The following is a 57671-nucleotide window of genomic DNA, read 5'->3' as shown; positions in this document are numbered from 1 at the left end:
CGATTTAGAATCGGTGATTACGGCTAATCGTTTGGTGATGGCGCAGCAGGCGCATCGTCATCAAGCCTTGATTCAAAAGTTAATTAGCCCGCCAAGCGCGTGATTAAAACTTGAGTCTATAAGCAAAGCACCTTATACTGCACAGTCTGTTTAAATTTATTATTCGAACGAGAATTCTTATGGCACGCGTTACCGTTGAAGATTGTTTAGACCATGTAGACAACCGCTTTGAGCTTGTACTAGTGGCAAGCAAGCGCGCGCGTCAATTGGCACGTCAAGGCATAGAACCTACCGTTGAGTGGGACAACGACAAACCTACCGTTGTTGCTTTACGTGAAATTGCAGAAGGTCACGTTTCTAAAGACATTTTGAAACAACGTGATCAAGACTATCAAACTTCGAGTCTTGACCTTGCACTTTCTGCAAATAATTTGAATTTAGATGGTTTTTCTTTCCAATAAGAGCAACTTTCTAAAAAAGCCTAGTTTTTTACTAGGCTTTTTTGTTGTCTGAACTTTAATCTTGCGCTAAAAACCGTTATAACATAAGGATTAAGACCACAGGGTCTGTTGACATTTCATAAATGGTTTGCGCTGTAGGCTAAAACTGAGCAGATCAGGCATGAAACGAAGGGAATAGCGAGACTATTGCCAAGTTTCATAACGCAATCTGAGAAAGTTTTAGCCACAGTCCTTCGGAACGAGCATATTTTTTGCTGCTATTGCGTTATGAGTCAGTCATTTAGAATGACTAAATTTCCTGTCTCATGCCTTATATCAGCTAAAAAATATGCATCGTCGCAAACATAGACGAAGTGTCAACAGACCCTAATTTAGTGCCAAATTTATCACTATTTTGGCATGAAAAAAATTGACAAGTCATGCAATATGCTTTTCATTATAAGGTCTAACTGTAGATTCGTTATCACTTGTATTTTAAAGGGTGTTATATGCCAGGCACGATGGTCAGCCAAGCCAAACAACAGCTTCAAGCCATGATCGAACCTTACCTTAGCGTAAGTGAAGTCGAACAGGTGCTTACGGCTTGCGATTATGCCGAGCATGCGCATGATGGCGTTACCCGTAAAAGTGGTGAACCGTATGTGTTACACCCGATTGCGGTCAGTTGTATTTTGGCGCACATGCGTTTGGATGCCGACACGCTCATTGCTGCCCTATTGCATGACGTCATTGAAGATACTGACTACAGCAAAGATGACATCACAGAAAAATTTGGACGCACCGTTGCCGAACTAGTCGATGGTGTGACCAAACTTAGCCATTCCAGCGACAAGGAATACAACAAAGCCGCATCGTTCCGTAAAATTCTGCAAGCGACCTTACAGGATCCACGTGTCATTATTGTGAAACTGGCAGACCGCTATCACAACATGACCACTTTAGATGCGCTGCGACCAGATAAACGTGCCCGTATTGCCCAAGAAACCTTTGATGTATTTGTACCCATGGCACGTATCGTGGGTATGAATGAAATGGCAGATAACCTCGAACATCTGTGTTATCAAAATCTTGATTTAGATATGTATAACGATGTGCAAGCTGCCCTTTTGCACACCAAACCAAAACGCTGCGAATACCAATCTAAATGGGAACAAAATCTTGCCGACCTACTCCAAGACAATCAAATTACCGGTCGGATTAAAAAGAAAAATAACAATATAGAATTACTGCGCCACTTTGTTAAAAACGATATTGATCTACAAGAACTGACCCACAGCCACGCCTTCGAAATTATTTTACAAAGTATTGCTGACTGTGACCGTTTGGCTGTTATTTTACGTGACAGCTTTCAGGTCTTACATTATGAAGATCATATCCGTCGCCCACTGCCAGGTGGCAACCAATCGCTAATGATGCGTCTAAAAGGTGAGCAAACTACCTTATCACTCACCATTCAAACCGAATTGATGCGTAAAGCCGCACGTTTTGGCGTGGTCTTGGGTGAAAACGCACCACAAGCTTGTCGTTCTGCCATTCAAGCCTCTATGAAAAGCTTGAATGTGTTGATTGATGGTGAATGTGCCAAAACTACATTTAGCGATTTACTGGATTATCTGCACCAAGAGAAAATTCATGTTTATACCCCGCACGGACATTTACATGAATTGCCGCAAGGCGCCACCGCGGTTGATTTTGCCTATGCAGCCAGTTTATTCTTAGGTAACCACGCCGTCGGTACAAAAATTAATGGTGAAAGCAAACCGCTGTCAACACCACTCATCAGCGGGCAAGTGGTCGAAATCATCACCGATGTGTTAGCCACACCAAACCCAGACTGGCTAAGTTTTATTAATACCCAAAAGGCCCGTCGTGCCTTACAAAACATTCTGCGTGATCAGGATATTGAAGAACAGCGTTTAGTGGGACAGCAAGCCCTGAACCGTGCGCTGAAATTGTTTAATCACTCGATTCAAGACCTGACTGAGGCAGATTGGTTAAATGTGTTGCAATGGCGTCATATCGACTCCAAAGACCGTTTATTTGAGCAAATTGCAGTGGGTGATTTATTGCCGCAGTTGGTGGCAAATCACATTTACGCACTTGATCAGGACAGCAACGAACATTCTGACCGTCTGATTCAAGGCACAGAAGGCATTGACGTGAAATATGCACACTGTTGCAATCCTGTGCTGGGCGACCCGATTCAGGGCAACTTGTCACGTCGCGGTTTGATTGTGCATCGTGCGCGTTGCAATAACTTACTGCATGAGCAACATCAACATCCTGAAAATATCATGCCGCTACAATGGACTTCGGAAGATTTGGATGACGTGAGTTTTACGGCTTACCTCAGCATTGATATGGATATGAATGACGAACAAATTTCCGATTTGATCTATCAATGTCGTAAGGCCAAAACGGGTGTGGAAATGGTACGCAGCCACGATGGCAAGACTCATGTGAATATTGTGGTCAATAACCGTAAGCAAATTGCCAAAATTATTCGTGATTTGCGTATGCACTACGGTTTCCCACGGATTAGCCGTTTAGCGCGTCCAATTAGCATTGCCGAAGAAGCCAAAGCCTGTTAAGGGCTTGGCAAGGCAATTTGCCTACACAATACAGACACTACTTTTCGCATTATTTGCCAATAAGACTACTGTGATGCAGTCTGATGGTCTATGATGTTTATAAATTATTTTAGGAGAAATCAATGTCTCGCCAAGTCATCCATACTGAAAATGCACCTGCAGCAATTGGTACTTACTCACAAGCCATTTTGGTGGGAAATACTGTTTATTTATCAGGTCAAATTGGTTTAGACCCATACAGCATGGAATTGGTAGAAGGCATTGAAGCGCAAATTCGCCGCGTATTTGATAACTTAAAGGCCGTTTGCGAAGCGGCGGGTGGCTCTTTGGCCGATATTGCCAAGCTCAATATTTTCCTGACCGATTTATCACACTTCCAATTGGTCAATCAGATTATGGGTGAATATTTTGCACAACCTTACCCTGCGCGTGCAGCCTTAGGTGTGGCCAGCTTACCTAAAGGTGCTTTAGTTGAAATGGATGGCGTTGTGATTATCAATTCATAAGTCATTATCATTCAAATACTTAAAAACAAATAAACGATGCCACCTATTAAGTGGCATTTTTTAATTCAAAAACCCAATTACAATAAATGACTTTTCAAATGATTTTTATTGACAAACGATAATAATTATCAATAATAACTCTTATCTTATTTCAATTATTGTGGTTGCATTCATGTACGTTTGCTTATGCCGTGGTATTACAGATCAAGACATTAAAGAAGCCGTTGCCAATGGTGCAGAGAGCTATCGTGAAATTCGCGATATGTTTGACTTAGGTACGTGCTGCGGTCGCTGCGCACCTGAAACTCGTGCCATCATCAGTGATGAAATTGCTCAAATTGCCTCTCGTCTTGCCATTGCTGCATAAAGTTCGTATTTTCCAATACATTCCCCACATTTAGTTATTTTAATTTTTTACCGTGTTTTTCCTCCCCCGCTTCCGACTACAGCGGGTTTTTCTTGGCTTACATTTTTCCACATTGCCTAGCCAATTGTTTTTGATTGCGATTTTCATTTGCCGTTCTATAAATCACTCGCCATTTTGCCCAGTCTTGTTTAAGATAGAAGCATAGATTGCCTTAAGCGGTTTAAGGCAGAAATTGTTGATGGAGTGCTGCAATGAAAGGCAATCGCGATGTGATTAATCAGTTAAACCAAGTTTTGTATCATCACCTGACTGCAATTAACCAATATTTTTTACATTCACGTATGTTTAATGATTGGGGCATTGAACAACTCGGTTCGGCTGAATACAAAGAATCGATTCGTCAAATGAAGCATGCCGATAAAATTATTGAGCGTATTCTGTTTTTAGAAGGTCTGCCAAATTTACAACATTTGGGTAAATTATATATTGGTCAGCACACTGCTGAAGTGCTGAATTGCGATGTACGAAAAGTCAAAGAGAATATTGAAGCGATTCAAAAAGCGGTGGTTTTGGCAGAGCAACAACTCGACTATGTGACTCGTGATTTGGTCCAGGAAATTCTAGAAAAAGAAGAAGAGTACTTAGACTGGGCAACTACACAACTTGATTTGGTTGAAACTGTGGGTATTGAAAACTATATTCAAAGCCAACTCTAAGATTCATCTGGTTTAGATAACTCAAAAGACTGGTTTTCCAGTCTTTTGTTTTTTGGGGCACTTTACCTAAAATTCAGTATCTTGCCTCTCTAATGAAGAAGCTCTCAATATCAATATATTTTACTTATGCGCATTTTAAATTCTTGGATTTATAAAAAAGTATTTATAACGCAAAAAAATGTTTCATGGGTTGCATCTGTTGATGCAATATCCGAATAATAAAAATTCCATAATCCTGTTTTTTATAAAAAATAGCATGTTGATGATGATCGTGACGGCGTATTCCCTCGCCAATATCTACACATGCATAACCAATCAGCGGTGAACTCACTAACAAATGAAAGGTATTTTCCAAATGTTGCGTGTATTGGTCAGCTTGAGCTACACCAAAATTAAGTAAGGTGTATTCATAAATAGCAGTGAAGTTGTCGACAGCTAAATTTGATAGCTTATACACGATGCTTCTGCTTCACTTGAGCCGCAATATCTTTTAGGCTAAGTGTACTTTCTCCACTGTTCTCACCTGCTTCAATCGCTTGCTTTAAAGCTGCAGTTTGATTTTCTTGCTGCTCCAATAATCTTAGTGCAGATCGCATCACTTCACTGGTTGAACCATAACGTCCAGATTCAATCAGTTTGCTCACAAAGTTATCGAGTTGTGGGCCAATTGTTACACTTGTAGTTCTCGCCATCAGCATGCCTTATTGTGTGAATAGATCATACAATTCTAACACAACTCCCTTTATCTGAACAAAAGTTCAGCATCTCTTTAAATTTTCGCACATGAAATCAATTTTATAATGAATACCCCCTCTCTTTTTAAAGAGAAGTTGGGAGAGATTTTCAACATTGAAAATTTTCACCATATTTGGCTCACTATTTTCAAATCCCCCTCCTTGCGCTACACAAATCAGCGCGGCTTTGCCTCATCCAATAAAGTCGCATAATCTACATTGACCTGCCACAAAGTGCTTAACAACCATAATTGCTTTTTGGCTTCTGCTTCATAACCGTTAAATGCTAATACGCGTGCATATTTCAATAAATCGTAGCGGGTTGGATAATTCAACACAATTTCATGGATATCCTGCAATTGATCAGGCGTTTGTAGGCTATAAGGATTTAAACGAATCCACGCAATGCGGCGGTTAAATTCTTCGAGTACCAAAATACGCTCTTGATGGGTGATTTTTTCAGGTGTATGTTCGTAGCGTACCGACTGATTCAATTTAGGCACCATCACTTCATAATCACGATAAATCAGCATCAACAACAATGCGCCAAGTACAAAAGTACTGCGTAAATAAATTGCAGATAAAGAGAAGCTTTTTACCACACGTTGTGATTGAACCATGCCGATAATAAAACCAACAGGCAGCAAGAAGTAGGCATAGTTTTGTGGAAATTCCAGCATGGCATGTACGCTAAATGCACCGAGCATTAAAATCCCCACAACCGATTCCACCGACTGGGTATATTTATGCAGCTGGTAAGCCCAATAACCCAAATACGCCAAAAATGGTACGCCTAGTATCACACCATTCCAAAGTAAAAAATCCAAAATAAAATTGTGTGCGCTGCGAATCCACACAGGGCCTTGTACAAATTCACTAATGCTCACATAAGCCACACTGGTTTGATGCCAACCATAGCCCCACCACGGTTGATGTTCAATTGCAGCGAGCATTTGCTGCCAAATGGCCAAGCGTGACATATCACCTGTGGCGCGCTGTACCACATCACGAGATTGCACCGAAAGGTCTGCACTTTGTGAGAGCAATTGACTAAAAGCAGGTGCGATAAAAATCAGCCCGATAAATGCGGCAAACCACAGCAAGCTATAGCGGCATTTAATCCGCATCACGCCACGGTATTGTTGATAGCTCAAATAGGTCAAGAGACACAGCGATGCCAACCATGAAGTACGCGACTGACTCAGTACCACACCCACCAAAATCATGGCAGCAGCAATCACAATCCACAAGGTTTTAAGTTTTTGTTTTTCGTATAAATATAGGCATGCCATGAGTGACATTACCAAAAAGGTCGCCATATTATTCGGTTGGGCGAAATTGGCATAAGGACGTTGTCCGATTTTAATATCTACCATAATAGGCAGGTATTGATCGAGTGTGAGCCACTGGCAAATTGCCATGAATGCAGTAATACTTCCCACGCCAAGCAGCACATAACTAAAGCCTGTAAAGATGCGTTCACGTTCGCTGTTGATTTGCGTGAGGTTATAGCCAAAAATGATCGCGAGCCAAAAACTAAAGATATACACGCTGCTAAGCAAGGCTTTATCAAAGAAATAGACCAAGCCAAAGCCCCATTGAATGAAGGGAATACTGCATAATGCCAATAATGGCAGGCTGATTTTAGGTATCTGTATTTTTTCTTTGAATAGGCAGGCGGCAAGCGCAAACAGGGCAAAAAATGCGTAAAGTTCACCTGTATAAGTGACCCACGGGCGGTAGTGAATGGGCAATAGCCATGCAAGGGAGATGTGGATGGCAGACAAAAGTAGCAATGCAGATTTCATAAGAAAACTAGACTAAAAAACTGGCTCTATCTTATATTTTTTTAGGCAAGATGATAGTGCCTTGTGTAGCAAGTTTGATTGGAATTCTACCAGTTTCGAAATGGAATAATTGTGTGGGGGAATACTTAAACTCCCCATTTTTAACTTAAGAAATTATTTCCACGGTCTTAAATCTACTATTTTGATGATGCTTGCAGATTCTTTGTTGACTAAAACCACCATATCGACTGCATTGGCTTTTAAGGGTAGCCACGCATCGGCTTTTGGATATTTTTCTATAGTCTTTTAACTTAATTTTCTAATACGAGCTTATAACAACCCTATATAAAATTCGAGTTATTATATAGAGAAACTCTTAATTTTTCTAATTAAGTAAATTATTATAGGGCCGATCAACCTTATAGAGCTGTTTAATTAATTTAAGCTGATCTTTAGCCTCCTTAGAGTATCCATTATAGGCAAGAACTTTCGCATACTTATATAAATCAAAATGTGTCAAATAAAGAGAAACCATCTTTCCTATAGCCTCTATCTCTTCCTCACTTAGCTTTTGTTTCGGATTTAGAGAAATCCAATATAATCTAAAATTTAACTCATCTAAGATATATAACTCTCGCTTCTGTTTAAATTTCACATTAGAGTTATATAAACTATGATCAATCGCTCTATGATTCTCCTCAATATAAAGCAAATAGTCTTTCCAAACAAAAAACAAACCTAGTATTAGATAAAAACTATATATAGCAATATATCTAAAGGAAAAAGTATAAAATTTTAAGCTTGGATTAGCTGATAATATTATTGCTATAAAAATTCCAAAAGGTATCAAAAAGTATGCATAATGCAAAGGATACTCAAGCATTGAGTGAACCAATAAAGTTACAATCATACAAAAAGCAAATAATTCCTCTATTTTTTTTATTTTTAATATTGAACTAAAAATTATATATATAAAGTATAAAATAAATGATACACCTATAGGTATTCCACACCATACTATTATATCAACCAATAAATTATGACTACTTGTTATCCAAACACCAATTGGATATTTTTCCATATTTTGATATTGTGCCAGCGCTGTTTGATTCCAACCATAACCAAACCAAGGTCGTTCTAGAATTGCGTAGTACATTTGAATCCAAAAATCTATACGACCACTACTACTTACACCTCTTTCGACACTAGAACTAATATTAACAATATTCAATCCAAATATTTTTGCTATAAAGTTTGATACATTTACCAAGTAAATACTTGATAAAAAATAAAAAATAAATGAAAAAAAATAATAAACTAATACTTTTGTATGTGCAATTTTTCTAAAAACGATAAAAACAAATAACAAGGATACAAGTGTAACAACAGCAGTTCTGGACTGAGTTAAAGCTATAGAAAATATAAAAATTATAGTTAAGATAGAAAATAAATAAAATTTAACTTTTTTCTTTAAATATAAATAAATTAAACTTAAAAAAGAAATAATTTGAAAAGTAGCCATATTATTAGGCTGTGCGAAATTTGCAAACGGTCGTGAGCCCACTAACGGAGTGATAAACGCTATATTAAAGTCAGGATTTAACCACTGATATATTGCAAAAATAGCACTAATAAAACCAACTACCACAAACATCCAGTTTAAATTTATAAAAAAAGATGTTTTTTCATACTCATTTTTATATACGATATTATATGTAATAATAATCAAAAAAAATAGTGTGATTAAATAAAATGAATTTATAAGAGCGTGGCTAAAAAAATAAATTTGACCTAAAAAAAACTGTATTACTGGTAGAAAAGATAATAAAAAAATTGGAATAATATTTTTTGGTAAAATAATATTTTTATTATTAAAAAGACTTAATATTAAAAAAATACAACCTACAAAAACCAGAATTTCACTTAAAAATGTTAGCCAAGGACTATAATGTATAGGTACTAAGTAAGATACTCCTATAGAAAATAAAAAAAATAAAAAAAACAGCTTTTTCATTATAAAATTTCCAAAAAAAACCACACTACATAGTAGTGTGGTTTTTCTGATTAAGTTATTACTTAATTTCACATTTAACGTTGTTTGCTAAATCACATTCAACTTGATCTTTAGCTGCATCCAAAGGATTCTTAATATCACCAACTACTTTAACAGTAGATGCAGTAGTACCTGTAATATTAACAGCAGAACATGCTCCAACTGGAGCAGAAGCTTTGTTAACTTCTGCTAATGCAGATGCGAAAGTCATATTAGGATCATTTATATCAGTGTAAACAGTATTTGCATAAGCTTTAACTTCTGCTAAACATGCATTCTGAGAGGATTTCTTAGAGTAATTTTGATAAGCCGGAATGGCGATAGCCGCCAAGATACCGATAATAGCCACAACGATCATTAGTTCGATTAAGGTAAAACCTTTTTGAGCGTTCATAAACATTCTCCACAAATGTTGTTAATTTAATTATAAGCTTTGTAAGCTATTTTAATAGTAGCACTAAACGTGCCAACTTTTATTATAGACAATTCCCACAAAAAAACAGCACCTTACACAAAAAAAATTTAGAACTTTAAATTTGAATGTGTATTTTTGTTAAAAAGTGACAAATTTTGTCAGGTTAAAAATAAAAATTTAACAAATTTTGTCATTTTTAGAGCAGCTGGTCACATTTTTTTATTTTAAAAATAAACCTTTCACACATTTATTTGCATTTTTGATCTAAATTTCGGCAAATTTAGCTTGTGTGCGGTGATTATCTTTTGTGCTAATGAGACATCCCCCTTTTTGAAAAAAGTGAGCCAAATGAAGTGAAGAATGCTGCTCATGTTTAGAAATCTTTCCTAAGCTCTCTTAAAAAAAGAGAGAAACATTCATTATAAAATTGACTTCATGTACAAACATGCTTTTCAAGCCTCCCCCTTTGAAAAAGGTGAGCCATGTATGACGCAAGGAGGGTGATCAAAAAAGAAAGAAATACTAACAGCTCTCAGCCCAAAATAATCGGGGCATTACTCAATTCATTTTGCTGATCTAGCAACTGGCGGTCGTAAAACGCATCCAAAATTTCACCAATTTCTTGCACGCCTGTGATTACCGCTTGTCGATACTGCTGCTGTGCCAAACCTTGCACAATATGCGTACAGACTTCATCCCACACCTGTTGCGTGGTTGCTGTTTTAATGCCACGATCAATCACAATTTCCACTTTGCGTTCACACAAATTCAGGTACAGCAAAACACCGCTGTTTAGTTCAGTATCCCAAACACCTAGCTCTGCAAACAACTGACGTGCGCGGGTATGCGTATCTATCGCATACGCCAACCGCGATGGTAAACAACCTTCAATCACCACCTGGATTTCACCCACATGCCCATGCTCGGCAGCAGTCACCGCTTCTGCAATGGCATGTTGATCCTGCGCATTAAAGAAACGCTTAGTAGCAGGCAAATAAAAGAAGTGCTTGAGCCAACGCTTCAAACAGGGTCGAGTCACTATTTCGGTTTTAGGCTGGGTAATAATTTCTGTTGTATCGGTTGTTGTTACCATGATCCTGATGCACCTCCCCCACCAAAGCCACCGCCTCCGCCGCTATAGCCGCCTCCTCCACCAAAACCGCCACCGCCGCGTCCGCCACCACGCCCTGCAGAGGACAAGAAAATTTGGAAAATGGTCTGTGCAATGGCAGTGATGAGTAAAAAGAAAATTCCCGCGCCAATCATTAAACTGGTGATTAAGCCTGCACCATTGACCAAACCTGCGACTGTACCTGCCACGGCAGCAGTTGAAGCACTGAGGCGTTTTCCGACAATCAGTGAGCCAATTACCCCTGCAATTAAAATAAATAAAGCAGTGCCCAAGGTTTTTTCACGCGCCTGTTGCTCTTGCAAGGCTTGTTCCTGACGTTGTTTCAGTTCTTGCGCTGCCTGTGCCGCAACTTCGGGGTCTAAGTTTAAAATCCGTTCAATTTCTGCCAAGCCTGCATCTATGCCTTGTGCATATTGCGCTTGTTTAAAATAGGGGGTAATGCGTTGGTTAATAATCCGACTGACTACAATATCGGGCAGCACGCCCTCTAAACCGTAACCCGTTAAAATCTGAATACGGCGGTCATTGACCGCAATTGCCATCAACACACCATTATCTTGCTTGGCAGAACCGAGCTGCCATTGTTCTGCGACCCGCATGGCAAAATCGAAAATATCTTCCTGCCCTGTGGTCGGTACAATCACCACCCCAATTTGCGCTTTGGCGTGTTGATGTAAATTTAAAATCCGCTGGCTGATTTGCTGTTTTTCTGCAGCAGTGAGCAAATTGGCTTGATCGACCACGGGCTGATTCAAGGTCGGCAAAGCACGGATGGATTCACCCTCTGCCATATCATTGGCAATTTGCGGTTGCTGAACGGTTGTTTCTACAGGTGCTTGCTGAGTGGTAGATGTAGGCTGACGTGAATTTGTAAGATCAGGAATAGGGTTTGCACTTTGAGGATGCTGTTGCTGCACAATTTTACCCAGCACTACAGCTTCGGCGGTTTCATCGGTTGCGGTGGCAACTTCACTATATGCCAAGCAGCTGAAACACATAACTGCCATGAGCAGCAGCATCTGCATTAGATTTATACAGGTCTTGCTGTGCGATTGCAGCATCCAGACATCCTCCTAGGCGTTATTCAAACGAAACTTTGGGTGCTGTTTGTGCGCTTTGTTCGGCACTGAAGTTTGGTTTAGTGTCCATACCAATGACTTTTGCGGTCATCACTTGCGGGAACTGACGTGCATAGCTGTTAAAGTCTTGCACTGTGCTGATGTAACGGTTACGCGCCACGGCAATACGGTTTTCTGTGCCTTCTAGTTGTACTTGTAAATCACGGAATTGCTCATTGGCTTTTAAGTCTGGATAATTTTCAGACACCGCAATTAAACGTGATAAGGCACTGGTCATTTGCGCCTGTGCTTCTTGATATTTCTGGAATAACGCAGGGTCTTCCAATACCGACTTATCCACTTTTAAGCCTGCGACATTGGCACGTGCCTGAGTGACTTCAGTCAAGACTTGTTCTTCATGCTTGGCATAGCCTTTGACCACATTCACCAAGTTTGGCACTAAGTCAGCACGGCGTTGATATTGGTTTTGGACTTCTGACCAAGAAGCAGTCACGGCTTCATCTTTCACTTGTAAGGTGTTATAGCCACATCCGCTTAATGTCAAAGTACTGGTTAAAGCCACCGCGAGCATGGTTTTTTTTGTGAAATTCATACATTAACCTCTAAATTTTCTTTGTATTTGTTTGAAATGATTTCATTCTAACGTGAAATTCTGACCTGTTTGTGTATTTTGTTTAATCTGAGATATCAACAGACTGGTTACATCAAAAAATAACCTGGTACAGCAGATTGAATTGATATTGAAGTTTCAGCTCTTAAACCTTATATAAATCAGGGATGGCAATATATTCCATAAGAAGATGAGCAGGATAAATATCCAATGAAAAAAGGACTGAATTCCTTAAAACTCAGCCCTTTTAAGATCTAAGCAAAACAAACTCGTTTAGAGCTCTAAATAATCTAAAATACCTTCTGCCGCCTGACGACCTTCCCAAATTGCAGTCACGACCAAATCAGAACCACGCACCATATCGCCCCCTGCAAAAATTTTCGGGTTAGACGTTTGGAACTTAAATGTTTGCTGTTCTGCTGCCACTACACGACCTGAACCGTCTACCCCAACATTTGCAGAGGCAAACCAATCTGCAGGGCTGGCACGGAAACCAAAAGCAAGCAATACTGCATCGGCAGCTAAAACCTCTTCTGAACCTGGCACAGGCTCTGGACTTCGACGACCACGACTGTCAGGCTCACCCAATTGCGTGGTGACCACTTTCACACCTGTGACTTTACCATTTTCACCAACAATTTCAATGGGTTGACGGTTAAATAAGAAGTCCACCCCTTCTTCACGGGCATTGGTCACTTCACGGCGTGAACCTGGCATATTGGCTTCATCACGACGATAGGCACAAGTGACTTGCTGCGCACCTTGACGAATAGAAGTACGGTTACAGTCCATGGCAGTATCCCCACCACCCAGTACAATCACTTTTTTACCTTCAACACTGATGTATTCTGCAGGGTCTTTTTCCCAGCCTTGGCAACGGTTGACATTGGCAATCAAGAAATCCAGCGCATCATAAACACCATCTAAATCTTCACCAGCAAATCCACCTTTCATATAGGTATAAGTGCCCATGCCCATGAACACGGCATCGTAATCTGCAAGCAATTGTTCAATCGTGATATCTGTACCAATTTCGGTATTTAAACGGAATTCAACCCCCATGCCTGAAAAAATTTCTCGGCGGCGTTTCATCACGTCTTTTTCCATTTTAAATTCTGGAATACCAAAGGTCAGCAAGCCACCAATTTCAGGACGTTTGTCAAAGACTACCGGTTTGACGCCATTACGCACCAAAATATCGGCACAGCCCAAACCTGCAGGGCCTGCACCAATAATCGCAACTTTTTTATCGGTCCATTTCACATGCGACATGTCTGGACGCCAACCCAAGGCAAAAGCAGTATCATTGATGTACTTTTCGGCATTGCCAATGGTCACTGCACCAAAACCATCATTTAAGGTACATGCGCCTTCACACAAGCGATCTTGTGGACAAACCCGTCCACAAACTTCAGGCAAAGTATTGGTTTGATGACACAATTCTGCTGCCTGAAAAATACGGCCTTCAGAAATCAGTTTAAGCCAGTTTGGAATGTAGTTATGCACAGGGCATTTCCATTCACAGTATGGGTTACCACAACCCAAACAACGATGGGTCTGATTCGCCGCTACTTCTGCAGTAAACGGTTTATAAATTTCCACAAACTCATTTTTGCGGACATCGAGATCTTTTTTCTCTGGATCTTGTCGTGCTACATCCAGAAATTGAAAGTCATTATGTAGGCGTTCTGCCATGTCTTTCTCCGTAGGTGGGTGTAGATAACTTCACTTTTACGCTGGGTATAAGTCTAAAGTTATCCACACCTGCCGAATGCTGAGTCGTGGATTATTGTGGATCTGCTTGGGTAGTTTTTAACAAAGTCTGCAAGTTGGCAGCTTTTGGTTTCACCAGCCAGAATTTACGGCTATAGAAATCAAACTCATGGCGGATCTTATACGCCCACGCACTGCCTGTTTCAGCAATGTGTTCATCTAAAATACGTCCTAAGAATGCTTTATGTTCTTCCATCGCTTCCGTTGAAATACGATTCAGCTCAATCAGTTCGTGGTTGTAACGGTCTACAAAGTCATTATCCAAATCCAGTACATAGGCAAATCCACCTGTCATGCCCGCACCAAAGTTGTGTCCCACTTTGCCCAATACCGTGACAATCCCGCCAGTCATATATTCACAGCAGTGGTCGCCTGCCCCTTCAATCACAGCGAAGGCACCTGAGTTACGCACCGCAAAGCGCTCACCTGCCGTACCTGCAGCAAATAATTTACCACCGGTTGCACCATAGAGACAGGTATTACCAATTATCGCTGTGTTTTGAGTTTGGAAAGGCGAACCTTTTGGTGGGAAGATGGAAATTCGTCCCCCCGCCATGCCTTTACCCACATAGTCATTGGCATCACCTTCAAGTTTGATATGCAAACCACCTGCATTCCAAACACCTAAAGATTGTCCCGCAGTACCCGTAAGGTTCAATTTGACAGGATGATGTTCCATGCTCAAGTTACCATAACGACGCGCAATTTCACCTGAAATACGCGCACCAATTGAACGGTCACAGTTGCTCACATTAAAGTAATATTCGCCCCCTGTACCTGCTTCAATTGCAGGCAACATCTCTGCAATCATTTTTTCAGCCAAGATGCCTTTGTCAAATGGCGCATTGCCTTCAACCTGACAGTATTGCGCTTTGCCTTCTGCCGCAGGGTGCGATTCCAACAAGGCGCTTAAATCCAAGTGCGCATGTTTTTCGGTTTCACCCGGTAAAATTTCTAGCAAGTCGGTACGACCAATCAAGTCTTTCAAGCTCGCAACACCCAGTGCCGCTAACCATTCACGGGTTTCTTCCGCAATGAAAGTGAAGAAGTTGATCAGCATTTGTGGTTCACCAATATAGTGTTCCTGACGCAAATGATCTTGCTGCGTTGCTACCCCTGTTGCACAGTTATTTAAGTGACAGATACGCAAGTATTTACAACCTAAGGCAATCATTGGCGTTGAACCAAAACCGAAGCTTTCCGCACCTAAAATTGCCGCTTTCACCACATCTAAACCAGTTTTTAAGCCACCATCGGTTTGCACACGGACTTTGCCACGCAAGTCATTCACACGCAGTGCCTGATGCGCCTCGCTTAAACCCAACTCCCACGGTGAACCTGCATGGTGAATAGAGGACAGTGGCGATGCTGCGGTACCGCCATCATAACCCGAGATGGTAATGAAGTCGGCATAGGCTTTAGCGACACCTGCTGCAATGGTACCCACACCCGGTTCAGACACCAGTTTGACCGATACCATGGCTTGCGGATTGACTTGCTTTAAATCGAAAATCAATTGTGACAAGTCTTCAATCGAATAAATATCGTGGTGCGGTGGTGGTGAAATCAAAGTGACACCCGGCACAGAGTAACGTAAACGGGCAATCAAGCCATTCACTTTACCACCCGGTAACTGACCACCCTCGCCTGGTTTTGCACCCTGTGCCACTTTAATCTGCAAAACTTCTGCAGAGGTTAAGTAAGCAGGTGTGACCCCAAAGCGTCCCGAAGCAATCTGTTTGATTTTCGAGTTACGAATCGTGCCATAACGCGCAGGGTCTTCACCGCCCTCACCTGAGTTTGAACGCCCACCAATGGTGTTCATGGCTATCGCAATGGCTTCATGTGCTTCTGGTGACAACGCACCCAAAGACATGCCCGCAGAGTCGAATCGCGGTAAAATTTGTTCAACCGATTCCACTTGATCTAAGGCAATTGAATGGTCTGTTTTTAACTTGAATAAATCACGAATGGTTGCAATTGGGCGATTATTCACGATTTCTGCATATTCTTTAAAATCTGCATAATTGCCTGAACGCACCGCTTTGTGTAAAGCGTTGATCACATCTGGGTTAAAGGCATGGTATTCCTTGCCAAATACAAATTTCAGCAAACCGCCCTGATCAATTGGTTTACGTGATTTCCATGCAGTATCTGCCAGTTTTTTCTGATCATTTTCCAGATCGGCAAAGGTAGCCCCCTGAATACGGCTTGGCACACCAATAAAGCAAGTATTCACCACTTCAGCAGACAAACCCACCGCTTCAAACAACTGACCACCACGGTAAGAGGCTACAGTTGAAATCCCCATTTTGGACAAGACTTTGAGCAAGCCTTTTTCAATGCCTTTGCGGAAATTGCTTTGCGCATAAACTGGATCGCCCAATAACTCGCCTTTGGCAATCAAATCATTGATCACATCATAAGCCAAATATGGATACACAGCAGTTGCACCAAAACCGAGCAATACTGCAAATTGGTGCGGATCACGGGCAAAACCTGTTTCCACAATAATGTTGGCATCGGTACGTAAACCGACTTGAATTAAGTGGTGATGCACTGCACCAGTCGCCATGACCGCATTGGCAGGCAAGTAACCTTCACGGATTTTTTTATCGGTGAGTACCAATAAAGTTTTACCCTCACGCACCGCTTGTGCAGCAGTTTCACAAATCCGTTGAATCGCAGCTTGTAAACCTTCATTTTCAGCATAGTTCAGATCGATGTCTGCAATTTCATAGCCTTTACGACCCAAAGTGCGAATTTGGTGCATTTTGGAGTTGGTCAACACAGGACTTGAGATAATCAAGCGGTCTGCATGTTCTGGGCCTTGCTCAAATACGTTTTGTTCACGACCCAAACAGGTTTCCAAAGACATCACGATCGATTCACGCAATGGGTCAATCGGTGGATTGGTCACCTGCGCAAACTGCTGACGGAAATAATCCGACACATGACGTACCTGACGTGATAATACTGCCATTGGCGTATCATCACCCATGGAACCAACGGCTTCTTGACCGCTTTCTGCGATTGGACGCAATAATTGATCACGCTCTTCAAAGGTCACCATAAACATTTTTTGTGCAGCTTTTAAGGCATCACCTTTTAAACCCTGATCACACAAATATTCTTCAAGCTCTGGGCTACCTTGTAAACGGATTGAATTTTCACGTAACCATTCACGATAAGGACGCATTCTTTTCAGATGGTTATTTACATCCTGCGTATCGAGCACTTTGCCAGTAAAGGTATCCACCACCAAAATTTGACCAGGACCAACACGTCCTTTAGAAATTACATCTTCAGGCTCATAACCCCACACCCCAATTTCAGAGGCCAAAGTAATGTAGCCATTTTTAGTGATCACCCAACGTGCAGGACGTAAGCCATTACGGTCTAACATACAGATGGCATGACGACCATCCTGAATCACTAAACCTGCAGGGCCATCCCACGCTTCCATATGTTTAGAGTTAAATTCATAGAAAGCGCGTAAATCGGCATCAATGGTTTCGACGTTCTGCCATGCAGGCGGAACCAACATACGCAAGGCACGGAATAAATCCATTCCGCCACCCACCAGAATTTCCAGCATATTGTCTAAGCTTGAGGAGTCTGAACCTGTACGGTTTACAATTGGGTTTAGCTCTGTCAAACCTGGCAATAATGGATTTTCAAATTTAGGGGTACGTGCCATCGCCCAGTTCCGGTTGGCGGTAATGGTGTTGATTTCACCATTGTGTGCCAAGTAACGGAAAGGCTGCGCCAACGGCCAACGTGGCAAAGTGTTGGTCGAGAAGCGCTGGTGGAACACCACAATATGTGATGCCAAACGCGCATCGGCAAGGTCGGTATAGAAGTCTGCAATAGCTGCAGGCATCATCAAACCTTTATAGCTGATCACGGTTGAGCATAGCGTGGTCACATAAAAATATGGATCGGCAGTCAATTGCTGCTCGGCACGACGGCGCGCCAAAAATAGTTTGCGGTTAAATTCAACCTCAGTCACCCCCAATGGGCAATTGACAATAATTTGCTCAAAAGCAGGCAAAGACTGCATGGCGATTTCGCCCAATGCCTCATTATTGGTTGGCACCACACGCCAAGCCAAAACTTTACAGCCTTCTGCTTCAATTTCTTTGGTCAGGATATTTTTAGCATGTGTCGCCAAAGCAGGGTCTAGGTTCAGAAATACTGTACCCACTGCAAAAATTTCGCTCAGGGTAATGTCACTTAAGCGTTTTGCTTCTTCACGGAAAAATTGCTTTGGCATCGCCAACAGCAAACCACATCCATCGCCCGTTTTACCGTCTGCGGCAATACCACCACGGTGGGTCATGCAACTTAAACTATGAATGGCAGTCTTGACGAGATCATGGCTTGCATCACCCTGCATATGGGCAATTAAACCGAAACCACAGTTATCTTTAAACTCATCCGGTTGGTATAAACCTTGAGCGGGAGCTACAGTATTAGGCGATGGCATGTGCATAGCGTACCCTTCTTTTACTTGCCCAATTGGGCCAATTAAACAATCTGTTTTTGCGATTTAACTCAATTTACAACTCTAAACATCAACCTTGGGTAAATGAAATGTCACACATTTATTTCAATCAATGCCGATTAAAAAGCCTGAGTAACCGATCCATCATTTACGCAACTTTTACACTTTAATGTAGCAGGCAAATTTGACAGTTTCGCACAATCATTGAATCTTTTTTGCGCCAAAATAGGGACAACAACTCAATTCACGCACCAATAAAAGCAAAAACAATGCCAACTTTATTTTTTATTCGCACATGAGCCAAATCTCAGCTTTAACCCTAAAAATGTAAAATCAGATCACATTTTTAAGTCAAATTCGCACTATTTTTGTGCATTTCATTATTTTTATACACCATGCTGCGCCATTTTAGAACGCATTTTTTAGTGAGAAGAATAATTTTTTTAGATCAAATTGGTGCAATTGAGCCAAAATAGCTCAATGCGAATCATAGACAAAAAGAATAGAACAAATAAAGGCAAGCGATGGTTTGAATGACTAAAATGAAGCTAAAAGAATATTGGAAATGTTTGTGATTAGTTAAAAGGATCGCGCACTTCAGGTTCAGGTACATCGGGCTGAGCAGGTGCTGTACCACTTTGTGATTTTTGTACATCCACGACATTACCCTCCTGATCACGGCGGGTAATTGTAGTGCTGGTGGTACTATTTTGCGGTGCAACTGCCTGCGTAGTCGGTGCAGTCGTTGTGGTTGCAGGTGGACGTGCCAAAGCACTTTCATCTATTTTAGGCACAGCAGCAGGCCGTAAATTTACCGCATGCAATTTGGTATTTAGCCCCATCTCATCTGCCCCTAAGTCATTCACATAAGGAATATAATCTTCCCATTGCACGACAACAGGCTGAATGGTTTCAGGAAATTTGAATGGCAATGCGGTCAAAGTCTGTGCAGCGTCGCGTTTATTGCCAAAACTGCCATATAACATCACATATTGTTCTGCCTGTCCCTCACCACTTAAACGGATATAAAACAGCTTGCTCCGATCTGTTTGCTTTTTAATAAAACTTTTAATGATGTTTTCATCATTGACCCGAAACAGTTCAATCGTGCTGTTATTTTTTTGTTCCTGAATAAATTTAGTACCGCGAAACTCAGCCTCATGCAAACCAGAAGCCGTTAAACGCGTGGTGAGTTCCAAAGGTCTGACTTCTTCTTGCAAGCCACCCAAATAGGTGGTTGCAGCAACCTTCTCGGGTTGAATTTGTAATTCAATTTCAGACTCTGGTTGTTTTTCAATTTCAACCAGTTCTTCACGGTCAGTCACCGCCCAAAAAATCAGTGCCGCTAATAAACACAGCACCGCGCCCAGCAACCAAATTGACTGTTGAATTTTTTGCCAGTGTGTACGCAGTGCTGTCATATGCTGCCTTTTATGCTTGATTGGCTAAAATCGCCTGTTTCATCAATTCTAAGTCAAACTCTTTGGTGATGATGGCTTGACCCAATTGCTTCATGAGCACCAAACGTAATTGACCATTCAGCACTTTTTTATCGTGTGCCATATAAGCCAAAAACTGATCCAGTGGAATTTGCGGACATACTATCGGTAAATTGGCGCGAGAAATGATATTTTTTGTACGCTGCACATCTTCTGCAGAAATCCAGCCCATACGCTGTGATAAATCGGCTGCCATTACCATCCCTGTCGCAACAGCTTCACCGTGTAACCATTCACCATAACCCAAATAAGATTCAATTGCGTGCCCAAAAGTATGCCCAAGATTCAATAAAGCGCGTTCACCTTGCTCTTTTTCATCATTGGCAACAATACGCGCTTTATGTGCACATGAACGATATACCGCTTCTGCCAGTACAGCAGGATCACGCGCCACTAATGCTTCCATGTGCGTTTCAAGCCATTCTAGAAACTCGACATCACCCAAAAGCGCATATTTAATGACTTCGGCTAGGCCTGCAGACAACTCACGCTCAGGTAAAGTATTCAGTTGCGACATATCGGCCAGCACCACTTGGGGTTGCTGAAACGCGCCAATCATGTTTTTACCCAATGGATGATTAATCCCTGTTTTGCCACCGACACTTGAATCGACCTGCGACAATAAAGTGGTCGGTACTTGAATGAAGTACACTCCACGCTGAAAACTTGCCGAAGCAAAACCTGCCATATCGCCAATCACGCCACCGCCCAAAGCCAGCACCGTACAATCACGGTTAAAACCCGCTTCTAGCAAGGCATCAAAAATAAGGGTGAGATGCTGAATATCTTTGTATTTTTCTCCATCAGGCAAAATACAGGTTGCCACTTTCTTACCAAGTGCTTCAACAGCCGTCACATAATGACTTAAATACAAAGGTGCAACCGTGGTATTGGTCACTATCATGACTTGCTGACCTTTAATATAAGGTGCAAGTAATTCTTGGGGTTGAAGATCACTGCCAATAAAAATTGGGTAACGGCGATCGCCAAGTTCAACGTGTAAAGTCTGCATGAAAAAGTCGCTTTCTACCTAAGATATTTGCTCTGAAACAATCGTATTTAAGATTTTTTGCGCCAAATCTCGCGCAGCACCCTGATTGGTTTCAATAATATAATGTGCCACCTCACGATACAACGGATCACGCACTGCAAGCAAATCACGTAATCTTTGTTCGGGGTTTTCGACTTGAAGTAAAGGACGGTTTTTATCGCGATAGGTTCGCTGAAGTTGAATTTCGACAGGGGTATATAGATAAACAACAATACCACGTTGTTTTAAGAAGTCTCGATTCGGGGCTTGAGTCACCGCGCCGCCACCTGTAGCAAGTACAAGTTTATGCCGTGTGGTTAACTCATCAATAACCGCTGTTTCACGACTACGAAACCCTTGTTCACCTTCTTTTTCAAAGATCCAAGGAATCGTAGCGCCAGTTTTGCGTTCAATTTCATGATCACTATCTAGAAATTCACGCCCTAACAATTCCGCCAAATGGCGTCCTACAGTGGTCTTGCCTGCCCCCATCGGCCCTACCAAATAGATATTTGGTAGGGTGTCAAACTCTTTGCTTAGCAAGGAGTCACCTATAAATTTTGTTTAAATTGAAAATATATTAATGATTTCTTGAAACACTGTCATTAACAATTCGTGGTGTAATAAAAATTAGCAATTCAGCTTTTTGATTATTACGACTGGTATTTTTAAATAAATTACCTAAATAAGGAATATCACCTAAGAAAGGCACTTTTTTCTCAGCCTTAGATTTAGATTCTTTATAAATACCACCTAAAACTATAGTTTCACCATTATCAACTAAAACATTTGTTTTAACCTCATTACGGTTAATTCTATAACCCGCGGCAGTTAATGCACCTAAAGTATCATTATTCACAACCAACTCCATGGCAACCTTACCATCAGGAGTAATATTTGGGGTTACATCCAACTTTAAGTTTGCACTAAACATTGTTGTTTGAGTACCATCTTGGCTAACTGTTTGATATGGGATATCTTCCCCATATGTAATAACTGCTTGTTTTTTGTCTGCTGTTAATACTTTTGGAGTAGATACAACCTCTGCTTGACCATCTGCCTCTAGCGCAGATAGCTCTAGATCCAGCATAAAATCAGATAAACTAATCAAACCGAATGCTATACGAGCTGCACTATCAACACTTGCCCCCAAATCCACATTCAGGTTTTGAGGACGTTCAATTTCATACTTCCAGCCCCCCCTATCATCATCTTTTTCTGGTTCACGCAAGTTCCACAAGGTCGTATCGCTACCACCCACCAACAAGTGATTATTATTGGTAATCCCTTGTGACAAGATGCCCCACTTCACCCCCATATCTTTGGTAATACCAGTAGTTGCTTCAACAATACGTGCTTCAATCATCACCTGCTTCACAGATACATCAAGTAAATCAATCATTTGACGAATCTGATCAATTTTTGCTGATGTATCGTTAATGATTAAGGTATTGGTCCGTGGATCTACTGAAACAGTCCCGCGTGGGCTTAGCAAGCTACCAACGCTATCGCCTAATGGATCAGTACCTGTATTGGTATTTGAACCAGTACGTGAATTTGAAGCATTTTTGCCTTCAGTAATCAACTTTTCAATGTCTGCCGCTTTGGCATAATTCAATTGAATATATTCAGTTTGAAGTGGTGCCAGTTTCACGCTTTGCGCAATCGCTTTGGCTTCTTCTTCTTCGGCTTTAATCAATTCAGAAACAGGTGCAATCCAAATCACGTTACCATTACGACGCTTATCCAAGTTTTTGGTTTTCAGGATAATGTCTAACGCCTGATCCCAAGGTACATCTTTTAAACGTAAGGTAATGTTGCCTTGCACGGTGTCTGCCGCCACCATATTAATGCCTGTAAAATCGGCCAATAACTGCAATACACGACGCACTTCGATGTCTTGGAAATCTAGTGAAATCTTTTTGCCTGTATAGCTTTGAGCTGCACGTGGTTTAAACGGGTTTTTATCGACAGGGCGTTTTAAGCTGATGGTTAGCTTGTCTTCTGCCTGATATGCCATATATTCATAGCTGCCTGCAGCTTGAATAGTAATCACGCCATTGCTGCCATCATTGTGTGCATCAATGGTCGATACAGGTGTTGCAAAGTCATTTACATTTAAACGACGTGCTAAATGTGCAGGTACTTTATTGCCTAAAGTACGTACCACAATTTTGCTGCCTTGCTGCTGCACATCTACAGGAGTATTGCTACCCAGTAGATCAATCACCACCTGACCTTCACCTTCACCGCCACGCTGGAAACCAATATTGGATACGCCTTGTGCGCTACGTTGAGCAGTCACGGCAGCCACAGGGGTTGCCGTTGTTGAGTTGATTTTTAAAATAAAGGTGTTGCCTTCAACACGCGTGGTAAATGCGCCCGCATCGGCCAAGTTCACAGTTAAACGTGAACGCTGCGCATCTGAGCTGACCTCTACAGAACTCGCTTCTTTGGTCGCCACTGCAATACTGTTTTGTTTCAGCGTTTGTTGTGCTTTATCAAAGTCTAGAATCAAACGCGCAGGTTGTTCCAACTGATATGCCGCTGGCTGTGGCGGCAAACCATTAAACATGACACGAATTTCGGTGCCCTGTCCCGGAATTTGCATGGGTACGATGTTGGTAATGCTGACTTGGGCATTGGCAACTTGCATCACTGCCATTGCGACTGCGCCCATTGAAAACTGACGGAACAAATTGTTCATTGTATTACCATCCCCAAAAATAAAATCTTTCACACTGTTATTCATTTTTATTCCTTTAATTTATGGCGCAGGCCCAATTAAAACTAAACTTCTTGGACGTTCTACATAACCTTCACGACCATCTGGAATAATTTCGATTAAATCAATTTGTGTAGGTGTAATATTCACCACACGACCATGATTTACCCCCATATAGCTACCACGCTGGATACGCTCAATTTCACCATCAGGTGTTTGAATCAATGCCAAAATTTGACCATTTTGACGCATACTGCCTTTCATAGTCAGTGACTCAAGTGCGTAATTTTCCAGTGGTTGTAACTGGCGAGCAAGGTTCGGATAAACGCGCTTCCCTGCCATAATTTTAAGCTCTGCCGCCAATGAACTTGGCATAAATGGGCTTTTGAGCTGGTGTGCTGCATAGTTAAAGGTTGGTGCAGGCTCAAACACAGGTGCAGGTTCAATGGGTAGTGGTGGCTGATTACGAATTTCAGCCATTTGTGCATTGACTGCATCAATCCGTGAATCACACCCCACCATCAACAAAGTCGCCATCAGAGCCAACGAAAGCTTTTCAATTTTCATTATTTCGCTCCTCCAGCATTACCCGCGGTTTGTGCATCTGCACTGCCGACATAACGATAAGTTTTTGCTTGTGCTTTATAGGTCACTTGCGGAATATCGGTTTTCTTGTCTTTATTTTCAGTCGCCACAATTTCAAAGTCGTGCATGGTCACAATACGTGGCAATGCTGCTGTACCGCTTACGAATGAACCAAAGGCATGATAATCGCCTGTCGCTTCAATTGAAATTGGCTGTTCAATAAAGAACTCTTGTTTAATCTCATTCTCTAAACGAATGTTTTTAAACTTCAAACCTGAATTCACGCCTGTCACGTTAATATCTTCAACTAAACCTGGAATTTCAGTTTCTTTTGGCAATTGTTCAAGTTGTTGGTTAAAGTTCGCTTCCATTTCTTGCAATTGCGCTTGGTATTGCTGCAAATTACGCAATTTAGAATCTTTTTCACGGAACTCATTTAACAAGTTTTGTTCTTGTGTATGTGCTGCTGCAATGGCATCTAACTTTGGCTTGATTACGACAAAGTAACCTAAAGCTAGAATCAGGAAAATAATAAAAATCCAGCAGGTAATTTTGACCGAAAGTGGCCAAGCACCATAATTGTTAGGATCTAGGGTATTGAACTGTTGAAAAAACTTTTCAACTGTCATTTTCTTTTTCGGAGCAACAGCAGCATCCTGATTTACTTCATCAAATTCATCGAGACTCATTGTGCTGCCCCCGCTGCTGATGTTGAATTAGATTCTGTTGGTGTTACTGGAATTGCAATTTCTTCTAAATCTGAAGTTACTACAAAAGTACCGTAACTTTCCTCTACACGAGGAACCACAGAGCTTGGTGCTTTATCTTTATTTTCTTCTTTGGCTAAGAATGAATTCATAAATGCATTGCGATACCACGGCGATGCTTCCAAATTACGCAAGAATTCAGCCACAGTATTTGGACTTTCAGCCTTGCCTTCAAAAGTGAATTTATTGCCTGTACGACTCACTTTGGTTAAGTACATATTGCTTGGTGTCACACGCACCAATTCATCCACCAAACGCACGGCAATTGGACGCTGACTTTGTAAGCCCTGAATAAGCTTCATGCGCTCAACAATAGCATTACGCTGTTCTTGCAAGCCTTCTAAAGATTTTAATTGTACATCTAGGTTTTGGTTGGCACTGATCACCAATTGATTGGCTTGTTCTTGATCTTGTAACTTCGCGTTGTAGAAGAACCACGCCAAAGCCACCAATAACACCCCAACAGCAGCCGCTGCAATACAAAATACAATAAATTCTTTTTTACGTTTTTCTCTTAGCTCATCGCGCCAAGGGAGTAAGTTAATCTTTGCCATTAATCAAAACTCCTCATTGCTAAACCACATGCCACCATCAATGACGGCGCATCACTTTCAATTCTTTTAATGTCGATTTGTGGAGAGAAGCCCATTTGTAAGAATGGATTGGCAATGGTCACACGGTAGCCCAGTTTTTGCTGCAACAACTTCGCAAGACCTGGAATATTGGCATTCCCCCCTGCCAATAAAATGTGATCAATTTCGTTAAATTGTGAAGATGAGAAAAAGAACTGCAATGAACGTGCGGCTTGTTGCACCACCGCTTCTAAGAACGGTTCTAACACCTCAACGTCGTAATCATCTGGCAAAGTACGGCTTTTTTTCGCACGTCCTGCTTCTTCATACGACAAACCATAACGGTTTTGAATTTCTTGTGTCAGCTGCTTACCGCCAAAGGTTTGCTCGCGGGTATAAATAATTTTGTTATTTTGCAGTACCGACAAGGTGGTCATGGTATGACCAATATCCAAAATACCAATGGTGTTCACACCCATTGGCAGGGTATCGGAGAACACTTTAAAGGCATTTTCGATGGCAAAACTTTCGACATCGGCAATTTTGGCTGTCAAGCCGCCCAACTCCAATGCTTCTACTCGTGCTTCTACGTTTTCTAAACGTGTTGCAACCAGTAACACATTGACTCGGTTTGGATTGGCTAAACGGTCTGGTTGGACTTCAAAGTCTAGGCTGACTTCATCTAATGGGAATGGAATATATTGCTCGGCGTCCATACGAATTTGAACTTCACGCTCATCGCTAGTCATATCTGCATCCATTTCAATGATTTTGGTAATCACCATTGAGGTTGGAATTGCTAATGCTGCAGATGTAGATTGCGTGTTTGCTAAGTTCAATGCACGTTCAAGCGCATCCCCGACTGCTTCTGGATTGAGAATGTTTTTTTCAACCACACTGCCTTCTGGAAGTGGGACCAGCGCATAGCTCTCGACCCAGTATCTACCATTCTTAACAGAGAGTTCTAATAACTTAACAGAAGTAGAACTAATATCTACACCTATTAACCCCTTACTTGGCTTACGATATAACCTACGCACAATAGTACCATTCCTATTATTTTTTTATCCCCAAAAAAATTTAACCTACTAATCCGCGCTGGTCTATAATTTTTTACGGATACAATAATTCATCTAACAATCCGTAAATCTACTCGCTATACTGACCAGCAATTAGTTTGCTATTAGCGCTTATTAAAACGCACTTGTTATGAAAAAGCTATCTTGTTCGGGTCGTGTTCATCCATTTTTTTTGATCATAATTATAATTTTGGTCGCAGTACCGATGGGTTTCTATGGCATGTATCTCTATATTGCCCCATCTTTGCCAGAAATGACCACCTTAAAAAAAGCGCCATTATTAAAACCATTACAGGTTTATAGTGCCGATAATGAGCTAATTGCCGAGTATGGCGGCAAGCTTTCTGTGCCTGTCGATTATGAACATATTCCTGAAAAATTCATTTTTGCGTTCTTAGCAGCCGAAGATTCTGCTTTTTTTGAACACAGTGGGATTAGCTTCAAAGGCTTGGGGCGCGCGGTGAGCGAGGCGGTAACAGGCTCCAATGTGCAAACTGGCGGCTCGACCATTACTATGCAAGTGGCAAAAAACTATTATCTCAGCCCTGATCGCACTTTAAAGCGTAAACTCACCGAAATCTTTTTAGCGCGTAAAATTGAACAAAACCTGAGCAAAGAAGAAATTTTGACCTTATACGTCAATAAAATCTTTTTGGGTAAAAATGCCTATGGCATCGCGGCAGCTGCCAAAATTTATTACAACAAAAGCCTAGAAGAACTGTCGATTGCACAAATGGCGATGATTGCAGGCTTACCTAAAGCACCTTCGCGCTACAATCCCGTGGTAAATCCTGAGCGTGCTTTGGAGCGTCGCAACTGGATTTTGGGACGTATGCTGCAACTGGGCTATATCAACCAAAATGAATACCAAAAAGCCATTGCTGAACCGATTAATTTAGATATGCCAGACCGCAGCATCAGCAATAAACATCCGTATATTGGTGAAATGGTGCGTGCTGAACTGGTCAGTAAATTTGGTGAACAAGCGGTTGATTCGGGCTATAAAGTTTACACCACGGTAGACAGCAAACGTCAAATGTACGCAGAACAGGCGGTACAAGAAGGCTTAGAAGCCTATGACCGTCGCCACGGCTGGCGTGGTGCAGAGGCACACGACAAACCGCTGAATGAGTTTCGTGCTTATGCCAACACCTACCCTGCGCAAGTCAGCAAAGTGCTGAATAATTCTTTTGAAGCGTTAATGCAAGATGGCACAACAGTTACTGTACCATGGTCAGGTATGTCTTGGGCGCGCCCCTATCGCAATGCCAACAGTGTAGGCAATGCGCCAAGTCGTGCGGCACAGATTGTAAAAGTCAAAGATATTGTCCGTTTACGTCCAAATGAAAATAAAACCGCTTGGTCATTGGTACAAGTACCGAAAGTGCAAGGTCAATTGGTCGCAATTAACCCGAATAATGGCGCCATTGAAGCGTTGGTCGGTGGATACAACTTCTATCAATCTAAGTTCAACCGTACTTTACAAGGTTGGCGTCAACCGGGTTCCACCATCAAACCTTTTGTGTATGCTCTGGCTTTAGAGCGTGGTATGACGCCACACACCATGGTCAATGACAGTCCAATCACCATTGGTAAATGGTCACCACGTAACTCCGATGGTCGCCATTTAGGCATGATTCCGTTACGTCGTGCTCTCTATTTATCTCGTAACACGGTTTCGGTACGCTTATTACAAGAAGTCGGTATTGAGCGTACCCGCCAACTATTCATGGATTTTGGTTTGCAGGAAGATCAGATTCCACGTAACTACACCATTGCATTGGGTACACCACAAGTTTTGCCTATTCAAATGGCAACGGGCTATGCCACTTTTGCCAACGGTGGTTACCGTATTCAACCGCACTTCATTAACCGTATTGAAGATGCTTATGGCAAGGTGATTTATCAAGCCAATCCTGAATATGCGTGTATTGCTTGTATTAATGCCAAAGAACAAACGACTGAAAGCGCCGAAGCCACCACACCAGATGATGAAGTGATTGAAGTGACCAATAAAAAACTGGCACAAGCTGAACAATATCCGAACTTATTGGCAGAGCGTAGTCAGTACAAACAGGCACAACGTATTTTAAAATCTAGCTCGGCGTATGATATGTCCAATATTTTACGTGACGTAATTCAACATGGTACTGGACGTGCTGCGCTCAGAATTGGTCGTGGTGATATTGGCGGTAAAACAGGAACCACCAACGATGCAAAAGACGCTTGGTTCGCAGGTTTCAACGGCAAACTGGTGACTGTGGCTTGGGTGGGCTTTGACCAACCAACAACTTTAGGACGTCGTGAATATGGGGGGGTTGCAGCGCTGCCAATTTGGACAGACTTTATGGGCAATGCACTTAAAGGCACACCTGAAGCATGGGTCAGTTTGGACAGCAAAGCCAAAGCGCCACAGCGTGAACTCAATCAAATGAGCGCAGAACAACAGCAGGATTATCGTGCTTCACCGCCATTGGCACGACCATTGTATCGACCTGCACCTGCAGCACCAGTACGCGCGCCTGAGCGTGATTTTGACGACTTACCAGGCGAGGAAGTGTTAATTCCTGACAATGCTGCACCGCCTGCCATGCAAGCGCCAAACAACAGCTCTGCCAAACCTAATGCGGCCCCCAAACTTGCTCCCGATGCATTAGAAAACTTAATTGACGAAGTCTTATAAACGCAGATAAGCAGTCAGAAAAATCCCTCATTTACAAAAATGAGGGATTTTTTTATGGGCATTCAGTTTTTGCAAAAGTATGAATTTTACAGAAGCACTCAAACTTATTTTTTCTGAAACAGATAAATTTGATGCTGTGCTGTCACGTCAAACTGGGTTCGCTGTTCCAATGCCTGACGGCGCTCTGCTTTGGCTTTATAGGCATAAGGTGTCATAGCAATTAAATGAATTAAATCGCTTTGATTGAGCTGTAATGGTGTTTCCACCACGCTGGCATCAATCAAATCAAAAGTAGTTTGTAATTGGGTGATAAATTTTTCGGGTTCATGTGGCTTTACCTCTTCGAACAACGCTTGACGCATCGCCAATAAATGCTCAGGCGCAGGCGTTACTACCAACAAATAGCCTTGTGGTTTTAAAACCCGCAAAATTTCCTGTTGTGGAATTGGGCTAAACAAGCTGGTACATAAATCAATACAATGTTCTAAAACAGGCAAAGTTGCCCCTGTCCCCACCACCCAAGTCACTGCGGGATTCAGTTTCGCCGCCACTTGTACGGCATTCTTGGCAATATCCACCCCGACACACTGCAACACTTCGCCTTGCATGGCAGCGGTGTAATAGCCTTCACCACAGCCAATATCCAACAAATTTTCGATGCGTAAGGTGCGAATTTTTTGCACCACTGCCTGTTGCAAGGGCGCATAATGCCCTGCACTTAAAAATGCACGACGTGCCTGCACCGAAGCAGGTGTATCCCCCGGATTTTTACTGTGCTTATGCTGCACCACATGCAAATTGACGTAGCCTTGTTTCGCAACATCATAGCTGTGATTGCTGGCACAACGCCACGTTCGATCATGCAGTTGCAATACCTGACGACACACAGGACACATCAGCAAATTCATCATTTTCTCCAGAGTGAACCACATAAAAAAGTCGGCGAGTGCCGACTTTTAAAATTTTCGGTTGGATAGGCTTAACGTAATTTTAAAGTCATTAAACCTAAAACCACCAGCATAATTGTGATAATCCAGAAGCGAATCACCACTTGAGTTTCACGCCAGCCTTTCTTTTCATAGTGGTGATGCAACGGCGCCATTAAGAATACCCGTTTATTGCGCATACGTAGTGAACCAATTTGCAGGAATACCGAAATCGCTTCAACTACAAACACCCCACCCATAATCGCAAACACGATTTCCTGACGTACCATGACGGCAATCGTACCCAGCATTGCCCCTAAAGACAGTGCACCGACATCGCCCATAAAGACTTGTGCTGGATGCGCGTTATACCACAGGAAGGCCAAGCCTGCTCCAATCATCGCGGCACAAATCACCACCAACTCAGACGCATATTTCACATAAGGGATATGCAGATAATCGGCAAAACGAACATCCCCCGCCAAGTAGGCAAATACGCCCAAACCTGCTGCAACTAATACGATTGGCATAATTGCCAAGCCATCTAAACCATCAGTCAGGTTCACCGCATTTGAGGCACCGTTAATTACCAAATAGGTAAAGATAATGAAGCCAATACCGAGTGGAATCAAAGACAATGGAATGCTGAAATCTTTAAAGAATGGAATCAACACATCCAACATATCTGCGGTTTGTGCAGGATTTGGCTGTTGGGTTGCAATCACATACAACGCAATACCCGCACCCAATGATGCTACCGAAGTCCAGAAGAATTTTTTACGCGCAGGCAAACCCGCATTGTCTTTGTAGCGAATTTTAATCCAGTCATCTGCCCAGCCTACAGCGCCAAAAATGACCATGACCGCCAGTACAATCCAGACGTAAGGGTTAGATAAATCTGCCCATAATAGGGTCGAAATACCAATGGAAAGCAGGATTAATACCCCGCCCATGGTTGGCGTACCCATTTTTTTGGCATGCCCTTCAGGTGCATAAGAGCTGACTGCCTGACCGTATTTTAATGCTTGCAGTTTACGAATCATCACAGGGCCTAGCACCAAACCGATGCCAAGCGCAGTCAATACACTCAGTAATGAACGTAATGTTAAATAACGAACCACCTGAAACGAGCTGTTATAGCCCGCCAGCTGCTCAAATAACCATAACAGCATTTAAATTTTCTCCATCAATGCAGCCATCAACGTTTCCATATGGGTATAACGAGAACCTTTAAATAGGAAACTCATGGACTGAGGTTGATGTGTTTTTACCAGATCAATTAAAAACGGCAAGGCTTGTTCTTGAGTGACAAAAGCCTGTAATTTTTTTCCATATTGGGTACTACGTGCACCTTCTTGGGTCGCTGGTGCAAATTCACCAACTGCCACCACAAAGTTGATGCCACGAATAGACACCAAATCACGCCCCAACATATAGTGCTGTTGTGCTGCGCTATTGCCCAGTTCGCCAATATCACCGATTACCATAACCCGCACACCTGTTTGCTGTGCAAGGACTTCGCCTGCAGCACGCATAGAGGTTGGATTGGCATTATAGGTGTCATCAATGAATAAATGTGTGCCTTGCTGAATAAAGTTCAAACGACCTTTTGCCCCTTGTGCCTGTTCCAAGCCTGCGACAATATCATCTAAACTTACACCAATTGCCAGTGCAAAAGCGGCAGCAGCCGTAGCATTTTGTACATTGTGCTCACCCGCAAATGGCAAATGAATCTGACGCACACCTTGCGCGGTATTTAAACAAAAACTTGCCGATTGTGGCTGCAACTGAATGTCTGTCGCAAACACATCACCGCCTGCACCAAAACTTAGACGCTGTTCTGACTGAACCGCTTGCTGAATCTGTTCGGCAAAATCATCGGCAGCAGGGACAATCGCCGTGCCTTGTGGGGCAATATGTGCATAAATTTCAGATTTGGCCCGACAAATGCCCTCACGTCCACCAAACTCACCTAAATGCGCAGTACCAATATTGATAATGCCTGCCACCTGCGGCTGTACCAAGTTTGAGGTGTAATCGATTTCACCTTGATGACTGGCGCCCAATTCCATCACTGCGTATTGATGGCTAGCATTCAACTCCAATAACATCATCGGCACACCCAAGTCATTATTCAGGTTGCCACGGGTAATTAAAGTCGGTGCCAAACGTGACAAAATACTATCGAGCATTTCCTTGGTGGTGGTTTTGCCGCTACTGCCTGTTAATGCAATCACTTTTAAGTGTGGATGTTGCTGACGACGAAATGCGCCTAAGTGTCCTAAGGCTAAACGGGTATCAGGCACGACCAATTGGCAAATATCTGCATCGACAGGCTGGCTGACAATTGCCATAGAACAGCCCTGAGTCGCTACTTGTGCCACAAAATCATGCGCATCAAAACGCTCACCTTTTAAAGCCAAAAAGGCATCGCCTGCTTCAGCATGGCGTGAATCGGTTAAAATACGTTTAATCTCGCCTTGCGGTGCTTGCCCATTGAACCAATAACCCTGTGTTGCCTGTTTGAGTTGTTCGGCAGTCCAAGGTTCTAAAATTGCGGTACTGGTGGTGGAAGTGTGCATACAAATTCCTTATTGGGCAGGATAAGCAGAAGGTGAACAATGCTGTGCATCTATCGCAGATTGCACTTCAACCACATCGTCAAACCAGTGTCTTACCCCATCTATTTCTTGATAGTTTTCATGACCTTTGCCTGCAATCAAGACAATATCGCCTGACTGTGCATGTTTGACTGCATATTTAATCGCTTCACGACGATCATGAATTTCATGGCTCTGTGCCACCGACAAATCGACACCTGTCTGCATATCGGCAAAAATTTGCAAAGGATCTTCTGTACGCGGGTTATCAGAAGTCAAAAGCACAACATTGGCATAGTCCAATGCCGCTTGGGTCATCAGTGGGCGTTTACCACGATCCCGATCTCCACCGCAGCCAAACACCGCCCAAAGCTGTGCGCTAACATGGCGTTTTAAGGTTTGCAACACTTGAATTAGGGCATCTGGCGTGTGTGCATAATCCACCACAAATAAACGCTCTGCATCACGCAACACTTGCATACGCCCCGGTGCGCCTTTAAGTTGTGCAGTCGTGTGTATTAAATCCTGTAATGCAAAACCTGCTTGCTCTGCTGCGATTAAACTCGCGACCAAGTTTTCAACATTAAAATGTCCGAGCAACGGACTTTGCACCACATATTCTGCCGTAGCAGTTTGTAGATGGAAACGTACACCATTCAGACTGTATTCAATCTGCTGTACTTGATAGTCTGCCGCTTGCTGCGTGGAATAAGTCAAAATTTTCGGTTGCGCAGGGTTCTGTTGCGCCGCTTGCAACATGATCCCAGCATATTCATCATCTAAATTGACAATTGCAACTTTTAAACTGGCAAACTGAAACAGCATGGCTTTGGCTGCAGCATACGCCTCTAAAGTACCGTGATAATCCAAATGATCACGGCTCAGGTTGCTATATACCGCAATTTCAATATCGCAGCCATTTAAGCGCCCTTGCTCCAAACCATGTGAACTGGCTTCAATTGCGGCAAATTTTGCCCCCTGTTGTGCATAGCTGTATAAAGCATTTTGCAGTTGCAAGGCATCTAAAGTGGTATGTGTTGAAGCTTCCAAATTAGGCAAAATTCCGTTGCCTGTGGTGCCCATTACCGCACAGCGTTGGGCTTGTAACATTAACAACTCAGCAATTAAGCGGGAAATCGTGGTTTTACCATTGGTGCCCGTGACTGCAAGCATACGCGCTAAAGGTACAGGCTGTCGTGCTTGTAAATATTGTTTTTGCCACTGTCCCATGCGCTGACGCACATCTGGCACCACCAAATTATTGGCAACTGCCAGTTCAGTTTCCGAAATCACCGCCAAAGCACCTTGATCTAAAGCTGCTTGTGCAAATTGTGCGGTTTTTTCAGGCTGCGACAAACTGGTCAGGGCAATAAAAATTTGCCCTGCTGTCACATGGCGGCTGTCAAGTTGAAAGCCCTGAAAGTCTTGTATCATCCAATCTGCAACGCGGGAACTGCGATAAATATGTTGAAAGCTGATAGACATGCGTCACCTGTTATTGGATGTTGGGAGTTTCTAAAGGTTTATCTAAAGGTACGTTCAATAAACGTAAAGATTCTTGCATCACACGAGCAAATACAGGCGCTGCCACCAAACCACCATAATACTGTCCTGTTGGATTTTCCACCACGACCACCATGGCTAAACGCGGATCACTGACTGGCGCAACCCCAGCAAACAAGGCACGATATTCAGTCTGTGAATAGCCTTTGCGGTCTGCACGAAGTTTATGCGCTGTTCCCGTTTTACCTGCAACCCGATAGCCTGGAATATTGGCTTGACGTGCCGTACCACCGGGTAACGTTACGGCTTCCATCATCAGTAGAACTTGATCGGCAATTTTAGCATCAACAATTTGTTCGCCTTTAGGCTGTTCTTCTAATTTGTATAAACTCAGCGGCATTTTTACGCCTTTATTGGCAAGCATGGCATAGGCATCTGCCAATTGCAGCACAGTGGCGTTCAAACCATAACCATAAGACATGGTCGCCACTTCCGACACATTCCACTTGCTTGGCGGCAAAATTAAACCTGCACTTTCACCCGGAAATTTCACTGCAGAACGCGCACCAAACCCTAAACGCTTATAAAAAGTCGGCAAGGTCGCATACGGTAAAGATAAGGCAATTTTCGCCACACCCACGTTTGACGATTTTTGGATGATTCCCGCCAAAGTCAGTGAGCCATAATTGTGAGTATCACGAATGGTATGATTACCCACCCGCATTGAACCACCACTTAAATTGACCACGGTATTCGGTGAATATTTGCCACTTTCTAGTGCCATTGCCACCGTCATAGGCTTCATGGTCGAACCCGGTTCAAAAGAATCCACCGCACCACGGTTACGCATGGCATCTTTATTGGACAAACTTTTTTTGTCATTCGGGTTATACGACGGCCAACTGGTCATCGCCAAAATTTCACCCGTTTTCACATCTACCGCAATTGCTGTGGCTGAACGGGCATTATTTGCCACCCCTGCTGCAGTCAATTCACGATACATAATGTATTGCAAACGTGAGTCGATACTCAGGGTAATATTTTCGCCCGGTTCAACCTCTCTCACCACTTCTGGGTCTTTGACACGGTTACCCTTTTTATCGCGCACGATTTGCTGTTCGCCATCCACGCCTGCCAAGCGGGTATTTAGCTGCATTTCCAAGCCTTCAATGCCTGTGCCTTCACTATTGGTCAAACCAATAATTTGTGCATTCGGCTGTGGCTGCGGGTAATAACGCTTATAGTTTTTCTCGGTATATACCCCTTGGAAATTACGTTTTAGAATCAGCTCTGCCTGTTGCGGCGGCACTTCTTTTTGTAAAACCAAATAACGTGAACGCGGACGCTCGTTCATTTTATTTTTCAGTTCTTGGCGATCCATCCCAACTGCATCGGCAAGTTCATCTAAATTCAAGTTTTTATCTGGCAATTGACGCTGCAATTTACGACTGGTCGGATTTTTTTCCAACTCGGCTGTAATTTCTTCAAACAGTTTTTTATTGTCAAAATAATCACGTGGATCAATCACCACTTTCATTACAGGGGTACTAATTGCCAAAGGCACACCGTGGCGATCATAAATCACCCCGCGCATAGCTTTGAGCTTTTCTGTTCTTAAAATATTGGCATTGGCTTTGTTTTGTAAAAAGTCATGGTTCACAATTTGCACATAAAAAGCACGTCCCACCAGTGCCACGAACACCAGCAGTACCACAGCCCACATTAAGTAAAAACGCCACATTTCTACATGAATGGCATTTTTTCCAGTTACCGATTGCTGTTTCTTTCGGGTTTGCTTTTTACGCGTATCGACCATGTGCAACTCGCCTTATTGTTGTTCTGAGGTTGTAGGCAAAGAAATCACCACAGTTTGCGGTGCGGGCGGTGAATACATACGCAGTTGCGTCACCGCACGGGTGCCAATTTGTGCAGTTGCACCAAAGGTCTGCTGTTCAATTAACAAACGCCCCCATTCGGCATTTAAGTCATCTCGCTCGCGCATATAAGAACTCAGCTCACGATAATCATGGCGATATTCAAACACTTGAAACACCACCATAATCGCGCTGATAAATACCAGCGCCAATAAAATAAAATAGGCGACCATTTTTTTCAGTCGCACTTGAGATTGATTTTTTTCAACGGTTTCAGTTTTCATTATTGGCCTTTTCAAGCTAATCGTTCTGCAACACGTAGCCATGCGCTGCGTGAGCGTGGATTGGCTTTGACTTCTTCATCACTGGCACGCACACGTGATATTTTTTTCAATCGACGTGTATCTTGTTGCTGTTGTGGCAAGCCCCAACCCGAATCTTCAGGCAGGCTCGATTCTTTTTGAATAAACTGTTTAATTAAACGATCTTCCAAAGAATGGAAGCTAATTACCGCCAAACGACCTTCGGGTTTTAACACCTCAACGGCTTGCGGCAAGAAGTTTTCAATATCTTCTAATTCTTTATTAATCGCAATACGAATTGCCTGAAAAGTACGTGTTGCAGCGTGTTTGTTTTTTTCCCACTTCGGATGGGCAACTTTTACAATTTCAGCCAATTGTGCGGTAGTTTCAATATAACCCGCCTGTTTAATGGCTTTGGCAATACGGCGGCTATAACGCTCTTCACCATATTGAAAAATCACATTGGCTAAGGCTTCTTCTTCAATATCCACCAGCCATTCTGCCGCAGTCGGGCCTTGTGAATTGTCCATACGCATATCAAGCGGGCCGTCTTTCATAAAGCTAAAACCGCGTTCTGCCTGATCTAGCTGTGGTGACGACACGCCTAAATCGGCCATCACACCATCGACCTGAGTGACGCCCAAATCATTCAACGCTTGCTGCATATCAGCAAAACTGGCATGAATAATTTGAAAGCGCGAATCTTGCTGCGCCAATTCTGCTGCCACGGCCAAAGCTTGTGGATCTTTATCAAAGGCATAAACTCGCGCCTGCGCATCCAATTTGGATAACAACAAACGCGTGTGTCCACCTCGTCCAAAGGTGGCATCGACATAAATTCCTGTATTGCGATCTGCCAACACGGCATCAACAGTTTCATGAAGTAATACAGAAATATGCGACATAAGGTTCAATCAATACAGCTAAAATGTAACTGCACATTATTACCTTGTTTTGGCAAAGCTCCAAACGTCTTTTTGTAGATAAATATTACTTTCCATAGGGAAAACCGTTTTTGACTTTTTTAAAGCACAAAAAAATCTCCGTAGAGATTTTTTTGTGTGCCAATCCAATAAAAGATTAGCCGAAAATGGATATCTGTTTAACGCTTAGTATTATAAATTTGGTCGAAAATCGCACCATTCACAAAATGTGTTTTTTGTGCATTTTCCCAGCCACCGAACACTTCATCAATCGTGAAGGTTTTTAATTTCGGGAATTGTGCTGCATATTTTGCAAGGACTTTTTCATTACGTGGACGGTAGAAATGCTTAGCCGCCATTTCCTGACCTAAAGGTGAATATAAATAGTTGATATAGCCTGTCGCTAACCATTTATTGCCATTTTTTTCTACTGTGCGGTCTACGATTGCCACCGAAGGTTCAGTCAAAATAGAAATAGATGGATAAACAATATCAAACTTGTCTTTGCCTAAGGTTTTTAAAGTTACAAGGGCTTCATTTTCCCAAGTCAACAACACATCACCAATGCCACGTTCAGCAAATGTAGTCATCGACGCACGTGCTGCCGAATCCATCACTTTTACATTGTGGTACATCTTGCCCACAAATTCTTGCGCTTTGGCCTTAGAGCCGCCCGGCTGCTTTTCTGCATAACCCCAAGCCGATAAATACACCCAACGTGGCAAACCACCTGTTTTCGGGTTAGGGGTAATAATTTGTACGCCTGGTTTGGTTAAGTCATTCCAGTCTTTAATGTTTTTCGGATTGCCTTTACGCACCATAAAGACGATGGTCGAGGTATAAGGCGCAGAGTTATGAGGAAATTCTTTTTGCCAACCTGCTTGGATTTGACCTGACTTTACAATTTCTTCAATGTCATTCGCCAATGCCAAAGTGACAACATCGCCCTTTAAACCATCGACCACAGAACGCGCTTGCTTGCCTGAACCACCATGTGATTGTTTAAAGTTGACGTCTAAACCTGTACGTTTTTTCCAGTACTGACCAAACGACTTGTTAAATTCATCATAAAATTCGCGGGTCGCATCATACGATACATTTAAAAACTGACGATCTGCAGCCTGAGCAGTCGTTGCAGCAAAACCTGTTGCCAATAGCGCAGCAGCCAATAAAGCTTTCAATTGAGTTTTCATTACAGCACACATCACCTTTAATCTGTCGCTCAATATATGCAATGCTCAGGCGCTGCGCAATTTGTAAAAAACATGCAAAAAATGATTAAATTCAAATAATTTAGCTTTAATTAATTGTTTTTAATCAATTTAATTCAAGATGCGGCGTTTATTCCAAATTTATACCTTTTTATGGATTAGATATATAAAAAGTGAATAAAACTTTGATCCGTTTTTAGACTCAACGGTAAAATAAGCGACATCACAGCAATCAAACCCGCTTCAAAACTATTTTATTGTGACTTTTGTAACAATCTTCACGATATCTCCACAGTTGTTTGTTACAACATGTTCTAAATCAAAGATCATCTGAAAAATCGGTATATAGTGAGTAAATGATGATAAAGATCTTATTAAGAGTGTGACGCAAATCTACTTTTGTTATGATTTTTGTGATTAAATATTAAAGTGATTAAAACAATTTATAAATTGTGAGTTCACTCATAAAGGAAAGGGGGAATCAAAATGAAATCTAAACTCATGTTCGCAGTATTACTCAGCTTAAGTACAGTCGGTCACAGTGCAGTGATCAAATCTGCTGAAAGTAAAACCCATTTAACTGCGGAAAAGGGGTCTTTAATTGAAAAAGCCCTTACCCAACAAAAACAGGCAGACAAGCAAAAGTTTGAATCAAATAATGATTTAAAAGTGCTGACTTCCATTCATGTTGCTCCAACTCAAAATTTCTTTGCCTTGCAAAATCAGCGTTTTAGCCGTTTTGTACAAGCCTTATTCCCGCAAGATAACTCATAACTCCGCATTAAATTCACTGCCTTTGATCCCCTTTTCAAATGCAGTTGAAACGCCCAAGTACAGAATGTTGAATTTAACATTAAGTACTTGGGCTTTTTCGTTATAATGGTTGCAATTTACATTTTGAATTAATTCTTGCTTATGACTGTTCGTACTCGTATCGCGCCTTCTCCTACTGGTTTCCCGCACGTGGGAACAGCGTATATCGCCTTGTTTAACTTATGTTTTGCCAAACAACACGGTGGTGAATTTATTCTTCGTATTGAAGATACTGACCAACTGCGCTCAACCCCTGAATCTGAAAAAATGATTTTGGATTCATTGCGTTGGTTAGGCTTAAATTGGGCAGAAGGTCCAGATATCGGCGGCCCACATGCACCGTATCGCCAATCTGAACGTATGGATATTTATAAGCAATACGCCTTGCAATTGGTTGAACAAGGGCATGCTTTCTATTGCTTCGCTACTAGCGAAGAACTAGATCAAATGCGTGCAGAACAACAAGCACGTGGTGAAAGCCCGCGCTACGATGGTCGTGGTTTAAACTTGTCTGCAGATGAAGTGCAGCGTCGTTTAGCGGCAGGCGAAGCGCATGTTATTCGTATGAAAGTGCCAACCGAAGGCGTATGTAAATTTAATGACATGCTGCGCGGTGAAGTGGAAATTCCATGGGCGCAAGTCGATATGCAAATTTTGCTGAAAACAGATGGCTTGCCAACTTACCATTTGGCCAACGTGGTCGATGACCATTTGATGCAAATCACTCACGTGATTCGTGGTGAAGAATGGATTCCATCGGCACCGAAACACCAATTGCTTTATCAATATTTTGGTTGGGATATGCCTGTGTTATGCCACATGCCATTGTTGCGTAACCCAGACAAATCAAAATTATCTAAACGTAAAAACCCAACTTCAATCAACTACTACAAAGACATTGGCGTATTACCTGAAGCTTTGCTGAACTATTTAGGTCGCATGGGTTGGTCAATGCCAGATGAAAGTGAAAAATTCACCTTAGCCGAAATGATTGAACACTTTGATATTCAACGTGTTTCACTAGGCGGCCCTATCTTTGATGTGGAAAAACTCAATTGGCTGAATGGTCAATGGATTAAAGCGCTTTCACCTGCTGAGCTGTTAGATACCTTATTGGCTTGGAAAGCAGATCGTGCCAAATTGGAAGAGATTGCTGCCGCGATTCAACCGCGTATTAATTTACTCTCAGAAGCGGTCAATTGGTCTGCACATTACTTCAACCATTTCCCAAGCTTAAGCAAGGAACAGTTTGAAAGTAAAAAACTGTCTGAAGAACAAGTGCGTCAAAGCCTACAATTTGCAATTTGGCGTTTAGAAAGTCTATTTACTTGGAACAACGACACGGTGAGCCAAACCCTAATGGATTTAGCCAACCAAATGGAAATCAAATTGCGTGATTTCATGCCTGCGTTCTTTATTGCAATTGCAGGTTCAACCGCATCTACACCTGTGATGCAAACCATGGTCACCATTGGTCCAGACCTGACCTTTGCGCGTTTGCGTCATGCCTTAGAAGTGGTTGGCGGACCAAGCAAAAAAGAAGTTAAAGTCTGGGAAAAACTGAATGAAAGCATCAAATTGCCGAAAAATGATGCAATTGATCCAGCTTAATTCATTTTTTTGTTGACGTGTGCGCGCAATAGCCCTAATATTGCGCTCACACAGACTGGGGTCATAGCTCAGTTGGTAGAGCGCTACAATGGCATTGTAGAGGTCAGCGGTTCGATCCCGCTTGACTCCACCAAGTTTAAATAAGGCTTTACCTGTGTTGCCTCATCAAGTCCCTATCGTCTAGAGGCCTAGGACATCGCCCTTTCACGGCGGTAACCGGGGTTCGAATCCCCGTAGGGACGCCATATTCAAGATGAATATAAAGCACTTATCTTCATCTTATAAAGAAGCTCAAGCAATGACTTGGGCTTTTTTATTGCCCTGTTTTCTGACAGACTGTTTTTGATTTGCCGTACATTTGGTTAGAATAACGATCAGATTAGAATTTTGGAGTTGTAATGCAATACCGATGCCCTAAATGTCAAAGCCCAAAAATCATGCCTGTTGCGCAGGCAGGTCAAACAACACCGCGTCCTGTGGTGCCAAAAAGCTTGGTGATGCTTATTCCAGCGGTATTTGTCTTATTACTTCTTGTCTTGATCAGTATCGCCATGTGGATTTTTGGTGATGGTGCAGGCACAACCTTACAAAGCATTACTGTGGCGGTATTTGTGCTGTGTGTAATTGCAGGTTTCTTATTTTATCGTGATTTGCCTGATTTCAAAATTTCTATGCAAGCCTTTATGCAGTCACAAAAAAAATGGAAGTGCCGTGAATGTGCACATGAGTGGGAAGTTTAAACCTCACTGGTCTACATCTAGATTAAGAAAAATGTTGCTAGGTTGATCACAAGACCACATCATCGAGCAAATATAAAAAAACCAGCCTTCTCGGCTGGTTTTTTTAATGAGAACTCAAGTTTTTAGACTTAAGCGCCAATTTTACGGTATTTGCTACGTTTGGTTGCCAGATCATCACCATATTTCTTACGGCGATATTCTTCAAACTCAGTATAATTACCTGTAAAGAATTCTGGTTGCTCATCTTCGAATGACAAGATGTGCGTTGCAATACGGTCTAGGAACCAACGGTCGTGCGATACCACCATCACTGTACCTGGGAAGACTAAAATTGCATCTTCCAGTGCACGTAAAGTTTCAATATCCAAGTCGTTTGATGGCTCATCCAGCAAGATCACGTTTGCGCCCTGCTGTAGAATTTTTGCCAGTTGTAAACGGTTACGCTCACCACCCGACAATTCACCAACGCGTTTTTGCTGATCCTGACCTTTAAAGTTAAAGCGACCAATATAAGCACGCGATGCAATTTCATAATCGCCCACTTTCAAAATGTCTAAACCGCCAGAAACTTCTTCCCAAACAGTTTTGTCATCATCTAGAGTGTCACGAATCTGACCGACATAAGCCACTTTTACCGAGTCACCTAAAGTCACGCTGCCCGTATCAGGTTGCTGCTCGCCAGTCATCATACGGAATAAAGTCGTTTTACCCGCACCGTTTGGACCGACAATCCCCACAATCGCTGCAGGCGGCACAGTAAAGGAAAGGTTTTCGTAAAGTAAGCGATCACCAAATGACTTGCTGATGTTTTCCACTTCCACCACTTTGTTCCCTAAACGTGGGCCAGGTGGAATATAAATTTCAGAAGTTTCGTTACGCTGTTGGAATTCACGCGAGTTAAGCTCTTCAAAACGCTCCATACGCGCTTTGTTTTTCTTTTGCTGGCCTTTCGCATTAGAACGTACCCATTCCAATTCTTTTTTCAAGGCTTTAGCAAAAGATTCTTCTTGCTTCTGTTCTTGCTCTAAACGGTTATTTTTCTGCTCTAACCATGAAGAGTAGTTACCTTGATATGGAATACCATGTCCACGGTCAAGTTCTAAAATCCATTCTGCAACGTTATCCAAGAAGTAACGGTCGTGGGTAATTGCCACAATCGTACCCGGGAAGTCTTTTAAGAAACGCTCTAACCAAGATACAGATTCTGCATCCAAGTGGTTCGTCGGCTCGTCTAGAAGCAGCATGTCTGGTTTAGACAATAACAAACGGCATAAAGCCACACGACGACGCTCACCACCCGATAATTTGTTAACATCAGCATCCCAAGCTGGCAAATTTAATGCTGCCGCTGCTTGTTCAAGCTGATTGTTCAGGTTGTGTGCATCCCAAGTTTGGATAATCGCTTCTAACTTCTCTTGCTCTTTTGCAAGTTTGTCGAAATCTGCATCTGGATCTGCATATTCTGCAAAAACTTGGTCTAAACGCTCTAAAGCATCTAAAGCTTCACGCACACCATCTTCCACGTTGCCGCGTACATCTTTGCTCGGGTCTAGTGGTGGTTCTTGCTCAAGATAACCAATTTTGATGCCTGGCTGTGCACGAGCTTCACCAGAGAAATCTTTATCTACGCCCGCCATAATACGGAGCAAAGTCGATTTACCTGCACCGTTTAAACCAAGCACACCAATTTTCGCACCTGGGAAAAATGATAAGGAGATGTCTTTCAAGATTTCGCGCTTAGGCGGAACCATTTTCGACACTCGGTTCATCGTATAAATATATTGGGCCACGTAGGACTCCTCAATAGAAAACCAAATCTGGGGCTCAGATGAGCAGCCCCTGCTCTAATGAGCGAAAAAATAATCGGGTATTATACCTGAATACGGAGAAAAAATAAGACACCACAAACATCTTGCATGCTTTGTTACAACTCTAGCGATCAGCGGATAAGCACAGGACTTTTTGCCTGCTATATCAAATTTACAGCTAAATATTGCAGCATTTTTACACTTTCTTTCATATTTAAAAGTGCTAGACTCAAACCAATTTAACTCACGAAGATGAAGTAAACATGACCTATAAAGACGAAACTTTGGCCATTCATGCAGGCTATAGCCCAGAACCAACCACCAAAGCCGTGGCTGTGCCTATTTACCAAACCACTTCTTATGCCTTTGATAATACGCAACATGGTGCCGATTTATTTGATTTAAAAGTACAAGGCAATATTTACACCCGTATTATGAACCCAACCACTGCAGTATTGGAGCAACGTGTTGCAGCACTTGAAGGCGGGATTGGCGCATTGGCTTTAGCATCGGGTATGGCTGCAATTACCTACGCAATTCAGACCATTACCGAAGCAGGCGATAACATTGCTTCAGTATCAACTTTATACGGCGGTACTTACAACTTATTTGCCCACACCTTGCCTAAACAAGGCATTGAAGTACGTTTCTTCGATTATCAACAGCCTGAAAGCTTACGCGACCTGATTGATGACAAAACCAAACTGGTCTTTGTAGAATCCATTGGTAACCCATTGGGCAATATTATTGACCTTGAAGCGATTGCGAAAATTGCGCACGAATACGGCATTCCAGTGGTGGTGGATAACACTGTAGCCACGCCTGTCTTGCAAAAATCATTTGATTTTGGCGCAGACATCATCATTCACTCACTGACCAAATATATTGGTGGTCACGGTACGTCTATTGGCGGCATTATTGTCGATAGCGGTAAATTCCCTTGGGGCAAATATCCTGAGCGTTTTAAAGCCTTAAATACACCTGACCCAAGTTACCATGGTGTGAACTATGTAGAAGCCTTAGGCGCTGCAGCATTTATTGCACGTGCACGTGTAGTACCACTACGCAATACAGGTGCAGCGATTAGCCCGCATAACGTATTCCTAATTTTACAAGGTTTAGAAACCTTAAGCCTGCGTATGGAACGCCATACTGAAAACGCGCAAAAAGTAGCGGAATATTTACAGGCACATCCAAAAGTGAAATGGGTCAATTACGCAGGTTTGAAAGATCACCCGCAACATGCGTTGGCACAAAAATATGTGAAAGGCAAACCTTCTGCAATTCTGTCTTTTGGTGTGCAAGATGGCCGTGAAGGCGGAACCCGCTTTATTGATGCACTGCAATTATTCACACGCTTGGTCAATATTGGCGATGCCAAGAGTCTGGCTTGCCACCCTGCAACCACCACTCACCGTCAGTTGAGTGCAGATGAACTCAAAGCGGCTGGTGTGAGTGAAGATATGGTGCGTTTATCCATCGGGATTGAACATGCCGATGACTTAATTGCCGATTTAGAGCAAGCTTTAGCAGCCGTATAAAAACTCATCAGTTCAAACTTTGTACTGGCATCCTGCTGATTAATTTCAACAGGATGCTTTTTTATTTTAATTTTTCTTTGTATGTCTTTGCATTAGCTTTATTTCATGGTAAAAATAAAGATATACAGCTCACAAAAATAGAGCAATTACTCTAAATTCATTTTTAAATTCAACCACTTATTCCATAGCTTTTTTTGTGCAATCGGCTATCATAAAGCCAAGTAAAACAGTTCAAATTCAGTCTGAAATTTGAATCGTCAATCTCAATAAAAATGACAACTCAGGAATCTAAATCAGGAATATTAGCGTGAAGCCAAAATTAGAGAAACTTTTTCAACAGCGTGTAAATGGTAAAGTTGCCCTTATTACAGGTGCATCGAGTGGTATTGGTTTAACCGTGGCACATAAGCTAGCCGATGCAGGTGCGCATGTGCTTTTGGTGGCACGTACTCAGGAAACGCTCGAACAAGTCAAAGCTGAAATTGAAGCACGTGGTGGCAAGGCTTCAGTTTTCCCTTGTGATCTAAACGATATGGACTCTATTGATGCTGTATCGCAACAAATTCTTGCCTCTGTCGATCATATTGATATTTTAATTAACAACGCAGGCCGCTCAATCCGTCGTGCAGTACATGAGTCGGTTGATCGTTTCCACGACTTTGAACGTACCATGCAGCTCAACTATTTTGGTGCTGTGCGTTTGGTACTCAATATTTTGCCGCAGATGATGCACCGCAAAGATGGTCACATCATCAATATTAGCTCGATTGGTGTATTAGCCAACGCAACGCGCTTCTCGGCTTATGTGGCATCTAAAGCCGCATTGGATGCGTTTAGTCGCTGTCTATCTGCAGAAGCGCATACACACAAAATTGCGATTACTTCGGTGTATATGCCATTGGTTCGTACCCCAATGATCGCACCAACCAAAATTTATAAGTACGTGCCCACCCTTTCACCTGAGCAAGCGGCAGATTTAATTGCTTATGCGATTGTGAAACGTCCGAAGAAAATTGCGACACATTTGGGTCGTTTGGCTTCAATCACTTATGCGATTGCACCAGACATTAACAACAAACTCATGTCGATTGGTTATAACTTATTCCCAAGCTCTACCGCTTCTGTGGGCGAGCAGCAAAAACTGAACTGGGTACAAAAAGCGTATGCGCGCTTGTTCCCAGGTGAACACTGGTAATTTATACACAATTCAAGTTTTGCTTTAGGCGACCTACGGGTCGCCTATTTTATTTCCGATCATTTCATATTACGTTATTTCAATCTTGCAACATCTACTGCAAGAGATAATGTTAACAAGCTTAATCTTATGTCCATGCAGCTTAAACAAAACATTCAATTGCACCTTATTTTTATGCTATAACACAGCTGTTTTAAGTATTTTGAATGGATTATGCGAGCACTAGCCCTCATTTTACAGTATGGCTGTTTTGCCTTTGCCTTATTTTTAAGTTATCAGGTTGCAACGGCGCTTTATCAGCAAGAATATGAACTTTTAGAGGTTGTTGCCGATGTCGGCACGATTTTAATTTGTATTGATTTGGGCGTATTTTTATTTAGCAGCAAAGCCTCACAAGGTTTAAATCTTCAGGAATATGCTCGCCAACTTGAAGCACCACCGTCAAAACTAGTCGCAGTGACTCGTAAACTTGGACATTTGGGAATTATGCTGATTTTGGTGAGTTGGATTATACCGTTGATTTAAAATCCATCAAAAAATCTGTATATAAAAATGTTCCTGCAAAACAAAAAGCTCCCGAATTTCGGGAGCTTTTTGTTTGCGTAATTAAAACTTACTTCGAACCTTTAATCCCTGCTTGTAACAACAATGCGCCTAAACCACCAATTTTATTTTCTTGCGGTTTAGCAGCTTGTGGTTTTTTCACTTGTGAACGGTCTGACTGAGGACGTGACTGCTGTGGACGTTTCGCCTGTGGCTTACGCTCTGTACGTTGCTCTTGATCACGACGTGGCGCACGCGCCGCTTTTGCAGGTGCAGCCGAACCTTCAGGACGCATCGATAAATTCACGCGGTTACGTTCTACATCAACCTGTAACACACGCACTTGCACGATTTGACCTGGTTTCACCACTTTATGCGGGTCGGCCACAAATTCATTGGCCAACTCAGAAATATGCACCAAACCATCCTGATGTACGCCCACATCCACGAAAGCACCAAAGTTGGTCACGTTGGTTACAACACCTTCAAGCTGCATGCCTTCAGTCAACTGCGCCACTTCAGTAATATCTTCACGGAATTTAGCCGTACGGAATTCAGGACGTGGGTCACGACCTGGTTTTTCCAATTCAGACAAAACATCCTGAATAGTTGGTAAGCCGACTTGCTCATCCACAAATTCTTCAGCATTCACCGAACGGATAATTTCAGTATTACCAATAATATCTTTAACCGTGGTCGCTTTGGCAGCCACAATTTTTTCTACTAAACCATAAGATTCAGGGTGCACTGCAGAAGCATCCAAAGGCTCAGAACCTGCCTGAATACGTAAGAAACCTGCTGCTTGTTCAAAAGTACGTTCGCCTAAACGCGGTACGTTTTTCAAAGCTTGGCGATTGTCAAAACGGCCATGTTCTTTACGGTATTCAACAATTTGCTGTGCAATGGCTTTATTCAAACCTGCGATATAACCCAAAATTGCTGAAGATGCCGTGTTGACATCGACACCGACCGAGTTCACACAGTCTTCTACCACAGCTTCTAAGGTTTTTGCTAAACCTGCCTGATTCACGTCATGTTGATACTGACCCACACCGATTGATTTTGGATCAATTTTTACCAACTCTGCCAATGGGTCTTGCAAACGACGTGCAATCGACACTGCACCACGAATCGACACATCTAGTTCTGGCAACTCTTGCGATGCCAATTCAGAAGCTGAATACACAGATGCACCCGCTTCAGATACAGACACACGTGTTAATTTCAAGTCACTGTGCGCCGCCATCATTTCTGCCACAACCGCTTCAGTTTCACGGCTTGCAGTCCCGTTACCAATCGCGATTAAATCAACATTGTGCTCACGGCATAAACGTGCAAGTTCTTCAATCGCGCCTGCTTTGTCTTCTTTAGGTGCAAATGGATAAACCGTGCTATGTGCAACCACATCGCCAGATTGGTTCACCACAGCCAGTTTGACACCTGTACGGATGCCAGGGTCTACGCCCAGCGTACAACGCGCACCTGCAGGTGCAGAGAGCAATAAATGACGCAAGTTTTCTGCAAAGACATCCATCGCTTCAGCTTCGGCAGCCAAACGCTTTTCAGTCAATAATGAATGTTCGATTTGTGGACGCACTTTGCCCAACCAGAACAATTTTGCCGTTTGCTTTAAAAAGTCCTGACGTGCTTGCGGCTGAATTTGATCTAAATTGTATTCAGTTTCAATACGTGCCAAAGGTGCACTGTCTTCACCATCAACTTTTAAACCCAAGACGTTTTCTTGGCGACCACGCAACATCGCCAATAGGCGATGTGAAGGCACTTTGTTGAGGTTTTCTGAAAAATCGAAGTAATCACGGAATTTTTTGCCCACTTCTTTTTTCTCTTCAGAAGCAACCAAGCTTTTTAATACCGCTGTTTTGGCAAAAATTTCTTTTAATTCTGTGGTTAAGGCAATATTTTGTGCCCATTCATCAATCAGAATGTGTTGTACCGCATCTAGCTGACTGTCTGCATCAGGATAGTCTGCATGACTAAAGCCTGCTAAAGCTTCGCTTGGCTCAACCTGTTCTGCAAAAATTTGCGCTGCAATTGGGCCTAAACCTGCTTCTTTAGCTTTAAACGATTTACTGGTGCGTTTTGGACGGTAAGGCGCGTAAATTTCTTCTAAAGCATTTTTGGTTTCAGCAGCGTTAACCCGTGCCAATAAATCATCAGATAATTTATCTTGTTCTTTGAGTGATTCTATTACTTTTTCGCGACGCTCATATAAATCACGTAAATACGATAAACGTGTATCGAGCTGACGTAGCTGCGTGTCATCTAAACCTTGCGTCACTTCTTTACGGTAACGTGCAATAAATGGAACGCTAGCACCTTCATCAATAAGTTTGATGGCAGCTTCTACTTGATTTGGTCGTACGGCAAGTTCTTTTGCTAACTGCTGAACTAAGTCAGTCATCGTGTGTGATCCTACAAGGATAAGTACTAAAAGCCATGATTATAAAGACCAACACTATAAAATCCACAATTGTTTTATGAATTTTATAAATGGTGGTTTTTTGGCGATTTTTGCCAATTCGGCTAAATTTTATAAATCTAAATAAAATTCAGGCTTATGTTAGACTCAAACGGACAAATATGTCAGTTTTTCGCATGGGAATGCTGTATATATTTGGTATCTATGTCTTGATTTTATCTGCAATATTTGTTGCTTTAGAGCATAGGCAATAGATACCAATGAATCGTATACTCAAAGCCAACTCAACTTTTTGTTTACGATGACAATAAAGAATAAAGGAGCACATCATGAGTTTAGTTGTACCTGCTGAAAAAACAGATGCCGTACACAGCGAAACTGACCGCGTTGAACGCATTCTCGTTGTCGATGATGATGTGCGTTTACGTACCCTGTTACAGCGTTTCTTGGAAGATAAGGGCTTTGTGGTCAAAACTGCCCACGATGCGACACAAATGGATCGTTTGTTACAGCGTGAACTGTTCTCTTTAATCGTGCTTGATTTTATGCTGCCTGTTGAAGATGGTTTAAGTATTTGCCGTCGTTTACGTCAATCTAACATCGACACGCCAATTATTATGCTGACGGCTCGCGGCAGTGACTCTGACCGTATTGCAGGACTTGAAGCAGGTGCAGATGATTATTTACCAAAACCGTTTAATCCAAATGAGCTGTTAGCGCGTATTCGTGCTGTATTGCGTCGTCAAGTGCGCGAGGTACCAGGTGCACCAAGTCAGCAAATGGAAGTGGTTGGTTTTGGCCCATGGTCACTAGATTTATCGACCCGTACTTTGACACGTGAAGGTCAGGTCGTGACCCTAACTACAGGTGAATTTGCAGTACTCAAAGCGTTGGTACAACATCCTCGTGAGCCTTTAACCCGTGACAAGTTAATGAATTTGGCGCGTGGTCGTGAATGGGGTGCGATGGAGCGTTCGATTGATGTTCAGGTTTCACGTTTACGTCGTTTAATTGAAGAAAACCCTGCCCGTGCACGTTATATTCAAACGGTTTGGGGTGTCGGTTATGTATTTGTTCCAGATGGTGCGGAATAAGTTGAAAATGATGTGAGGCTTCAGCCTCACATCTTCATGCAATGATCAACATTTATGCACACCGATCATTGTGCTAGATTTAAAGAACAGACATTCCAATAACAAGTATATTCATCATAAAATTTCACTCACTAAATTCGCTTTACAACCTCTGCCACAGGACAAGATGTGAAACTCGAACCCATCGACCCACAAGAATTTACCGACTATGTGGCGTATTCTGAAAAGAAACGTACCCGCTGGGAGCGTTTTCTGGACAAAATCAAACCACGCTCTGCAGCCATGCGCACCACGGTACTGGTGGTTTTTGTGGTGTTGTTTAGCCTGTTTATGTCGTTGTGGTTCTTTTGGCGCACCTTGTATTTACCTGAAATTCAACAACACGCCCGCTATTTAGCGGTTGAACTGGAAATTTTAAACAATCCAGATTTGCGCATTTTTCACAATGAAGCCGAAGTCGATGTCGATGCGTGGCTTAAAAATCGGGTCGGCATTGAATATGTAACCGATCCACGTGAGTTTCCTAATGTACGGGAAAAAGTCATTGCAGAGTTTTTTACCCAACAAATAGAAAAGAAACTGGCAACTGAATTAAAAATGCAGGATGTCACGGTCTATTTCCAGTTCAAACCAAGCCCGCGTATTTGGATTCAAACCCCAGAAATGAATGGCAACTGGGTACGTGAACCCCTTAAAACCTATGCCAACTACAGCCCTGAATTGGTCTTTGGCTGGCTTTTGGGTATTCCACTGTTAGCTGCAGCAATTATTTTAACTCTAGTACGTCAGCTGAATCGTCCTTTGCGTCGTCTGCAAAATGCCGCCAATAGCTACAGTAAAACAGGCAAAGCACCTTATTTAGAAACCAATCACGGTCCGCAGGAAATTCGTGAGGTCAACCAAGCCTTTAATCACATGATTTATACTTTGGAACAGACTGAACGTGACCGTCGTATCATGTTGGCAGGTATTTCACACGACCTGCGCACGCCACTGACACGGATTCGTTTAAGTGCCGAAATGATGCCCGATGATGATTTTTTAAAAGAAGGCTTAATTTACGATGTAGAAGATATGGATGCGATTTTAAATCAATTCATTTCTTATATGCGTGATGGTTCCGATGAAGAATTACAAGAAACCGATTTAAATGTTTTGCTGCAGGAATTGATTATTCAGTTTAAACCGTTGGATATTCGCTTTAACGCACAAGAATTACCTTTAATTCAGGCGCGCAGTTTGTCGCTGAAACGTCTGATTGGCAACCTGATTAATAACTCGAAACGCTATGGTGCAGAGCCAATTGAGTTGTCTGCAGAAGTGCTGGATGAACACATTCGGATTAGCGTGGCAGACAACGGTACAGGCATTCCAGAAGACCAAATTGCCGATTTAATGCAGCCTTTTGTACGCGGCAATGAAGCACGTACTGTACAAGGCAGTGGCTTAGGTTTGGCAATTGTAAAACGTATTGTCGATATTCATCAGGGCGAGCTCACCATTCAAAACCGTGAACACGGTGGTCTTGAAGCCATCATTACCCTGCCGTTACAACCTGAAATCGTTGAAGAAAAAAATAATGTTGGCACGCTGGAAAAAATCAAACAAAGTTTGAGTGAACACTTCTAAACGGCTGACGCTTTTGATCTCTATCTGGCTTGCTATATACCAATTTCAGACCAACAGCAAATCGGATGGACGATCAAAGTAAAAAATTCAGATGGTGCATATCAAAATTGTATAAAAATATATCAAACAAATTGTAATATTTACCTTTTGATATATAAATAAACGATTAAATTCAATTATTTATGTATTATTTTATATTTTTATACCACCATTTAGGCAAAAAATTAGACCTTAGCCTAACACCTATGCAAAATACCTTTTTTGATCGGTACAATCGGTATCAGTCTAGTATTTTACGAGAGTTCGCCATGTCTTTAGATCGCATCCGTTTAGCCTCCCTCCACGACAAAGTAATCAGCGCAGAACAAGCTGCTGAATTCGTTCAAGATGGTATGACCGTAGGTATGAGTGGCTTTACTCGTGCGGGTGAAGCAAAAGCTGTTCCACTTGCATTGGTGGCACGCGCTAAAACCAATCCTTTAAAAATTGACTTAATTACTGGGGCAAGTCTTGGTAATGATTTAGACAAGCAATTGACTGAAGCAGGTGTTTTGGCTCGTCGTATGCCGTTCCAAGTAGACAACACTTTGCGTAAAGCAATTAACCAAGGTCAAGTTATGTTCATTGACCAACACTTGTCTGAAACTGTTGAGCAAATGCGTAACAACACGCTAAAACGCCCAGACATCGCGATTGTTGAAGCAGTTGCAATTACTGAAGACAGCTTAATTATTCCAACAACTTCTGTAGGTAACTCTGCAAGCTTTGTTGAATATGCAGATAAAGTCATTATCGAAATCAACACCACTGTAAGCACAGAATTTGAAGGCCTACACGACATTTATATTCCTGAAGCACGTCCAACACGTGGTCCAGTGCCATTAACTCACGTTGAACAACGTATTGGAACCAAAGGTATTCAGTTAGACCCTGCAAAAGTTGTGGGTATTGTATTTAACGATACCTTGCTTGACTCTCCATCTAACGTGACCGATCCAGATGACGAAACTCAAGCAATTGCAGATCACTTGATCGCATTCTTTGAAAACGAAGTAGCACAAGGTCGTTTACCGAAAAACTTGGCACCTTTACAAGCAGGTATCGGTTCAATTGCAAATGCAGTATTAACAGGCTTCAAACACTCTAACTTTGAAGACTTGGTGATGTACTCAGAAGTACTCCAAGACTGTACGTTTGAATTGATTGATGCAGGCAAAATGAAGTTCGCTTCTGGCTGTTCAATGACTTTGTCTGAAAAATGTGGCGATCGCGTATTTGGTAATCTTGCACACTACAAAGACAAATTCATTTTACGTCCACAAGAAATTTCTAACTTCCCTGAGTTAGTACGTCGTTTAGGCATCATTGGTATTAACACTGCACTTGAGTTTGATATTTACGGTAACGTGAACTCAACCCACGTATGCGGTACCAAAATGATGAACGGTATTGGTGGTTCAGGTGACTTCGCGCGTAACGCACACTTGGCGATTTTCGTGACTAAATCGATTGCGAAAGGCGGTGACATTTCATCTATCGTTCCAATGGCTGCGCATGTAGACCACAACGAACACGACGTTGACATCTTAGTCACTGAGCAAGGTTTAGCAGATTTACGCGGTCTTGCACCACGTGAACGCGCTCGTGCGATTATCGACAACTGTGTACACCCAATGTACCGCAATGCATTGAATGATTACTTTGAGCGTGCATGTGCAAAAGGTGGTCACACTCCTCACCTACTTCGTGAAGCATTATCTTGGCATGCAAACTTCGAAGAACACGGTCACATGTTGACTCCTGCACAACAAGAATCTGCGCAACCAGCATAATTCGCGTGCAATAAAAAACGCCCTGATTTTTCAGGGCGTTTTTTTATGTCTTAAGTTTTTATGTCTTAGATTGTCACAAGGTCATTTGCGACAACGCACTCCATTTTACTCAAATGCCAAAGCTTTAAATTCATCTATAAAATGCTGCCCTAACTGGCGTAAACCATCCACACTGAGTGTGGTTTCAATCACACCCAAAGACACCACATCACGTTGAATTTGCAGCACAGTTTGACCTTGCGGGTTGATATAAAAACGAGAACCCAAAGTTGCAAATTTGCTTGCTAAGTCTAGGTTTTGTTCAGCTCGAACTTGATTTACCACATCTTGCGCGGTAAAACGGTATTGATCATGCAGCAAATTTAAGCTGTTGGATTGCCCATATTCTGCACTTAATGCACAATCATCCAAGACCTGTAAAGGCTGATCAAGATTGGCAAAAGCAGTCGCAGGGAGACTCAGCGCAAGACTGAATAAAATAGGGAGAGAAAATTTTAACATTGGACACCTCGCACATAGGTAAATTACACCTGTGGAGAAACATCCTTTTTTCACCAACTTATATTTTAAGTTCAAAAATCACTCAATACATTGACTTTTTATACCAAGCGACCTAAACGCAGCAAAACTGGAAACTGAATTTCCAAGCCCTGAGCAGGTTGCTGCTGCAACAATTGTTGTAATTCAAGCAAGGGCGTATCAGTATGTTGCTTTAAATAATGCTGCAGTCCCGACCAAGTGTTTAAATAATTCAGCAATTGTGCTGCCGACCAACGATATTTCAGGCAAAGTTCGGGTGTCACGATTTCTTGAAATGGGAAAGGAATCGTGCGATATAAGTCATCAATATAACGACGTTCAGCATCCCAACAACCTTTTAAGGTCTGAAAATACAAGCGTTGAATTGCGGTATTCACCTCAGGATCTACAGCTTGAATCAGACCGTAGCCCACCGCAGCAAATATTCCACTCGGTTTTAGCACCCGATGCACTTCGGCATAAAAGGCATCAAAATTGAACCAGTGAATCGCTTGTGCAACGGTAATTAAATCCACACTCGCATCTGCCAATCCGCTGTCTTGCGCCAAGCAGATACGATAACTCACATTTGCCCACTGCGGTGCCAAATCCAACTGTGCTTGACTTAAATCTGTGGCTAAAATCTGCTGAAAATGTGGTACCAATAACTGGGTAAACTGCCCCGAACCGGCACCACAATCCCAGGCAAAAGTTCGTTCAGGTACATGCTTTAAAATTTCCTGGACAATTTCTGCAGAATAAGCCGGACGGGCCTGTTTATAGCGCAAGCTGTCATCAGAAAACAGATCTTTCATTTAACGATGCTCATAATATTTATAAATTTAATCAATGACCTGATCAATTCTAAAACTGGTCTGGGCAATGAGCACCCGCTGATCATTCAATTGATAATATTTAACATCGTATGGAGCCAATTTCCAGCTCTGGGCAGGATTAAAACTGACCCGGTGGTTCCCGACTGGCTGAGCATATAACGGAGTAATGATCTCTGAAGAACATGACTAGCTCACAGGCTGAAAACAGCCCCAATTTTCAACTGCGCAGGCATTTGCCACTTTCTCGCGGCGGCAAATATAGGCTTCGCTGGCAAAGCTAAGGATTTTTTCAAAAGAAAAATGATTACTTTTTCGGTGTCGGTAGCTCAGGTACAGAAAAATTATTTATAGAAGGTTCAATCGTACCAATGCTGACATTTTTCAGGTCGAGCTGTATATGCATATCACGATCGATGGGCTGCATACTGTTGCTATTGCTACGATCAATATGCTGCATACTGTTGCTACGGTTTATACCAAAGGGTTGCAACATAATATACAAGCCTTGTGTAGGATCACTCGACTGTAAACCCTGAGCAATACTCAATACATACTGTTGTAGAAAGGGCGATAACGAATTTAGGTCGGGTTGTGCTTGTAAGGGCTGAATTTCCAGATTGGCAACCACATAGCTGTCGATCATAAAGTTTTGTGCTTCACGTGAATTACGAATAACTTGATGCTGTAAAGCACGGAGATTTTTTTCATCATTCTGATACGGCACAATCCCGGTTTCTGTACGTAACTCTGGCTCGGCCAGTACGTGCAGGGTGGGTAAGGTCACCGCGTCATCCGCGTGGACCATCATGCTCCATGGACAGCCCAATATCAGCAGCAAAGGATATATTTTTATAAATTTCATAAACTTGTCTCGCAACGTAATTTCAGGACAATGCAGTTTTACACCATGCAAGAAAAAAATTTTTCACTGCAACCGTATACGTTTTATAGCCTACCTGAAAATCAATTTTGGCTCACCTTGACTCGGATAAACGGTCTTTTTCACTTTCTTAAATCTATTATGGGTATGCAATTTTTCTTGGAATTTTAATGCGCTTTGCATGTAATTATAATTCTCTATGACCAACCTAGAGGCGAAAAAAAAACCTCAAACAGTGTTTGAGGCTTTTTGAATATGGTGGCGAGACCCAGGATCGAACTGGGGACACACGGATTTTCAATCCGTTGCTCTACCGACTGAGCTATCACGCCAATGCCGTGTATTAAGCCGTATCTCGGCTGAATAGTCAATAAAAATCATCACTTTTTTATTTGATCGCATAAATTTTATGCAAAAAAAATCCCTGATGGGATCAGGGATTGAAAACGTTTAACCGTTTTGAATATGGTGGCGAGACCCAGGATCGAACTGGGGACACACGGATTTTCAATCCGTTGCTCTACCGACTGAGCTATCACGCCAATGACGCGTATTAAACAGTTTCAGCTGTAAATCGTCAATAGTCTTTTTCGCTTTTCAGTGCAAATGTTTACTTTTACAGCAACCTCATTCTATTTCTGCTGAAATATCACCCAAAAATTTAAAAATGAGTTCTTTTCCAATTAAATTTTGACAAACTTCCGATACGCGAATGTGGGGCACGGATGCCCCACGTTACCCATCACGACAAGGATGTCGTGTATGGGTAACAAAAGACTTTTGCCTACTTTGGGTCTTGCCAAAGTAGGAAGATGCCTACGCAAAGCTATTTAAACCTTAGCTAAAAATTGTGGCTGTGCAAGCACAAAAAACAATATAGGATTTAGTTGACATCCTCCCCGACCTAAAGGACGGAGATTCCTACTGCTAGACGCTCATGTCCGAGCGCAAGAATATTCAGTGCGGAATTTACATCCCGATCATGGAGCGTACCACACTCCACACACTGCCATTCTCTTATTCCAAGTCCTGCTCTACCTTCCGGACTACTGGAGCGTGAGCCACAGCACGAACAAGTTTGGGTGGTATAGGCTTCATTGACTTCTTCATAACATACCCCTGCGTTCTCGCATTTATACTTGAGCATGGTTCTTAGTGTTGTCCAACTGGCATCTAGCAC

Annotated in this window: 48 protein-coding genes, 4 tRNA genes and 1 pseudogene (1 of these 53 running past the window's edge); 18 read left to right on the top strand and 35 right to left on the bottom strand. The window is 42.3% G+C overall.

What is annotated here, in order from left to right; genetic code table 11:
• From gmk to bfr, 6 genes are all read left to right on the top strand, one after another.
• Positions 1 to 103 carry the 3' end of a guanylate kinase gene (gene gmk / locus FTU35_RS04650; RefSeq protein ID WP_004974513.1) on the top strand. It extends 521 nt beyond the left edge of the window, so 103 of the gene's 624 nt are visible here — the last part of the coding sequence; its start codon lies off the left edge, out of view; it ends in the stop codon at positions 101 to 103.
• 76 nt (positions 104 to 179) lie between these two features.
• Complete coding sequence (gene rpoZ / locus FTU35_RS04645; protein WP_004809957.1) at positions 180 to 461, top strand: DNA-directed RNA polymerase subunit omega; 282 nt, start codon at positions 180 to 182, stop codon at positions 459 to 461.
• Positions 462 to 949: 488 nt separating this feature from the next.
• Positions 950 to 3052 (top strand): bifunctional (p)ppGpp synthetase/guanosine-3',5'-bis(diphosphate) 3'-pyrophosphohydrolase, encoded by a 2103-nt coding sequence (locus FTU35_RS04640; RefSeq protein ID WP_180064539.1) that lies wholly within the window; start codon positions 950 to 952, stop codon positions 3050 to 3052.
• Positions 3053 to 3174: 122 nt separating this feature from the next.
• Positions 3175 to 3558, top strand: coding sequence for a RidA family protein (locus FTU35_RS04635; protein ID WP_004809961.1), 384 nt, complete (start codon positions 3175 to 3177; stop codon positions 3556 to 3558).
• Between the two features lie 172 nt (positions 3559 to 3730).
• On the top strand, positions 3731 to 3925 hold the full coding sequence (locus FTU35_RS04630) for a bacterioferritin-associated ferredoxin (RefSeq protein ID WP_178866789.1): 195 nt from the start codon (positions 3731 to 3733) through the stop codon (positions 3923 to 3925).
• 251 nt (positions 3926 to 4176) lie between these two features.
• Positions 4177 to 4641 (top strand): bacterioferritin, encoded by a 465-nt coding sequence (gene bfr, locus FTU35_RS04625; protein WP_096901270.1) that lies wholly within the window; start codon positions 4177 to 4179, stop codon positions 4639 to 4641.
• A gap of 163 nt (positions 4642 to 4804) precedes the next feature.
• On the opposite strand, the gene FTU35_RS04620 is transcribed toward bfr, so the two are convergent.
• From FTU35_RS04620 to FTU35_RS04535, 19 genes and pseudogenes are all read right to left on the bottom strand, one after another.
• Positions 4805 to 5098 (bottom strand): type II toxin-antitoxin system RelE/ParE family toxin, encoded by a 294-nt coding sequence (locus tag FTU35_RS04620; protein ID WP_179994080.1) that lies wholly within the window; start codon positions 5096 to 5098, stop codon positions 4805 to 4807.
• Positions 5091 to 5333: a type II toxin-antitoxin system ParD family antitoxin gene (locus FTU35_RS04615; RefSeq protein WP_004974509.1), complete on the bottom strand. Its 243-nt coding sequence runs from the start codon at positions 5331 to 5333 to the stop codon at positions 5091 to 5093. The genes FTU35_RS04620 and FTU35_RS04615 overlap by 8 nt, the downstream gene beginning before the upstream one ends.
• Before the next feature lie 218 nt (positions 5334 to 5551).
• Positions 5552 to 7183: a PglL family O-oligosaccharyltransferase gene (locus tag FTU35_RS04610; RefSeq protein ID WP_180064538.1), complete on the bottom strand. Its 1632-nt coding sequence runs from the start codon at positions 7181 to 7183 to the stop codon at positions 5552 to 5554.
• 153 nt (positions 7184 to 7336) lie between these two features.
• Positions 7337 to 7468, bottom strand: a pseudogene (locus tag FTU35_RS13460) (type IV pilin accessory protein); the annotation flags it as partial.
• Between the two features lie 79 nt (positions 7469 to 7547).
• Positions 7548 to 9176: a PglL family O-oligosaccharyltransferase gene (locus FTU35_RS04605; protein WP_180064537.1), complete on the bottom strand. Its 1629-nt coding sequence runs from the start codon at positions 9174 to 9176 to the stop codon at positions 7548 to 7550.
• Positions 9177 to 9234: 58 nt separating this feature from the next.
• Positions 9235 to 9609 carry a prepilin-type N-terminal cleavage/methylation domain-containing protein gene (locus FTU35_RS13560; protein ID WP_373686811.1) on the bottom strand — a complete coding sequence of 125 codons (375 nt, stop codon included), beginning with the start codon at positions 9607 to 9609 and terminating at the stop codon, positions 9235 to 9237.
• Positions 9610 to 10162: 553 nt separating this feature from the next.
• Entirely contained in the window at positions 10163 to 10723 is a 561-nt protein-coding gene (locus FTU35_RS04595; protein WP_180064536.1) for a TPM domain-containing protein, read from the bottom strand.
• Positions 10717 to 11823 carry a YgcG family protein gene (locus tag FTU35_RS04590; RefSeq protein ID WP_180064535.1) on the bottom strand — a complete coding sequence of 369 codons (1107 nt, stop codon included), beginning with the start codon at positions 11821 to 11823 and terminating at the stop codon, positions 10717 to 10719. Before FTU35_RS04590 ends, FTU35_RS04595 begins: the two co-directional genes overlap by 7 nt.
• Before the next feature lie 19 nt (positions 11824 to 11842).
• Entirely contained in the window at positions 11843 to 12433 is a 591-nt protein-coding gene (locus FTU35_RS04585) for a LemA family protein (RefSeq protein ID WP_019836149.1), read from the bottom strand.
• A gap of 291 nt (positions 12434 to 12724) precedes the next feature.
• Positions 12725 to 14146 carry an FAD-dependent oxidoreductase gene (locus tag FTU35_RS04580; RefSeq protein WP_180064534.1) on the bottom strand — a complete coding sequence of 474 codons (1422 nt, stop codon included), beginning with the start codon at positions 14144 to 14146 and terminating at the stop codon, positions 12725 to 12727.
• A gap of 91 nt (positions 14147 to 14237) precedes the next feature.
• Positions 14238 to 18713: a glutamate synthase large subunit gene (gene gltB / locus FTU35_RS04575; protein WP_180064533.1), complete on the bottom strand. Its 4476-nt coding sequence runs from the start codon at positions 18711 to 18713 to the stop codon at positions 14238 to 14240.
• Positions 18714 to 19306: 593 nt separating this feature from the next.
• Positions 19307 to 20152 carry a hypothetical protein gene (locus FTU35_RS04570; RefSeq protein ID WP_180064532.1) on the bottom strand — a complete coding sequence of 282 codons (846 nt, stop codon included), beginning with the start codon at positions 20150 to 20152 and terminating at the stop codon, positions 19307 to 19309.
• A 10-nt stretch (positions 20153 to 20162) separates the two neighbouring features.
• Positions 20163 to 21242 (bottom strand): 3-dehydroquinate synthase, encoded by a 1080-nt coding sequence (gene aroB / locus FTU35_RS04565; protein WP_180064531.1) that lies wholly within the window; start codon positions 21240 to 21242, stop codon positions 20163 to 20165.
• Positions 21243 to 21260: 18 nt separating this feature from the next.
• Complete coding sequence (gene aroK, locus FTU35_RS04560) at positions 21261 to 21803, bottom strand: shikimate kinase AroK (RefSeq protein WP_004974468.1); 543 nt, start codon at positions 21801 to 21803, stop codon at positions 21261 to 21263.
• Positions 21804 to 21840: 37 nt separating this feature from the next.
• Positions 21841 to 24012: a type IV pilus secretin PilQ family protein gene (pilQ, locus tag FTU35_RS04555; protein WP_180064530.1), complete on the bottom strand. Its 2172-nt coding sequence runs from the start codon at positions 24010 to 24012 to the stop codon at positions 21841 to 21843.
• Positions 24013 to 24027: 15 nt separating this feature from the next.
• Positions 24028 to 24552, bottom strand: a complete 525-nt coding sequence (locus tag FTU35_RS04550; RefSeq protein ID WP_179997195.1) for a pilus assembly protein PilP — start codon at positions 24550 to 24552, stop codon at positions 24028 to 24030.
• Positions 24552 to 25259, bottom strand: coding sequence for a type 4a pilus biogenesis protein PilO (locus FTU35_RS04545; protein WP_004974463.1), 708 nt, complete (start codon positions 25257 to 25259; stop codon positions 24552 to 24554). The genes FTU35_RS04550 and FTU35_RS04545 overlap by 1 nt, the downstream gene beginning before the upstream one ends.
• Complete coding sequence (locus tag FTU35_RS04540) at positions 25256 to 25891, bottom strand: PilN domain-containing protein (protein ID WP_180064529.1); 636 nt, start codon at positions 25889 to 25891, stop codon at positions 25256 to 25258. Before FTU35_RS04540 ends, FTU35_RS04545 begins: the two co-directional genes overlap by 4 nt.
• Positions 25891 to 26949 carry a pilus assembly protein PilM gene (locus FTU35_RS04535; protein ID WP_004974460.1) on the bottom strand — a complete coding sequence of 353 codons (1059 nt, stop codon included), beginning with the start codon at positions 26947 to 26949 and terminating at the stop codon, positions 25891 to 25893. The genes FTU35_RS04540 and FTU35_RS04535 overlap by 1 nt, the downstream gene beginning before the upstream one ends.
• 169 nt (positions 26950 to 27118) lie before the next feature.
• Here FTU35_RS04535 and ponA point away from each other — a divergent pair, with 169 nt between their 5' ends.
• Positions 27119 to 29671 (top strand): penicillin-binding protein PBP1a, encoded by a 2553-nt coding sequence (gene ponA, locus FTU35_RS04530; protein WP_180064528.1) that lies wholly within the window; start codon positions 27119 to 27121, stop codon positions 29669 to 29671.
• 104 nt (positions 29672 to 29775) lie between these two features.
• Here ponA and FTU35_RS04525 read toward each other — a convergent pair whose 3' ends face one another.
• The 8 genes from FTU35_RS04525 to FTU35_RS04490 form a co-directional block, all read right to left on the bottom strand.
• Positions 29776 to 30579 (bottom strand): putative RNA methyltransferase, encoded by an 804-nt coding sequence (locus FTU35_RS04525; protein WP_180064527.1) that lies wholly within the window; start codon positions 30577 to 30579, stop codon positions 29776 to 29778.
• A gap of 71 nt (positions 30580 to 30650) precedes the next feature.
• Positions 30651 to 31769 (bottom strand): phospho-N-acetylmuramoyl-pentapeptide-transferase, encoded by a 1119-nt coding sequence (gene mraY / locus FTU35_RS04520; protein WP_019836136.1) that lies wholly within the window; start codon positions 31767 to 31769, stop codon positions 30651 to 30653.
• Positions 31770 to 33179 (bottom strand): UDP-N-acetylmuramoyl-tripeptide--D-alanyl-D-alanine ligase, encoded by a 1410-nt coding sequence (gene murF, locus FTU35_RS04515; RefSeq protein WP_180064526.1) that lies wholly within the window; start codon positions 33177 to 33179, stop codon positions 31770 to 31772.
• Between the two features lie 9 nt (positions 33180 to 33188).
• Positions 33189 to 34682, bottom strand: coding sequence for a UDP-N-acetylmuramoyl-L-alanyl-D-glutamate--2,6-diaminopimelate ligase (locus tag FTU35_RS04510; RefSeq protein WP_179997198.1), 1494 nt, complete (start codon positions 34680 to 34682; stop codon positions 33189 to 33191).
• A 10-nt stretch (positions 34683 to 34692) separates the two neighbouring features.
• On the bottom strand, positions 34693 to 36516 hold the full coding sequence (ftsI, locus tag FTU35_RS04505) for a penicillin-binding protein PBP3 (protein ID WP_180064525.1): 1824 nt from the start codon (positions 36514 to 36516) through the stop codon (positions 34693 to 34695).
• Between the two features lie 12 nt (positions 36517 to 36528).
• Positions 36529 to 36858 carry a cell division protein FtsL gene (ftsL, locus tag FTU35_RS04500; protein WP_104852659.1) on the bottom strand — a complete coding sequence of 110 codons (330 nt, stop codon included), beginning with the start codon at positions 36856 to 36858 and terminating at the stop codon, positions 36529 to 36531.
• A gap of 11 nt (positions 36859 to 36869) precedes the next feature.
• Positions 36870 to 37781 (bottom strand): 16S rRNA (cytosine(1402)-N(4))-methyltransferase RsmH, encoded by a 912-nt coding sequence (gene rsmH, locus FTU35_RS04495; protein ID WP_004974437.1) that lies wholly within the window; start codon positions 37779 to 37781, stop codon positions 36870 to 36872.
• A gap of 197 nt (positions 37782 to 37978) precedes the next feature.
• Complete coding sequence (locus FTU35_RS04490; RefSeq protein WP_096901291.1) at positions 37979 to 38992, bottom strand: sulfate ABC transporter substrate-binding protein; 1014 nt, start codon at positions 38990 to 38992, stop codon at positions 37979 to 37981.
• 504 nt (positions 38993 to 39496) lie between these two features.
• Here FTU35_RS04490 and FTU35_RS04485 point away from each other — a divergent pair.
• From FTU35_RS04485 to FTU35_RS04465, 5 genes are all read left to right on the top strand, one after another.
• Positions 39497 to 39784 carry a hypothetical protein gene (locus FTU35_RS04485; RefSeq protein WP_154320244.1) on the top strand — a complete coding sequence of 96 codons (288 nt, stop codon included), beginning with the start codon at positions 39497 to 39499 and terminating at the stop codon, positions 39782 to 39784.
• A gap of 141 nt (positions 39785 to 39925) precedes the next feature.
• Positions 39926 to 41434, top strand: a complete 1509-nt coding sequence (gene gltX, locus FTU35_RS04480) for a glutamate--tRNA ligase (RefSeq protein WP_096901292.1) — start codon at positions 39926 to 39928, stop codon at positions 41432 to 41434.
• A gap of 57 nt (positions 41435 to 41491) precedes the next feature.
• Positions 41492 to 41567 (top strand) — tRNA-Ala (locus FTU35_RS04475).
• A 36-nt stretch (positions 41568 to 41603) separates the two neighbouring features.
• Positions 41604 to 41679, top strand: a tRNA-Glu gene (locus FTU35_RS04470).
• A gap of 153 nt (positions 41680 to 41832) precedes the next feature.
• Positions 41833 to 42174, top strand: coding sequence for a hypothetical protein (locus FTU35_RS04465; RefSeq protein ID WP_004974430.1), 342 nt, complete (start codon positions 41833 to 41835; stop codon positions 42172 to 42174).
• A gap of 128 nt (positions 42175 to 42302) precedes the next feature.
• On the opposite strand, the gene ettA is transcribed toward FTU35_RS04465, so the two are convergent.
• The gene (gene ettA, locus FTU35_RS04460; RefSeq protein WP_004974427.1) at positions 42303 to 43964 is read right to left on the bottom strand and encodes an energy-dependent translational throttle protein EttA; all 1662 of its coding nucleotides are present in this window, start codon (positions 43962 to 43964) and stop codon (positions 42303 to 42305) included.
• A 281-nt stretch (positions 43965 to 44245) separates the two neighbouring features.
• Here ettA and FTU35_RS04455 point away from each other — a divergent pair, with 281 nt between their 5' ends.
• The 3 genes from FTU35_RS04455 to FTU35_RS04445 all read left to right on the top strand — a co-directional run bounded on the left by FTU35_RS04455 (position 44246) and on the right by FTU35_RS04445 (position 47243).
• Complete coding sequence (locus FTU35_RS04455; RefSeq protein WP_004974425.1) at positions 44246 to 45523, top strand: O-acetylhomoserine aminocarboxypropyltransferase/cysteine synthase family protein; 1278 nt, start codon at positions 44246 to 44248, stop codon at positions 45521 to 45523.
• Positions 45524 to 45830: 307 nt separating this feature from the next.
• Positions 45831 to 46718 carry an SDR family NAD(P)-dependent oxidoreductase gene (locus FTU35_RS04450; RefSeq protein WP_004974423.1) on the top strand — a complete coding sequence of 296 codons (888 nt, stop codon included), beginning with the start codon at positions 45831 to 45833 and terminating at the stop codon, positions 46716 to 46718.
• A 213-nt stretch (positions 46719 to 46931) separates the two neighbouring features.
• Positions 46932 to 47243: a hypothetical protein gene (locus FTU35_RS04445; RefSeq protein WP_180064524.1), complete on the top strand. Its 312-nt coding sequence runs from the start codon at positions 46932 to 46934 to the stop codon at positions 47241 to 47243.
• Between the two features lie 88 nt (positions 47244 to 47331).
• Here FTU35_RS04445 and FTU35_RS04440 read toward each other — a convergent pair whose 3' ends face one another.
• Entirely contained in the window at positions 47332 to 49683 is a 2352-nt protein-coding gene (locus FTU35_RS04440; RefSeq protein WP_154320241.1) for a Tex family protein, read from the bottom strand.
• Positions 49684 to 50030: 347 nt separating this feature from the next.
• Here FTU35_RS04440 and ompR point away from each other — a divergent pair, with 347 nt between their 5' ends.
• The 3 genes from ompR (at position 50031) to FTU35_RS04425 (ending at position 54256) form a co-directional block, all read left to right on the top strand.
• Positions 50031 to 50795 (top strand): two-component system response regulator OmpR, encoded by a 765-nt coding sequence (ompR, locus tag FTU35_RS04435; protein WP_104852661.1) that lies wholly within the window; start codon positions 50031 to 50033, stop codon positions 50793 to 50795.
• A 168-nt stretch (positions 50796 to 50963) separates the two neighbouring features.
• Positions 50964 to 52424: an ATP-binding protein gene (locus FTU35_RS04430; protein ID WP_004974413.1), complete on the top strand. Its 1461-nt coding sequence runs from the start codon at positions 50964 to 50966 to the stop codon at positions 52422 to 52424.
• A 308-nt stretch (positions 52425 to 52732) separates the two neighbouring features.
• Positions 52733 to 54256, top strand: coding sequence for an acetyl-CoA hydrolase/transferase family protein (locus FTU35_RS04425; RefSeq protein WP_004974412.1), 1524 nt, complete (start codon positions 52733 to 52735; stop codon positions 54254 to 54256).
• Between the two features lie 105 nt (positions 54257 to 54361).
• Here FTU35_RS04425 and FTU35_RS04420 read toward each other — a convergent pair whose 3' ends face one another.
• The 6 genes from FTU35_RS04420 to FTU35_RS04395 all read right to left on the bottom strand — a co-directional run.
• On the bottom strand, positions 54362 to 54757 hold the full coding sequence (locus FTU35_RS04420) for a hypothetical protein (RefSeq protein WP_004974410.1): 396 nt from the start codon (positions 54755 to 54757) through the stop codon (positions 54362 to 54364).
• A 98-nt stretch (positions 54758 to 54855) separates the two neighbouring features.
• A complete protein-coding gene (locus tag FTU35_RS04415) occupies positions 54856 to 55590 on the bottom strand; it encodes a class I SAM-dependent methyltransferase (RefSeq protein ID WP_154320240.1) in 735 nt (244 codons plus the stop codon).
• A gap of 325 nt (positions 55591 to 55915) precedes the next feature.
• Positions 55916 to 56419 (bottom strand): hypothetical protein, encoded by a 504-nt coding sequence (locus FTU35_RS04410; protein ID WP_228274489.1) that lies wholly within the window; start codon positions 56417 to 56419, stop codon positions 55916 to 55918.
• Between the two features lie 328 nt (positions 56420 to 56747).
• A tRNA-Phe gene (locus FTU35_RS04405) sits at positions 56748 to 56823 on the bottom strand.
• Positions 56824 to 56957: 134 nt separating this feature from the next.
• Positions 56958 to 57033 (bottom strand) — tRNA-Phe (locus FTU35_RS04400).
• 362 nt (positions 57034 to 57395) lie between these two features.
• A partial coding sequence (locus FTU35_RS04395) for a zinc ribbon domain-containing protein (protein WP_180064523.1) occupies positions 57396 to 57671 on the bottom strand: 276 nt, incomplete at its 5' end.

The sequence above is a fragment of the Acinetobacter sp. YH12095 genome, assembly GCF_013419245.1.
Classification (GTDB): domain Bacteria; phylum Pseudomonadota; class Gammaproteobacteria; order Pseudomonadales; family Moraxellaceae; genus Acinetobacter; species Acinetobacter towneri.
This window is presented reverse-complemented; position numbering and strand designations above follow the sequence as displayed.

Excerpts from the sequence above, each read along its gene's own strand:
- rpoZ (WP_004809957.1), top strand. The coding sequence starts at position 180 with ATGGCACGCGTTACCGTTGAAGATTGTTTAGACCATGTAGACAACCGC.
- FTU35_RS04640 (WP_180064539.1), top strand. The coding sequence starts at position 950 with ATGCCAGGCACGATGGTCAGCCAAGCCAAACAACAGCTTCAAGCCATG.
- FTU35_RS04635 (WP_004809961.1), top strand. The coding sequence starts at position 3,175 with ATGTCTCGCCAAGTCATCCATACTGAAAATGCACCTGCAGCAATTGGT.
- FTU35_RS04630 (WP_178866789.1), top strand. The coding sequence starts at position 3,731 with ATGTACGTTTGCTTATGCCGTGGTATTACAGATCAAGACATTAAAGAA.
- bfr (WP_096901270.1), top strand. The coding sequence starts at position 4,177 with ATGAAAGGCAATCGCGATGTGATTAATCAGTTAAACCAAGTTTTGTAT.
- FTU35_RS04615 (WP_004974509.1), bottom strand. The coding sequence starts at position 5,333 with ATGGCGAGAACTACAAGTGTAACAATTGGCCCACAACTCGATAACTTT.
- FTU35_RS04610 (WP_180064538.1), bottom strand. The coding sequence starts at position 7,183 with ATGAAATCTGCATTGCTACTTTTGTCTGCCATCCACATCTCCCTTGCA.
- FTU35_RS04605 (WP_180064537.1), bottom strand. The coding sequence starts at position 9,176 with ATGAAAAAGCTGTTTTTTTTATTTTTTTTATTTTCTATAGGAGTATCT.
- FTU35_RS13560 (WP_373686811.1), bottom strand. The coding sequence starts at position 9,609 with ATGAACGCTCAAAAAGGTTTTACCTTAATCGAACTAATGATCGTTGTG.
- FTU35_RS04595 (WP_180064536.1), bottom strand. The coding sequence starts at position 10,723 with ATGGTAACAACAACCGATACAACAGAAATTATTACCCAGCCTAAAACC.
- FTU35_RS04590 (WP_180064535.1), bottom strand. The coding sequence starts at position 11,823 with ATGCTGCAATCGCACAGCAAGACCTGTATAAATCTAATGCAGATGCTG.
- FTU35_RS04585 (WP_019836149.1), bottom strand. The coding sequence starts at position 12,433 with ATGAATTTCACAAAAAAAACCATGCTCGCGGTGGCTTTAACCAGTACT.
- FTU35_RS04580 (WP_180064534.1), bottom strand. The coding sequence starts at position 14,146 with ATGGCAGAACGCCTACATAATGACTTTCAATTTCTGGATGTAGCACGA.
- gltB (WP_180064533.1), bottom strand. The coding sequence starts at position 18,713 with ATGCCATCGCCTAATACTGTAGCTCCCGCTCAAGGTTTATACCAACCG.
- FTU35_RS04570 (WP_180064532.1), bottom strand. The coding sequence starts at position 20,152 with ATGACAGCACTGCGTACACACTGGCAAAAAATTCAACAGTCAATTTGG.
- aroB (WP_180064531.1), bottom strand. The coding sequence starts at position 21,242 with ATGCAGACTTTACACGTTGAACTTGGCGATCGCCGTTACCCAATTTTT.
- pilQ (WP_180064530.1), bottom strand. The coding sequence starts at position 24,012 with ATGAATAACAGTGTGAAAGATTTTATTTTTGGGGATGGTAATACAATG.
- FTU35_RS04550 (WP_179997195.1), bottom strand. The coding sequence starts at position 24,552 with ATGAAAATTGAAAAGCTTTCGTTGGCTCTGATGGCGACTTTGTTGATG.
- FTU35_RS04545 (WP_004974463.1), bottom strand. The coding sequence starts at position 25,259 with ATGAGTCTCGATGAATTTGATGAAGTAAATCAGGATGCTGCTGTTGCT.
- FTU35_RS04540 (WP_180064529.1), bottom strand. The coding sequence starts at position 25,891 with ATGGCAAAGATTAACTTACTCCCTTGGCGCGATGAGCTAAGAGAAAAA.
- ponA (WP_180064528.1), top strand. The coding sequence starts at position 27,119 with ATGAAAAAGCTATCTTGTTCGGGTCGTGTTCATCCATTTTTTTTGATC.
- FTU35_RS04525 (WP_180064527.1), bottom strand. The coding sequence starts at position 30,579 with ATGAATTTGCTGATGTGTCCTGTGTGTCGTCAGGTATTGCAACTGCAT.
- mraY (WP_019836136.1), bottom strand. The coding sequence starts at position 31,769 with ATGCTGTTATGGTTATTTGAGCAGCTGGCGGGCTATAACAGCTCGTTT.
- murF (WP_180064526.1), bottom strand. The coding sequence starts at position 33,179 with ATGCACACTTCCACCACCAGTACCGCAATTTTAGAACCTTGGACTGCC.
- FTU35_RS04510 (WP_179997198.1), bottom strand. The coding sequence starts at position 34,682 with ATGTCTATCAGCTTTCAACATATTTATCGCAGTTCCCGCGTTGCAGAT.
- ftsI (WP_180064525.1), bottom strand. The coding sequence starts at position 36,516 with ATGGTCGATACGCGTAAAAAGCAAACCCGAAAGAAACAGCAATCGGTA.
- ftsL (WP_104852659.1), bottom strand. The coding sequence starts at position 36,858 with ATGAAAACTGAAACCGTTGAAAAAAATCAATCTCAAGTGCGACTGAAA.
- rsmH (WP_004974437.1), bottom strand. The coding sequence starts at position 37,781 with ATGTCGCATATTTCTGTATTACTTCATGAAACTGTTGATGCCGTGTTG.
- FTU35_RS04490 (WP_096901291.1), bottom strand. The coding sequence starts at position 38,992 with ATGAAAACTCAATTGAAAGCTTTATTGGCTGCTGCGCTATTGGCAACA.
- FTU35_RS04485 (WP_154320244.1), top strand. The coding sequence starts at position 39,497 with ATGAAATCTAAACTCATGTTCGCAGTATTACTCAGCTTAAGTACAGTC.
- gltX (WP_096901292.1), top strand. The coding sequence starts at position 39,926 with ATGACTGTTCGTACTCGTATCGCGCCTTCTCCTACTGGTTTCCCGCAC.
- FTU35_RS04465 (WP_004974430.1), top strand. The coding sequence starts at position 41,833 with ATGCAATACCGATGCCCTAAATGTCAAAGCCCAAAAATCATGCCTGTT.
- FTU35_RS04455 (WP_004974425.1), top strand. The coding sequence starts at position 44,246 with ATGACCTATAAAGACGAAACTTTGGCCATTCATGCAGGCTATAGCCCA.
- FTU35_RS04445 (WP_180064524.1), top strand. The coding sequence starts at position 46,932 with ATGCGAGCACTAGCCCTCATTTTACAGTATGGCTGTTTTGCCTTTGCC.
- FTU35_RS04440 (WP_154320241.1), bottom strand. The coding sequence starts at position 49,683 with ATGACTGACTTAGTTCAGCAGTTAGCAAAAGAACTTGCCGTACGACCA.
- ompR (WP_104852661.1), top strand. The coding sequence starts at position 50,031 with ATGAGTTTAGTTGTACCTGCTGAAAAAACAGATGCCGTACACAGCGAA.
- FTU35_RS04425 (WP_004974412.1), top strand. The coding sequence starts at position 52,733 with ATGTCTTTAGATCGCATCCGTTTAGCCTCCCTCCACGACAAAGTAATC.
- FTU35_RS04420 (WP_004974410.1), bottom strand. The coding sequence starts at position 54,757 with ATGTTAAAATTTTCTCTCCCTATTTTATTCAGTCTTGCGCTGAGTCTC.
- FTU35_RS04415 (WP_154320240.1), bottom strand. The coding sequence starts at position 55,590 with ATGAAAGATCTGTTTTCTGATGACAGCTTGCGCTATAAACAGGCCCGT.
- FTU35_RS04410 (WP_228274489.1), bottom strand. The coding sequence starts at position 56,419 with ATGATGGTCCACGCGGATGACGCGGTGACCTTACCCACCCTGCACGTA.